Source organism: Pseudomonas sp. CC120222-01a, from assembly GCF_003097235.1.
Classification (GTDB): Bacteria; Pseudomonadota; Gammaproteobacteria; order Pseudomonadales; family Pseudomonadaceae; genus Aquipseudomonas.
The window spans coordinates 1-54,557 of record NZ_QEQQ01000032.1 but is presented as its reverse complement, the minus strand read 5'-3'; the positions used below and the strand labels follow the sequence as shown (position 1 = coordinate 54,557).

Sequence of the window (54,557 nt, the reverse complement as noted above, 5' to 3'; positions counted from 1 at the left end):
CCATCGCGCTGGACGAGAACGGCAACATGGTCGGCCTCGACCTGCCGGACGGTAACCGCCTGACCTTCAAGTACGACGAATATGCCCGCCTGCTCGAAGAAACCGACCCGCTGGGCCGCAAGATCCAGTACGAATACCACCACCTGACCACGTTGGTGACCCAGGTCAGCTACCCGGACGGCAGCACCTGGCGCGCACGTTACGACGACAAGGGCAACCTGCTCGCCGAATTCGACGCCCTCGGCCAGATGACCGAGTACCTCAACAGCGGTGAAGGCCTGCCGCACACCATCATCGATGCGACCTACAAGTCCAAGTACCTGTGGTGAAACACCCTGGCCCAGGTCGAGCGTTATCAGGATTGTTCGAGCAAGAGCCACGCATGATGTTCGAATTTCTTCTGTTCAAGCGTCATGTCGAAAAGCAGTCACTGATCGTTTTGAAAGAGTGTTCGGACAGGCACCCAATCTTTCAAGGTTGAATGCTGGTCACCCCGTGGATTTGATTGTTGGTGGGTCTGCCACTCAGCGCTTGCAAATGCTTAATGAAACCATTAATAAGAGTGTAGGTGGCTCACTTAAAGGTGCCGGCAGACGTGCCGGGCTTATACCTGGCGATATAATCAGTGAATTAATATGGGGGTAGACCATGACTCGCGAATTTGCTGTAATTACTGATACTGCGACGTTGGTTGTTTTTGACCTACAGGCAATACATCACCGGTTAGCTGATACCTTTGATTGGTGGAGTATTCAAAGTGATGAGATTCTAGAAATGAACGAAGGGAATATTGCTTTCCTGAATCTGGGTGAAGATGGTAAATATCAAGTAAAGATTGTAGAGCAGTTAGATGCGGCGAGCGGTGGTATCTACTTGAAGGTCCCTACCGGGCGTGTGTTTGTCGGAGCTGGCGAAGATACTTCTGGAGGAGGGCTAGAGCCTGATGGTTCCGGTTCAGTGCAGGGTTTTTTCCATGATATCGAAGCAGGTAATTATTTAATGAGCTACAAGGTCGAGAAAGGAGTAATTTTCCTAGCATCCTCGCCCTCCAGCGAGTCCGCTAATCGTTTTACTGATTCGATCAGGCTCGCAATTTAAGATTCTGGAGGTTATTTTGTATCCATAAGAAATATAAAGGGCATTTTCTCGAGTATAATTTCTGCTGATGCTGCAGTTCCGAATGCTCGGCCTGTAAAGAAGCACATGCTTTCTGCAATATTCGGGACCCCGGGAAACACAGGCGCAAAACTCATGGAGCTATCTGAGAGTTATTCAAATATCGGTGCGCAGGTGATTAAAGACAACCTGTCACCAAGCGCAGACTTGGATTTAATTCATCGCCATGAGCTTTGTGGCATGGTAGGTGATCCCGAAAAAATCATTTTGCGCATTAAGAACTACCGAGATACAGTGGATAGCTGGGATTTGTCAAGGGGGTTTTTTCCGGGATTCATAGGCCTTTAAAATAAACTCTTAGAGTGCGTTAAAATAACAAGGCGAAGCTTCTGGGTGTAAATGGTCAGCTTGGGATTTACATTGTTGATCGTGAAAAAATGATTCCATCATCGCGTTCGGGTGGTAATCTGCGCCCTCAATGTGGTGGCCAAATTTAGTTAGAGGTGTTCACTGGATGATCAAATATTCAGCGTGCGGTGGAATGGCAACATTGGAGGAAATTAAAGCAGTATGCATGAGGCTTCAACTCGACGTTGATTCATGGCTTGTTGATTTCTGGCGCCAGCGCAATGGTGCACTTTTGAACGATCAGGTGCTAATTTACTCGACAGTTGATATTGAAGAGCGTAATGCCACCTTCCAGGTCGATGAACATTTTAATGGCATGGTTGCCGTGGGTGACGACTCCGGTGGTCGGTTGATCCTCATCGATAGGGACGGGGCATCTGGGTTAGTGCTTGTGGATTCAGGTAGCGGCTCTCTTGCTGGATGTGAACGATTCAAATCAATGATGGAGTTATTGGCGTATATAGAGGAAGAATGATGTCGGGGAGTATGGTAGATTGACTCCATGTGCCAGGAGCATGGCGTCAGCGTTTGTCGGGAGGGTATGTGAGCTATATAGATATTCTTGAGTTGGAAATGGGTGCGAGTGGCGAAGAGTTGGCGTCCGTCGGCGCTGTTACTGAAGAAAAGATAGAGGAATTTGAAAGGGCCTTGGGGCTTGCATTTCCTTTGTCTTACAAGTGCTTTCTCAAAAAGTATGGGGCCTTATCGTTCGCAGGCGATACCTACTACGGGGTCACCAATAGTGGCGTGGAAGGAACATCGATACCCAACGTGGTATTTGCGACAGCAAACGCACGCTCAAGTGGTGATGCCGATGAGACAATGATTGTTGTAAAGGCTTCAGGCTACGGACCAATTTACTCTATCGATACATCAATCATTGGCGCAACTGGCGAGCCCGTAATTATTGAGACTGAGCTCTCTTTTAAAAGGGATAAACATAAAAAGATAATATATCAGAGTTTTGAAGTATTTTACGTTGACAGCATAAGGCAGGCGATTCGAGAGCTTGGGAACGATGATGACAAGTAAGCACCTTCAGCTATATTAATGCGTTTTGATTGCAGCCGGTTCAACAGCCAAGGAGCTACGCATGCGTGTGCGAAGAATAATCTCAGCCTCCGGCGAGGGCTTGCCGTTTAGTTTTGGTGGTGACAGGGCCTATGTCTCTGTATGGCCCAAAAACCCGGACGGCCAGGACCTTCTGCTTCTTTTCAGCATTGACTGTAAGGCTGCAAGTCAGCGGTTGAACCGAGTGGACCTTCCGTCACAGGGGTATTTGCATGTTTTTTCTACCTACGATCCGGATGATTATTTTCTCGACTCGATCACTATCGATGAGGTGCAACTGAAAAGAGGGTGCCCCTCTTATACCTATGTTGTTCATTCAGTTGTAGAGGTGGCTATCCAGTCGCCAAGGCCATCAATTCCTCTTGCGCATGCTGATTTTGACGAGGTTTCAGTGGCTGAGGGAGAAATGAGCACGTCCTCCATGGTATACGAAACTACGCCAGTCGGGCAGCGGGTATTTTCAACGTTGTCAGACAGTTTCAGCTTTTTTTGTCAGGTATATTCGTCGGACTTTCCCGAGCCTTTTAAAGATGCATTATACCTGAGCGACGCTACGGGTTATTTGCTGATTAACAAGCAGTTGGGTGGTGAGTTGGCCGACGGCTGCTTTTTTGTTCAGGCGGCATGACAGGGTTTTGGTTGCTTTAGGAATGGCGGTATTGGCAAGGGGTGGTGTTAATTTGACTCAATTGAAGGCTGTGGCATGCAAGCCCAGCGCTCTCCGCTGTCGACTGATAAAGCTAAACGATTATGAGGTTTTATGAGATTTTATAGAGGCTTTTCCGCGCTTTCGAATGAGCTTGATAGTCTTCCATTGACGGGGTGGATTTTTGTTGAGCGCGACAAGGTCGTGCAGTTTGGCGATTTTCTGAAGAATGCGGATTACTACATCGCAGAGACTGAACTTGAAGCAATAGATCTAGAGAAGACAAAGAAGTCATTCGTTGAGTGCCCTACGCTTGTCGATATCATTTCAATTCTTGATCAGCGGCCTGTGCAGCCAAGTCTTGATGAATATATAGGCGCTGTCCTACATTACCACGAGCATGACGATTTTCTTGACTAAGGATGAGAGGAGCTTAAGCGGGTGAAAGACTTGGCTGCGTTCACACATCTGATCCATGGCAAAGGCTTCTTTGAGGCTATTGCAGCAGGTGTTGAAGACTGGGAGGCCTTGCTCGATAAGCGTGAGAGAGCTGCTTTTGACAATGCCTGGGGAAGTGCATTTGAAGCCCTGCGTGAAATGAGCTATCAAAACCCGATGGCCGAAGCTGATGTTGCCTCGTTGAGGGAGTTTGGATTCAAGGCCATGTTTCGCCTCACCGAAGACGCTGACATTGCCGCTTACGTCTGTGATGATATCGGTTTGATTGCTGATGCTCTGGCAAAAGGTCTTGTGTCTTCTCACTGCGATCAGTTACTTGCCAGCTATAAAGCAGGAATCTTTCCTTGCTAAGCCTTGATGGTTGCTTTCGCTGGTGCGTAGGCTTATTTCAAGCGGGTGGTGATTGCCAGTGGCATCGATCGATAGATATTCCGGATTTCGTTGAATTAAAATTGAGGCTCAGAGGATGATTGACGCACAAGGTGAGATCGTAGATAAATACGATGTTGATCGTTTTAACAGGGTCCACCTCTGGCTAGGCGTGAATTTCACCGACGAAAAAGAATACCTGAAATACTTTGAAATCGACTACTCAAGCGATTATGAAATTGACGACCCCCAATACCCAGTCTGTCAGTTTTGTGCCGATGTTGGCGAACGCTGGTATGACGAGGATTTCATCGGCATCATTCCACGCAAGCCAGTATTGGTGGAGATTGACGCCATGCTGGGCGAGTCCGCAATCGATGCAAGCGAGTGGGGCAGGGTCAAAGCCATGTGCGCCAGGCTCGGCATTGTGAAGATGAATGCAATGTTCTGGTATTCTGACGGAAGCTTGAATATTTCGACACCATTGAAAGAGCACTACAATGGCTTGCGCTATATTGGGCTGTTCGAAGGTAATTAGGGCGTAGACAGGAAGTTGACCATGAGTGACCAGGCATTTGTAGATGCTGTTTTTTCCGAACTGTTCAGTGAGCATTTCCACCACTACAAGGATGCACTCACCAGACCCGTTGATGGAGAGCAGGGTCAAGGTATTTACGATTGAATACGGACTGAGTATGTGACGTGACACGGTCGGGGTGCATTGCAGCATCGCCGAGTTGCCGGTGAAAAAACGTGTTGGATGGCACAGGCTTCGCCTGTGTTCGCGGGGCAAGCCCGCTCCTACAGGGATCGCGCCAGCCCTTGAAATGACCTGAGCTCAAACGGAGTTTCAAATGCCCGCAGGGACGACCAAACGCAAGAAAAAGCCACCGCATCCCGGCGGTGTAGTGCACGAGCACCTCGTGGAAATGGATTTCTGGGTAAAGTGCGCGTACCTCTTAACACCAGCGTTCCTGGCGCTTTTTGCCGGCCTCAATGCCGTATTGATAGCCGTCTACATCTACCCGGTCATCAGCATCGTCTACTTCATCATCCGCCACCGTTACCTGAAAAGCGTACCGCCAGAGAAGCTGGTCCATGTGGTGCCATGGAGTCATATCTATGAAGGGCGAAGCCTCTCCATGATCATCCTGAACTTCTGGGTTCTGGCTGGTGGCTACGCGATCTACAATCACTTTTTCTAAAGCGGTTCCACTACGCGGAACCACATTCGTTTGTACTCCCTCGCCACTCGCGCTTATCTGTCGCCAAGCACGACCTGCCTTTCTCGTCGTGATCTCAAAGCGAACAACAAGAACGGGACCCACCCGCGCGAGGAGATTCCCCATGCAGCAACACCAGCACATCCTGGCCTGGCTCAACGACGTGGCCAGCGACCTGCACGCCATCCGCCACGATATCCACGCTCACCCTGAACTCGGTTTCGAAGAAAGCCGCACCTCGGCCCTGGTCGCCACGCTGCTGCAGCAGTGGGGCTACGAGGTGCACACCGGCATTGGCAAGACCGGTGTGGTCGGGGTGCTGCGCAATGGCAGCAGCCCGCGCAAGCTGGGCCTGCGCGCCGACATGGACGCGTTGCCGATCCACGAGGCCACCGGCGCCGCCTACAGCAGCCGCCACCAGGGCTGCATGCACGCCTGCGGCCACGACGGCCACACCACCATGCTGCTGGGTGCGGCGCGCTACCTGGCGGCGACGCGGCAGTTCGATGGCACGCTGACGTTGATCTTCCAGCCGGCCGAGGAGGGCCAGGGCGGGGCCGAGGCGATGCTCGCCGATGGGCTGCTGGAGCGCTTCCCCTGTGATGCGCTGTTCGGCATGCACAACATGCCGGGGTTGCCGGCAGGGCATTTGGGCTTCCGTGAGGGGCCGATGATGGCCTCGCAGGACCTTTTGACGGTAACCATCGAGGGCGTCGGCGGCCATGGGTCGATGCCGCACCTGACGGTCGACCCGTTGGTGGCGGCGGCCAGTGTGGTGATGGCGCTGCAGACCGTGGTGGCACGAAATATCGATGCCCAGGAGGCGGCGGTGGTCACGGTTGGCGCGCTGCAGGCGGGTGAGGCGGCCAACGTGATTCCGCAGCAGGCGCTGCTGCGCCTGAGCCTGCGGGCGCTGGATGCCCAGGTGCGGGCGCAGACCCTGGAGCGGGTGCGGGCGATCATCGTCAGCCAGGCCGAAAGCTTTGGCTGCACGGCCAGCATCGAGCACCGCCCGGCCTACCCGGTGCTGGTCAACCATGCTGCGGAAAACGCCTTCGCCCAGCAGGTCGGCGAAGCGCTGCTGGGCGCCGACAAGGTCGACGGCAACACCCGCAAGCTGATGGGCAGCGAGGACTTCGCCTGGATGCTGCAGCGCTGCCCGGGCGCCTACCTGTTCATCGGCAACGGGGTGCAGCGGCCGATGGTGCACAACCCGGCCTACGACTTCAACGACGACATCCTGCTGACAGGCGCCGCCTACTGGGGCGCCATGGCCGAGAGCTGGCTCAAGCCGGCCTGACTCCCCTGTATTGACGACTGCCGCTGGAACCCGGGCGCGGCTGCGCCTGGGTGATCACTTGAACAGAAGATGGAGTGTTCCGCATGCAGATTTCCAATACAGGCGCGTCGCGTACCCGGCAAGTGGTCGCGGCGGTCATCGGCAATGCGTTGGAGTGGTATGACTTTATCGTGTACGGCTTTCTGGCGAGCATCATCGCCCGCCAGTTCTTCCCTTCGGACGATGAATACAGTTCGCTGTTGATGGCCCTGGCCACCTTTGGCGTGGGCTTTTTCATGCGCCCGGTGGGTGGTGTGCTGTTGGGGGTGTATTCCGACCGCAAGGGGCGCAAGGCAGCGATGCAGCTGATCATCCGCCTGATGACGGTGTCGATCGCCATGATCGCCTTCGCCCCCAACTATCTGGCCATCGGCATGGGCGCGCCGTTGCTGATCGTGGTCGCACGCATGCTGCAGGGTTTTGCCACTGGCGGTGAGTACGCCAGTGCCACGGCGTTCCTGGTGGAGAGCGCGCCGGCCAACCGCAAGGGCCTGTATGGCTCGTGGCAGTTGGTGGGGCAGTGCCTGGCGGTGTTCTCCGGGGCGGCGATGGTCGCGCTGGTCACCCACCTGTGCACGCCTGAGGCGCTGGACAGCTGGGGTTGGCGGATCCCGTTCGTGCTCGGGCTGCTGATCGGCCCGGTGGGGCTGTGGATTCGCAAGCACATGGAAGAACCCGAGGAGTTTCTGGAGGCACGCAAGCAGGCCAAGGGCCAGGCGCCGAGCCTGGGCCAGGTACTGCGTGAGCACCGCCGCGCCCTGTTGGTGTCGATGGGCCTGGCCTGTGGCGCGACGGTGTCGTTCTACGTTGTGCTGGTGAACATGCCGACCTTCGCCCACAAGAACCTTGGCCTGCCGCTGGACCAGGTGCTGCTGGTGCAGATGCTCGCCGTGGGCCTGATGACCGTGGTCATTCCCCTGGCCGGCGCGCTGTCGGACCGGCTCGGCCGGCGGCCGGTGCTGATGGCCTTCACCCTGGCGTTCTTCGTCATGGTCTACCCGCTGTATGTGTGGGTGGCCGCGGCGCCGTCGATCGAGCGCCTGCTGGTGATGCAGCTGCTGTTGTGCAGCGCCATCGGCGGCTTCTTTGGCCCTGCGCCGACCGCCCTGGCCGAGCAGTTCCCGGTCGAGGTGCGCTCCACCGGGGTGTCGGTGGCCTACAACGTGGCGGTGATGGTGTTCGGCGGCTTTGCCCCGCTGATTGTCACCTGGCTTACCAAGGTGCTTGGCACGCCAGTGGCGCCGTCGTTCTACGTGCTGTTCGCCTGCCTGCTGACCCTGCTCGGCACCTATTGCCTGAAAGAAGCACCGCGCGCCGGCAAGGCCGTCGCCTACAACCTTGGAGTGAAACCGTGAACGCGTTAGCTATCGACCCGATCGTCGCCCTCGACGCCGAGGCCCTGTCCCGGGCCATTCATGCCCGCCAGGTGGCGTGCCGCGAGGTGATGCAGGCTTACCTGGGCCATATCGAACGATGCAACCCGCAGGTCAATGCGCTGGTGTCGCTGCGCGGCGCCGATGAATTGCTGGCCGAGGCCGACGCCTGCGACCGTGAACTGGCGCGTGGCCAGTCCCGAGGCTGGATGCACGGCATGCCCCAGGCAATCAAAGACCTGGCCGCTACGGCCGGGCTGCGCACCACCCTGGGCTCGCCGCTGTTCGCCGAGCAGGTGCCGGCACACGACGCCATCAGCGTGGCGCGGGTGCGGGCGAGCGGGGCGATCATCATCGGCAAGAGCAACGTGCCGGAGTTCGGCCTGGGCTCGCAGAGCTACAACACACTGTTCGGCACCACCACCAACGCCTACGACCACAGCCGCGTGGCCGGTGGCAGCAGCGGCGGTGCGGCGGCGGCGCTGGCCATGCGCTTGCTGCCAGTGGCCGATGGCAGCGACATGATGGGCTCGCTGCGCAACCCGGCGGCGTTCAACAACGTGTTCGGTCTGCGCCCATCGCTGGGGCGGGTGCCTTACGGGCCGACGCCGGAGCTGTTCGTGCAGCAGCTGGCCACCGAGGGCCCGATGGGGCGCAGCGTCACCGATGTCGCCCGCTTGCTGACGGTGCAGGCCGGGCATGATCGGCGGGTGCCACTGTCGCTCAATGACGGCGGGCGGGATTTCGCGGCCGGGCTGCAGCGTGACTTCAAGGGCGCACGGATCGGCTGGCTGGGTGACTACGACGGCTATCTGCCGATGGAGGACGGCGTACTGGGCCTGTGCGAGGCGGCCCTGGCCGATTTCGCCGAGCTTGGCTGTGAAGTCGAGGCCTGCCAGCCCGCGTTCGACCAGGCCCGGTTGTGGCAATGCTGGCTCACCCACCGCCACTTCCTGGTGCACGGCAGCCTGGCGGCGGCCTATGCCGACCCGGGCAAGCGGGCGCTGCTCAAGCCCGAGGCGCAGTGGGAAGTGGAGGGCGGCTTGCAGCTCAGCGCCGCCGCTGTCTATCAGGCATCAGTGGACCGCAGCGCGTGGTACCAGGCGTTGATCAGCCTGTTCGAGCGTTACGATTTCCTGCTGTTGCCCTCGGCCCAGGTGTTCCCTTTCGACGCAGCCGAGGCGTGGCCGAAGCAAGTTGGGGGACGGGCAATGGACACCTACCACCGCTGGATGGAGGTAGTGATCGGGCCGACCCTGGCCGGCCTGCCGAGCATGAGCGTGCCGGTCGGTTTCAATGCCGCTGGGTTGCCCACGGGCCTGCAGATCATAGGCCCGGCCCAGGCCGACCATGCCGTGCTGCAGCTGGCCTACGCCCATGAACAGCTGACCCGCTGGGTGGAACGGCGCCCGCCGCCGAGCCTGTTGGCACGCTGAAAGGGCTGGCCCGGCCCGTATCTTGCTGGGCATGATGACCATCCACGCACAGACAGGGAGGTCGGAGACATGGGCACAGCGACAGACAGCGGTGGCGTGCGCTCGGTGGAGCGCGCGCTGGCCATCGTCGAACTGCTTGGCGAGCACCAGGCCCTGGGGCTGGAGGAGCTGCATTACCTCACCGGCCTGCCCAAGGCCACGGCCTCGCGCATGCTGGCCACCTTGCAGGAACAGGGCTGGGTCTACCGCGGCTTGAGCGACCGGCGTTACCGCCTGTGCGCCCGCCGCCTGTTCGGCGACCGCCAGCAGCGTTTCAAACGCCAGCTGGTGGAAAGCGCCGCGCCGCTGCTGCTGGAACTGAGCGAGCGGACCGGGCTGGTGGTCGACCTGTCGTGCTTCGACGGTGAGCGGCTGGAGGTGATGGAAAGCGCGATTCCCCAGGTGTTGCGCAAGCGTTATCCGAACAATTGCCAGATCGTCGGGCAGCATGCCAGCCTGTTCCATTCGGCGATGGGCCGGGCCTGCCTGAAGGAGTTGGCGGTGGACGAGGTACGGCGCCTGGCTGGGCATGAGCGGGTGGGCGGTGAAGAGCTGCTGCGTGACCTGGAAGGGGATGCGCACAAGGGCTTCGGGCAGCGCACCGAAGGTTATTGGGAGTATCCGGTGCGCTTGCCGTTCCTGATCCGGGCGATCGCCTTGCCGGTGCGGGTGCAGGGGCAGTTGGCCGGGAGCATTGCCTTGCACTGGCCACTGGATCAGGCGCCGGTGGAGCGGGTGCTGAGTTTGCACCTGAATAGTTTGGCGGCGACTGTGGGTGAAGTGCAGCATGCGTTGGTGGGTTAGGGGTGTTTGGCGATAAATTTTGGGCGGATTCGAGATCGAGCGCCGCCCGCGCGGCGCATCGCGGGCAAGCCCGCTCCCACATCTGTTTCGGGCCAATTACTCCTGTGCCGCCAACAGGATCCGCCCTGGTGCATGACTGGATAGCGGTGGAGCGGCATCAGCGCCCACCGAGATGTATCGCCATACTAACAAGGCGGTCCCTGTTGGCTTCACAGCAGAGATTGGCCCGAAACAGATGTGGGAGCGGGCTTGCCCGCGATGCGCCGCGCGGGCGGCGCTCGATCTCCCAGGCGCTATAGACTTCAAGGCATGCCCCCCGGAAATTACCGCCTAAAGGGTAACGCCCCATGCTGGTCATCGAGCACCTGCAAAAATCCTTCCCCACCGCCCAGGGCCCGCTCCAGGTCCTGCGCGGTGTCGACCTGTCCCTCTCCCGCGGCAGCAGCCTGGCCCTTATGGGCGAATCCGGCAGTGGCAAAAGCACCTTGCTGCACCTGGTCGCCGGCCTCGACCGTGCCGACAGCGGGCGCATCCTCATCGACGGCGAACCCTTGCACGGCCATGGCGAATCCGCCCTGGCCCGCTGGCGTCGGGAGGGCATCGGCCTGGTGTTCCAGCAGTACAACCTGATCAGCAGCCTCGACGTGGCCGCCAACCTGGCCTTTCAGGCGCGCCTGGCCAAGCGCCATGACCCGCAGTGGCTTACCTATCTGGCCGAGCGCCTGGGCTTGGCGGCTTTACTGGACCGCTATCCAGAGCAGCTGTCGGGCGGTCAGCAGCAACGGGTCGCCATCGGCCGGGCACTGGCCAGCCGGCCGGCGCTGTTGCTCGCCGACGAGCCCACCGGCAGCCTCGACGAAGCCAGCAGCGACGAGGTGCTGGCCTTGCTCCTGCAACTGGTCGGCGAGGCCGGCAGCAGCGTGCTGATGGTGACCCACAGCCCGCGCCTGGCCGCCTGCCTGCAGCACCGCTGCGTGCTGCACCAGGGCCGGGTGCAAGGATCATGAACCACCTGCTGATCGCCCTGCAGGCGCTGGGCAGCCATTGGTGGCGCCATCGCTTGCAGTGCCTCAGCATCTTCACCGGCCTGTGGCTGGCCACGGCCCTGTGGACCGGCGTTCAGGCCCTCAACGCCCAGGCGCGCAGCGACTATGCCCAGGCCAGCGCCGTGCTGAGCGGGGCGGCGCACCGGCAGATAGTGGCCCGCGATGGGCAGCGTTTCGACCAGGCGCTTTACGTGCAACTGCGCAGGCAAGGCTGGCAGGTGACGCCAGTGCTGGAGGGGCGCCTGCGCCTGGCCGGCGAGCCAGCCGTCTCCGTCAGGCTGATCGGCATCGAGCCGCTGAGCCTGCTGCCGGGCATGGCCGTCGCTGGTGCCGACCCGGCGAGCTTCGACTTGCAGGCCTTCATCGGCGCACCTGGGCAAGCCTGGGTCGGGCCGGATACCTTGCGCCAACTGGCGGGCAGGCTGCGCACGGTCGATGGCCAGGCGTTACCGCCGCTGATCCTCAATGAACAGTTGGCGCCCGGCGTGATGCTGGTCGACATTGGCGTGGCCCAGGCCTTGCTGGGTGCGCCGGGTCAGCTTTCACAGCTGATCAGCGACACCGATCAGCCGTTGCCGCCGGCCTTCGCCGAACGTTTGCAGGTACAGCCAGCGGACGATGACACCGACCTGCAACGCCTGACCGCGAGCTTTCATCTGAACCTGACGGCCCTCGGCCTGCTGGCCTTCGTGGTCGGGTTGTTCATCGCCCATGCGGCGATCGGCTTGGCGCTGGAGCAACGACGGGGCCTGATGCGCACCTTGCGCGCCTGTGGTGTCAGCCTGAGGGTGTTGCTGACGGCACTGGCGCTGGAACTTGGGTTGTTCGCCGTGGTGGGTGGCCTGGCAGGTGTGGCAGCGGGCTATCTGCTGGCAGCACTGTTGCTGCCCGATTTTGCTTCCAGCCTGCGTGGCCTGTATGGCGCCCAGGTATCCGGGCACCTGCATCTGCCGTTGTACTGGTGGCTGGTGGGCATTGCCGTGAGCCTGCTCGGCGCCTTGCTGGCGGGTATCGACAGCCTGCTGCGCGCAGCGCGCTTGCCCTTGCTGGCATTGGCTCAACCTCAGGCCTGGCGCCTGGCCCAGGTGCCCTGGCTGAAGCGCCAGGCACTGGCCGCGGCAGGGTTGGCGCTGATTGCCCTGGGCTGCGGCGCTTTGGGCAACAATTTGCCCAGTGCGTTCACCCTGCTTGCCGCGCTGTTGCTGGCGGCCGCATTGTTGTTGCCGGGTGCGCTGGCCCTGTTGCTCGCTGGCTTGGCGCGGTTTACCCGGCGACCGCTGGCGCAGTGGTTCGTCGCCGACAGCCGCCAGCAGTTACCGGCGCTGAGCCTGGCGCTGATGGCATTGCTACTGGCTTTGGCCGCCAGCGTCGGCGTGGGCGGCATGACCGAAGGTTTCCGCCGCACCTTTGTCGGGTGGCTCGACCAGCGCCTGGCTGCGGACCTGTATGTCACACCCCGCGACAGCACTCAGGCGCTGCAGGTCTTTCAGCAGTTGCAGCATGACCCTGACGTCAGTGTCGTGTTGCCAAGCTGGCGGGTGGAATGGCGCCTGCAACAGTGGCCGGTGCAGGTGCAAGGGGTGATCGATCATCCGTTCTACCGCAGCCACTGGCCATTGCTTGAACAGGCGCCGAAAGCATGGGAGCAGGTGGCCAACGGGGAGGGCGCCATGCTGAGCGAACAATTGGCGCGGCGCCTGGGCGTGGGCATTGGGGATGAAGTTCAGTTGCCGGCCGACCCGCCACAAGGCATGCGGGTGGTGGGCATTCACGCCGACTATGGCAACCCGAAAGGGCATGTCCTGGTCAATGCCGACTGGCTGCGCCAGCATGCGGCGGCTAGCCTGAGCGGCCTTAGCCTGCTGATCCGGCCCGGGCAGATAGCCTCGGTCAAGGGCACCTTGCAGCAGCGCTTCGGCCTGGACGAATCGCAAGTGGTCGAGCAGGCCAGCCTTAAAGCCTGGTCGACACAGATATTCAGCCGCACCTTTGCCGTCACCGCAGCCCTGAACAGCCTCACCCTCGGCGTCGCTGGCGTGGCACTGTTCATCAGTCAGCTGACCCTGGGCCAGCAGCGCCTCGGGCAGCTCGCACCATTGTGGGCGCTGGGTGTGCCGCGCCGCTGGCTGGCCTGGCTGAGCCTGGGCCAGATGCTGATGCTCAGCGGTTTCACCGTGCTGCTGGCGATCCCCCTCGGGTTGCTGCTGGCCTGGTGCCTGGTGGCGGTGGTCAACGTGCAGGCATTCGGCTGGCGGCTGCCCTGGCATGTGTTTGCCAGCCAGCTCGTGCAATTGGCCGCGCTCGGGGTGCTGACCAGCCTGCTGGCCAGTGCCTGGCCGCTGTGGCAATTGGCGCGGCGCCAGCCAGGCGAGCTGTTGCGGCGGTTCGCCGATGAAAGTTGAAACCTGGCTGTTGCTGGCCTGCCTGCTGCTGGCCGGGTGTGACGCGCCTGCGCCGCCGGCCAGAAGCTATGCCGGCCTCGGTGCCGAGGCGGCGGCGTTCAGGCAGGTCACACGCAACACCGCGCTGGTATTCCCCCGCGACCATGGCGCCCACGATGGCTTCCGCATCGAGTGGTGGTACGTCACCGCCAACCTGCGCGATGCCCAGGGCCGTGACTGGGGCGTGCAATGGACGCTGTTTCGCTCAGCCTTGCGCCCCGGCCCTGAGACCCATAGCTGGAACAGCCCCAACCTGTGGATGGGCCACGCCGCCCTGACCGACCCGAGCGGTCACCAGGTCAGCGAAACGCTGGCACGCGGTGGCATCGACCAGGCCGGCGTCGAAACCGGGCCGTTCCGGGCGTGGATCAACGACTGGTCGCTGCAAGGCGATGACAACATCCACCGTTTGCAGATGCGTGCCAGCGGCCAGGGTTTTAGCTATGACCTGGCCCTGGCCAGCGAAAAGCCGCTGGTGCTGCACGGCGACCGGGGTTACAGCGAGAAGTCCGGCAAGGGCCAGGCTTCGTACTATTACAGCCAGCCGTTCTACCAGGTCAGCGGCGAGGTCGAGCGGAACGGGCAGCGCATTGCGGTAACCGGGCAGGCCTGGCTTGACCGGGAGTGGAGCAGCCAGCCGCTGGCGGCCGGGCAAAGCGGCTGGGACTGGTTTTCGCTGCATCTGGACAGTGGCGCCAAACTGATGTTGTTTCAGGTGAGGGAGGAACAGGGGCAGCCGTACCGCGCTGGAACCTGGGTTGGGCCTGACGGGCAGGTGCGGGCGCTGCAGGGGGCTGAGGTCGAGCTGACGCCGTTGGCCTGGACCGATCAGGCCAACGGTAAGCGCGTGCCGACCCGCTGGCGGGTTCAAGTGCCCGCAGTGGAGCTGGATGTGCAAGTCGAGGCGGTGCAGGCCAAGGCCTGGATGGGCACGCGCTTTCCCTACTGGGAAGGGCCGGTGCGGGTGAGTGGCAGTACGCAAGGGCGGGGGTATCTGGAGATGACGGGGTATTAGCTTAGTCATGTACGGGTGCTGAGGGCCTCTTCGCGGCTAAAGCCGCTCCCACAGGGATCTCTTCTACCTCAAGGGCTGCGCGGTACCTGTGGGAGCGGCTTCAGCCGCGAAGAGGCCGGCACAGGCAGTACATCAAACAGGTCTGTCACCGCGAAACGCACTCGGGCTCACCCCACACTGCTTGCGAAAGAACCGGCTGAAATACCCCACATCGGCAAACCCCAGTTCATGGGCAATCGCCTTCACGCTGGCATCCGAATGCCTCAGCACGCGCTTGGCCTCCAGCACCAGCCGGGCGTTGATCACATTCATCGGGGTCATCCCCAGATGCTCCTGGCACAAGCGCCCCAGCGTCGCCAGGGTCATGCCCAGTTCACTGGCATAGAAGCCCAACGGGCGGTGCTCGCGGTAATGCCTGTCCACCAGTTCACGAAACCCGGTCAGTTGCTGACTGCGCCGTGACGCCGGGCGCTGCGCCAGGTCAGGGGCCTCCTGGGCATGGCGCAGGGCCTGGATCATCAAGGTCAACAAGAGCGCCATGCTACTGGCGACGTGCTCGCGGGCGCGGTTGTGGTATTCCTCGCGCAGGGCCAGGCATAGCGGTAGCAGCGGGTCTTCCTCGGCGGGCCAATGGGGCAGGGCGATGACCTGGGGTTTGCGGATCAAGGCCAGCAGGTTGGGCGCAAGCACCTGGGCGATGCTCTCCAGCGGTGGCTGGGCAGCGGTAATCACCTGGCCTTCGACCTGGCCGGCCCAGTGGAAACCGTGCACCACCTGCGCCGGCACATACACCACACAAGGTGCGCAAACCTGCACGCGCTCGCTGTCGAACAGCACTTCGCCGCTGCCGCTCTGCAGGTACAGCAGCTGCAGCAGGCCGTCGTGGCGGTGCGCGGCGATTTCCCAGTTGTGCGCGCCGGAGCGCTGGGAGATCTGCTCCACATGCAGGGACTCGTGCCACACCGGCTGCGCGGTTTCGCCGTACAGGGCGTAGTTGGGGATCTTGTTCATGTTGTTGTAATTGTTCTGATCGCTACCCGGTCACTGTGCCACAGCCAGGCGCGGGCTTCAGGTGGCAGGCACGAAATTGACCGGAATGTGGCGACGCTTGCAGGTTTTGTCCATTCTGCCGGCCAGCCCCTCGGCCCTAGGCTGTTCACCAGATCAAGCGACACTCTGGAGAGCAGCATGCATAACAACAAGATTTCCTCCAACTGGCTGGGCCTGGATTCAGCCGTTTGCGTGGTCACCGGTGCGGCCGGTGGCATCGGTGCGGCGCTGGCCGCCGCGCTGGTCGAGCAACAGGCCCACGTGGTGCTGCTGGACCGTGATTTCGACAAGTGCCGCGAGCTTGCCGCCAGCCTGGGTGAGCACAGTGTCGGCGAAGTCAGCGCGCTGGGCTGCGACATCGCCGACCCGGCCAGCGTCGAACAGGCCGCCGCCCAGGTGCAGGCGCTGCATGGGCGCTGCGATGTGCTGGTGAACAATGCCAGCGTGCTGCGCCCGGGGGCGCTGGAGGCGCTGAGCCTGGAACAGTGGAACCAGGTGTTGGCGGTCAACCTCAGCGGCTACCTGCTGTGCGCGCAAGGCTTCGGTCGGGCGATGCTTGCCCGTGGCCAGGGGCGCATCGTGCATGTGGCATCGATTGCCGCGCATTACCCGCAGCCCAACAGCGGCGCCTACAGCGCGGCCAAGGCCGGGGTCAGCATGCTGTCGCGGCAGATTGCCGTGGAGTGGGGGCCGCGTGGCGTGCGCAGCAATGCCGTGTGCCCGGGGCTGATCCGCACGCCGCTGTCGGCGGCGTTCTATGCCGACCCGCAGGTGGAACGTCAGCGCAGCGCGATGACCGCCAACCAGCGCATCGGCGAGCCGCAGGATATCGCCGACGCCGTGCTGTTCCTCGCCAGCCCCCGCGCCGACTACATCAATGGTGCCGAGCTGACCGTGGATGGTGGCCTGGAGAGCATGCCCATGGCGCTGATCCCGCGCCCCGGCTTCGAGGGGGTGAAGGCATGAACACGCGCAGCTGCGATGTGCTGGTGATCGGCGCCGGGGCCGGTGGCCTGGCGACGGCGATCACCGCGAAGAAGCATGGCCTGGACGTGGTGGTGATCGAGAAGGACGACTGCTTCGGCGGTACCACGGCGTTTTCCGGCGGCGTGCTGTGGGTACCGGGCAACCGGCATGACCCGAACCACAGCCATGACCAGGCGCTGACCTACTTGCGCAACGAATGCGGTGCCTGTTTCGATGCGGCTGACGTGGAAGCGTTCTTGCAGTACGGGCCGCAGATGGTCGAGTTTTTCGAGCGCGAGACCACGGTCAGGTTCGTCCCCACGCTGTACCCGGACTACCACCCGCAGGTCGGGGGCGGTGTCGATATCGGCCGCTCGATCCTGGCTGCGCCCTACGATATCCGCGGCCTCGGTGCGGACATGGCACGGCTGCGCCCGCCGCTGAAGACCATCACCTTCATCGGCATGATGTTCAATTCGTCGAATGCCGACCTCAAGCACTTCTTTAACGTCACCCGTTCGCTGGCCTCGTTCACCTATGTGGCCAAACGGCTGCTGACCCATTTCAAGGAGCTGCTGCTGTACCGCCGCGGCACCCAGGTCACCAGTGGCAATGCCCTGGCGGCACGGCTGGTGAAGTCGGCGCTGGACCTGGGCATCCCGATCCTCACTGGCACCCCGGCGCGGCAGCTGCTGCGCGAAGGCGGGCGGGTGAGCGGGGCTCTGGCCCAGCAACAGGGCGGCGAGTTGCGCATCGAGGCGCGCCGCGGCGTGGTGCTGGCGTGCGGTGGTTTCTCCCATGACCTGCAGCGCCTGCAACAGGCCTACCCGCATGTGCGCCGTGGCGGTGAGCATTTCTCTCCGGTGCCGGCCGGCAACACGGGCGACGGCGCACGCATGGCCGAGGCGCTGGGTGGCAAGGTGGATATCCGCCTGCAGGCCGCGGCGGCGTGGATGCCGGTCTCCAAGGTGCCGATGGCGGGTGGCAAGCTTGTGGCATTCCCGCACTTGCTCGATCGCTACAAGCCTGGGGTGATCGGCGTACTGCGCTCAGGCCAGCGCTTCACCAATGAATCCAACTCGTATCACGATGTCGGCGCGGCACTGATCGAAGCCTGTGCCGACCACCCAGAGACCGCCATGTGGCTGGTCTGCGACCGGCGCACCCTGGCCAGGTACGGCCTGGGCTATGCCAAACCGTCACCGATGCCGCTGGGGCCGCTGTTGCGCAATGGCTACCTGCTCAAGGGCAACACCCTCGCCGAGCTGGCAGCCAGGGCGGGCATTGATGGCCAAGGCCTGGAGCGTACGGTGCGCGAGTACAACCTCGGCGCGGTGCAAGGCGAGGACCGGCAATTCGGCCGCGGCAGCACCACGTTCAACCGCTACCTGGCCGACCCGCAACAACAGCCAAACCCTTGCGTGGCGCCGCTGGGCGAGGGGCCGTACTTTGCGGTGAAGGTGGTCATGGGCGACCTGGGCACCTTCGATGGCATCCGCACCAGCGTGGTTGGCGAGGTGCTCGATGGTGAGCGGCGCGCCATCAGCGGGTTGTATGCGGTGGGCAACGACCGGGCCAGCATCATGGGCGGCAACTACCCCGGCGCGGGCATCACCCTGGGGCCGATCATGACCTTCGGTTACATCACCGGGCGGCACCTGGCCGGGGTCGAGCAGGGGCTGGCCAGTGCCGACCCGGCACGGGAGGTGGCGTGATGGACAAGGCGATTGTCGACCACCGCATCTACACCATCCGGCCGCGCGGCATGGCGGCGTTTCTCGAAGCCTTCGAGCAGTTGGCCATGCCCATTCTGCGCCGGCACCTGGGTACACCGCTGGGGTTCTACGTGAGCAGCATCGGGCCGCTGAACCAGGTGGTGCACCTGTGGGGCTATGACAGCCTGGAGGATTTCGAGCGGCGCAGCGCGGCGCGTGATGCCGACCCGGATTTTGCTGCGTACCTGCAGGCTACCCGCGACCTGGTGGTGGCACAGGAGACGCGGATCATCAAGCCGGTGCAACTGCGCCATTGATGTTGCCTGTTCCGGCCTCTTCGCGGGCACGCCCGCTCCCACAGGTTATGAGTGATCCTCAGGACTATGGAGTACCTGTGGGAGCGGGCGTGCCCGCGAATGGCCTCAATAAGAACAACAAGAGGTTAGGCAAATGAACAATCCAATCGACATACGCCAACTGATCGACCAGCAACCCATCGGGGCCTACCAGAAATGGGTAGTCTTCCTCGGCTTCCTGATCATTGCCCTGGACGGCCTGGACGTCGCCATCATCGGCTTCATCGCCCCGCAACTGAAAAGCGAATGGCAACTCGGTGCCCAGGCCCTCGGCCCGGTGCTCAGCGCCGCACTGATCGGCCTGGCCATTGGTGCTCTGGTCGCAGGCCCCTTGGCCGATCGTTACGGGCGCAAGGCGGTACTGCTCGGCAGCGTGCTGCTGTTCGGCCTGTGGACCCTGGCCTCGACCTTTTCCCCCAACCTGGAAACCCTGGTCGCACTGCGCTTTCTCACCGGCCTGGGCCTGGGCGCTGCAATGCCCAACGCCAGTACCCTGGTCAGCGAATACGCCCCGGCGCGCAGCCGCTCGCTGCTGATTACCCTGGCGTTCTGTGGTTTCTCGCTGGGTGCGGCGCTGGGCGGTTTCGTCAGCGCCTGGATGATCCCCAACCTGGGTTGGCGCAGCGTGCTGGCGCTGGGCGGGGTGTTGCCGCTGCTGGTCTTGCCGTTGCTGTGCTGGCGCCTGCCCGAATCGGTGACCTTCCTGGTCAGCCAGGGTGCCGACCCGCAGCGCATCCGGCGCATCGTCCAGCGCCTGGCACCGGCACACTGCGGGCCCGACAGCACCTTCGTGGTGCCCGCCGCCAGCGCGCACAAGGGCGGCGCCATCGGCACCATCCTCTCGCCACGCTACCGCTTCGGCACGTTGATGCTGTGGACGGGCTATGTGCTGGCGCTGTTCCTGGTCTACCTGTTCAGCGGCTGGCTGCCGACCCTGGTGAAGGAGGGCGGTGGCTTCTCGGTGTCGCAAGCCGCCATCGTCACCGCCTGCTTCCAGATCGGCGGGCCGGTCGGTGCAGTTTCGGTGGGCTGGGCGATGGACCGCTGCCACCCGCAACGGGTGCTGATGCTGACCTTCCTGTTCAGTGGCGCGGTGATTTCCGCGATTGGCCAGGTGGCCGGTGATTTCGCCTGGCTGTGCGCTATCGCCTGGGCCGTGGGCTTTGGCCTGAACGGCGCGAGCGTGGGCATGAATGCACTGGCGGCGGCGTTCTACCCGACCGAGGCGCGTGCCACCGGGGCCAGCTGGATGAGTGGCATCGGCCGTTTCGGTGCCATCCTCAGCGCCTTTGCCGGTGCCCAGATGCTGGCGCTGGGCTGGAGTTTCGCCCAGGTGTTTGCCGCGTTGCTGGTACCGGCGGGGTTGGCGGCACTGGCGGTGTTGCTGCAGGGCTGGCGCGTCAAGGCTGACATGAGTACAGATCTGATCCGGTCGTCGTAAGGCTGACCAGAACCCGTTTGGCGACGACACTGCGCGCAATTTCGCAGCCCCAACGTGTTAGAGGCTGGGCGTAGCTGATGTCACATCCCCTGTATTGATCGGCAACTCTTTGACGCGTTATCGACCCCGGCAACTGTCATTTTTGCCAGTTCCGCAAGATCTTCATGGGCGGTATACCTAACATAGCAATTCAAGGGAGCGTGTCATGAGCACCATCGGAGAGCGCGTTATAAAGATTGGGCAATCTGGGGAGCGAGCCTGAGCAATTGAAAGATGAGTCATCATTCGTTGAATGACCTCGGCGCCGACTCCCTCAACACAAGTGAAACTGGTTAGGGCTCTGGAGGAAGAATTTGAGGTAGAGATACCCGATGGAGAAGCAGAAGAGCTCACCATCGTTGGAGCAGTGATTGATTACATAAAGGCAGTTCTTCGCCAGCCAACTGGAGCACCCTCCGTTCGGAGAAAACTTCACGTATGTCAGTCAGTTTGTATGAACAGCTTTCGGTTCAAATTATTGTTTTGGCCGGTGCATTTCAGGTCACGTTGCCGGCAAACAGTACGAGCAGGTATGGACATGAAATTATCTTTGGCTATGACAACACCGACAGTTAAAGTTTTCGATAATCGTAACCTGAATGTAAGATCCATCGCCTATCACTGGCACCCTGATTCCCCTGATGCCGTAGACTCACGCATTACCCGTCATCAGTACAGTCCCCAAGGCTTCGTGATCCGCACTGCAGATCCAAGATTGCACGAGGCGGCTCGGGCGAATTTTTCGTACCAGTCAGATCTGAACGGCCACGCCATACGCACATGCGGTGCGGACTCTGGCAGGGTTCTTAATTTGAACGACGTTGCTGGGCGATCATTGAGTAGGGTCGGAGGTATCGCTATCGCTGATGAGGGTTCGGAAGATAGAGGTGGAGCGGTGCTATGTAGTATTCAATACGAGCACGCAACGCTAGCCGGGCGTCCCGAGAAGGTAACGGAGCAACGTGCAGGTGCAACCACGCTGATTACTGAACGCTTTCAGTATGCCGGAAACAGTGATGCGGAAAAGGCACATAATCTCGCTGGGCGGTGCGCAGGGCACTTCCACACGGCAGGGCTGTTGCAAATCGACAGCATAAGCCTGTTTGGCGCTCAGTTATCCGTTACCCACCGTCTCTTAAAGGAGGCGAGCAAACCGGACATTATTGCAGACTGGCAGGGGGTGGACGCTGCTGCCTGGAGTGAGATGCTGGATGCCCAGTCATATAAGTTTTTGACCATAGCGGATTCCACCGGCGCAGCACTATCTCGTACCGATGCAATGGGCAATATTCAGTGGTCAGTCTATGATCTTGCAGGCAGTCTATTCAATAGGCGGTTGAAGCTGGAGGCAGGCGTTGAGATGGAGGTTGCTATAGCGCAGACCTATTCTGCTTCGGGTCAATTAATGCGTGAGGAGCACAGCAATGGGGTGGTTGTTTCTTACACATATAACGCTCAGACGCATCGCTTAAATGGAATAAAAATTCAGCGCAGCATTCCTGCTGCATTAGGCGCAAGAGTGCTGCAGGATTTGCACTACAAATATGACCCGGCAGGTAATGTTTTGAGTGAGTGCAATGATGCGGAAAAGACGCGCTTTTGGCGCAATCAGGAAGTAAAGCCCGAAAGTAACTATGTCTATGATAGTTTGTATCAACTCGTTTGTGTTTCTGGGCGCGAAATGGCCACAGGTCATCAGCGTATCAATTCGTCCACTTGCTTTCTGCCTGGCACCTCAGATGATTCGGCGTATGTCAACTATACGCGTACGTACCAATATGATGATGCCGGTAACTTGATGCGGATTTGTCATCATGCGCCCGCCAGCGGGAATCATCATTCGACTGCAATTTTAATTAGCAATCGAAGCAACAGAGGGGTGCTTGGCTCTTTAACTGAAGATCCTGCTGAGGTGGAGGGTTTCTTTACTGCAGGGGGGCAACAAAAATTGCTTCAGACAAATAGAGAATTATTTTGGACGTCGCGCAATACGTTGCACAAGGTAACGCCAGTGGTACGTGTCGGTTCAGAGGATGACGTGGAGCTTTATCGTTATGATGCTTGCAGTCAGCGAGTGTTAAAGTTCAGCGAGCGTGCAGTGAATAACAACATGCAGTCGCTAAGGGTGCACTATTTGCCTGGGCTGGAGCTCCACACCAAATACATCGGGGGTGTCACAAGAGAACATTTGCAAGCAATCACTTTGGACAGTTCGGGACGGGGGCAGGTACGAGTTTTACACTGGGAGTGCGGCAAGCCGCAGGAACTGAGTGAGGTGCAGGTACGCTTCAGCTATGGCAATCTCATCGGCAGCGTAGGTTTGGAAATAGACGGAGAAGGAAACGTTATCAGCGCCGAAGAGTTTTACCCGTATGGAGGAACATCCATATTTAGCGCACGCAATGTGGTAGAGGTAAGCTATAAAGTGTTTCGTTATTCGGGCAAGGAGCGCGATGCAACGGGGCTCTATTATTATGGGTGTCGCTATTATCAGTGGTGGGCGGGCCGCTGGCTTTCATCCGATCCATTCGGTGCATTGGACGGGGTCAATCTGTATCGGATGGTCAGGAATAACCCAGCAACGCTTGTTGACAAAAATGGCCTGCAAGCCGAAGAGGCGAGTGTGGGGCATGCAGAAGAAATTCTTGATTTCGACATAGTTAGAAACTTTGAACCGGCGAGGGGGGATTTGATTTATGGTCTGTCTTTCCCTACGGTGGAAGGGTCAGGCGTGGCTCCGCGGCACAAATATATAACTGACTTGATTCACAATGCTGTCGCTGACGGGTCAACGCCACTAACAATAGATCGTTATAATAACGCGGTTTCCGGGTTGATAACGATGAGAAATGCATCGGTAGCGTCGGATATGCGGCGAGAAATGTTGAGGGGAAGGCACGCTGGGCAAGTAAGATTGGTTCCTCCCGTTTCGCCTAAGCAGTTCGGGCAGAGATTGAAAATTCCGTCAAACATTGCCACTGATTTGAAGTCGCAGCACAAATTTCCTTTGTGGGCTGCGTATTTTCAAATGGGCGATATTGTTGATAAATTCAATGTGGCCGCAATTTATGACGAGGTCAAGCTGTCTCCTTCGAAGACTAACTATCATCAGTGGGATGGTAGCTTGGATGACCCAAAGGGTGTGGCTCCTAACCTGTTTTGGAAGCGCGCGAGCAAGCTAGGCCTTGCCATGGCTGCCAATGGTTCTGGTCATATTCATTTCGTGCTTGATGAGATAGATATTGCTGCGGTAATTAGTAAGGATGGAGAGGCAGGGCAGTCAATCACGGCCAGTGAACTGCGTTATGCATTTAGAAATCGCGAGCAACTCGAAGGGCGTATCAGCTTCTATAAAAACAATATTGAAACGGAAGCTCCGTGGGAAACAAATTTTTGGGAGTGGAGTAGCTATGTGCCAAAGAAAGGAGCAGTTACCAGAAAAGTACTTTTGACTGACCATCGCGTGCAGTGACTATTGCAGGGTCGAATTGTCGATGCGGGTCAGCGCATCGCCAATTATCTGCTGTGCCTTTGTTTACTTGAAGCCTGTCACCGCATGCGGCATATAGGGTGCTTCCAACCGGGCTTTTTCCTCTTCACTCAGCTGGAACGCCAACGCCGCAATCGCATCGTCCAGCTGCGCCACTTTCGAGGCCCCGACAATCGGCGCCGACACCCCGCGCTTGCCCAGCACCCAGGCCAGCGCCACCTGCGCCATCGGCACACCACGCTCTCCGGCAATCTGCTCGACCACATCGATCACCCGGCCATCTTCCACCTCGGTCTTCTCGTAGAACGACTGCCCGGAAATGTCCGTGCGGGTTCTCTCGGTCTGCTGCCCATGGGGACGGGTCAGCCGGCCGCGGGCCATCGGGCTCCAGGGCATCAGGCCAACACCTTGGTCGAGGCACAGCGGGATCATCTCGCGCTCTTCCTCGCGGTAGATCAGGTTGAGATAGTTCTGCATCGACACGAAGCGGCTCCAGCCGTTGCTGGCTGCGACCTGCTGGGCCTTGGCGAACTGCCAGGCGTACATCGACGAAGCACCGATGTAGCGTGCCTTGCCGGCCTTGACCACATCGTGCAGGGCTTCCATGGTCTCTTCGATGGGCGTGTGGTAGTCCCACCGGTGGATCTGGTACAGGTCGACGTAATCGGTGCCCAGCCGGGCCAGGCTGGCGTCGATGTTGGCCATGATCGCCTTGCGAGACAGGCCCTGTTCGTTGGGGCGGGTGCTGCCTTCCCACATGTTGGCGGGGAAGAACACCTTGGTGGCGATCACTGTCTCGTCACGGCGGGTGAATTCCTTCAGCAACTTGCCGAGGATGACTTCCGAGGTACCGGCCGAGTAGCTGTTGGCGGTGTCGAAGAAGTTGATGCCTTGCTCGACAGCGTGGCGGATGATCGGGCGGCTGTCGGCTTCGCCCAGGGTCCATGGGTGGGTGCCGGCGTCCGGCTCGCCGAAGGTCATGCAGCCCAGGCACAGTTTCGAGATGTCCAGGCCGGTGTTGCCCAGTTTGACGTATTGCATCCGCTGCTCCTCAGTAATCGGTTGTGCGACGCAGGGAAGCTTAGCGGTGATGGATGGCTGCGAAAATTCCGAATCGGTGCAGGCGCCATCCGCAGAAATTCACAAGCGCAGCAGCGGCTTGACCTGTTGTTGCAGGAAGTCGGTGACGGCCTTGATGCGCGGCGTGTTGCGCACATCCTCGTGCACGGCCAGCCAGATCTCGATGCTCATGGTCTGCTCGTCCTTGCCGGCAACCTCCAGGCCATGCTCCTGCGCCATGAAGGCCGGCAGGCAGGCGATGCCAACCCCGCCCGCGGCCGCATGGGCCTGGATGCGCAGGTCGTTGCTCTGCAACACCAAGGGCGGGTTGCCGGTCTGGCTGAGCAGCCACTGCTGCTGCGGTGACCTGGCCTGGGATTCGTCGTAGCCGATGTAGCGCGGCGTGCCTGCGCTGCGCAGGTAGGCGGGCGCGGCGTACAAACGGTAATCCAGGTAACCCAGCAGGCTGGCGACCAGTGTCGGCTCGGTGGGCCTGGCCAGGGTGATGCTGATATCGGCCTCGCGACGTGCCAGCGAGGCCCGCGACTTGCTGCCGACCAGCTTCAGGCGCAGTTGCGGGTAGCGCTGCATGAGCACACCCAGGCGTCGGGCGATGATGCTGCCGAGCAGCGCGGGCGGGGCGGCCAGCACCACTTCGCCTTCCACCTGCTGCTGACCGGCATTGGCGAAGTGCTCCAGGGCGAACGACGATTGGGTCATCTGTTCGGCGTAAACGCCAACCCGGCGGCCTTCCTCGGTCAGCGCGTAGGCCCTGGGGCGGCGGTCGACCAGCTTGAGGTTCAAGGCGGCCTCCAGCGCAGCGATACGCCGGGCCACGGTGGCGTGATCGACGCCCAAGTGCTTGGCCGCAGCCGACAGCGAGCCGGTGCTGATGAAAGCGGAAAAGTGACGCAGGTCTTCCCAGTCGAACATGGCTGGCCTCGGATGTGGACGGCCATCATACGGGCTCCGGGCACCTACGGCGACCGCTGCGCTTAGCACCGTGTCGAGAAAGTAAGGTTGATTGTGTGAAGGCTGGCTTATCAAACAAACGCTTTAATAAACGCATCATCAAGCGAGTGCGCGTCGTAATGAGATAAAAACTGCTGGGCACTTTCAAAGGCCGTAACTCTTCTGTTGGCCAGCATATAAAAACGATGGCAATGTTGAGCAATTTCCTCGGTGTAATGTGAGGATACCAATACGGCGGCGCCTTCACGGCAGGCATGCTGAATGCCCAGCCAGATAAAGTGCCTGAATTCAGGGTCGACGCCGGCAGTGGGCTCATCAAGGATGATGAGGTCGCACTCCATTAACAGCAACGTCAACGTGAAGTAACTGCGTACTTCGCCATAGCTGCAAGTCGCCGCCCGTTTTTGTCCGATATCAGCGTATCGTTTGGCCAACGGTGCGGACCACCTGGCTAAACGAGTAAGTGCTTCGTCAGCGCGAGGGAGTGTTCTGGCATTAAACAGCCTGATCAATTTGCCAATCTCATGCATCCGCAGCAAAGGAGGCGGCGTGAGAACTTGAGTGAGATAAGCCTGTTGTTGTGCTTGATTGACAATGCCTCCCCCCTGTGGTGCTTTGAGTTTACATATCAGGTCGAAAAGCGTTGTTTTGCCTGCACCATTCATCCCAAGCAATCCGACCGCCTCGCCTCGTGCGACATGAAGATTGATGGAGTCGAATAATGGGCGTGCGGGGTAGGAAAATGTGAGGTCCGTCAGGGATAAGATCTTCAATTAATACCGACTCCAGACAGGTTGTATTCTAAAATATTTTATAGAGGCGCAGAGCCCAATCAACAGGGTCGTCATTGCAATTGCAAAGCTGATTAGGAGCGGTAGTCGACTATCGTAAAGTTGGACGCTAAGAGACAGTGGATTGAAATAGGCAACCGATGAAGCAAGCTTTCCATGCTGAGAGGCGCCGGTGTAGCCGGAAATCAACATCCAGAATGACAGGAGAGAAAAAACTGTGCTTGTGGTGCTGAATTTCAAGGGGAGCGCCACCACGAGCAAGCCTATGCAAGAAAATCCCAAGTAGGCTGTGTAGAAGCAGGCGGCCAGATGCAGGTACTCTATCAAGTCATAATTCCCGTATAGCGGTTTGGTTACAAGATAAAATCCTGTCACATAGATTAGACTCAGGAGCGAGTAGCTGAGAGTATGCGACACCAGAAATGTTCGGATAGCACCTTGTTGATAGATGAAGGAACGTACGAAGCCGCTTTCTCTTCTTCCGACCAGATAAAAGCTGAATCCGAAAAAAGCGAAACTTGATGATAAGTAAGAATAAAACCAAGCCGCAGCATTTACATAGGATTGGTCAAAGTGGTTGGAGGTGCGATCTGTCACCAGGATGAACATCAAGCAGGGTGCCATACCTGTCCACAGCAGTGTGGTGGGTTCGCGTAGATGTTCAATCAGAAAAAGTTTCATGATGCCTGGTATGGCGTTGATTTTTGAAGTTTTTGGGTGCGCAGATTGATTCATGGAAATGGCACCATATCATTTAGTTGAGATTCGATTATCTCCTTGAAAAAGGCGCCTGAGTAGTGGTTGTTGGTGTTGAGTCCGCTTGCATTGTTCATGTGCATGAACAAATTAGGTGAAATATATTTGCAGAAAAACAACATCTTGTGGGTGGTGGTTATGTGATTTAAATACAGATAGCCATTTATGCCATGTGTTTTTGCAGTATCTATAAGGTTCTTGGCTGTCAAGCGCTCAGTGACGGATTGTGGGGGGGTAGAGGGCAGTGACTGGCGAGCATTGATAATGCGTTCAAAGGTTTCATATTTATTGCAGCTCATGAAATGTCGAAGGTAAGGGTCCGTGATTTTATCTTTCTCGTTATAAGATTGCATGAATCGAAATGTCTGCCACAATTCAATAATTGATTTTTCCAGCGCGCTGCAGCGAGTGTCCCCATAAGCCATGCCTGCGCAATACCTGACGCGCACGTAACCTTGCTGAGCGTTGCCATAGCAAAGGAGAATACAGCTTCCAGGAAAACGATTGTCTGTGAGATCCAGAATTGACAAATTTCCAGATGATTGCAATTGCTGGAGCAGTGGCAGGCTTCGGCTTTGTTTCAGTAGTTCGCAGGCTTGATCGTACTCAATCTTTTCTGTGTACGTTTTAGTTAACCAGAAGCGAAGCAGGAACTGCCGCTCGAAAGATTCCTTCATTGCGCCTAAGATTGCCGCTTCCAGAGTGAGGTGAACGCTGCAGCCACAAGTGTCTCTTGAAGGGTAGATCGCATTGTCTATATTATTTTTTGAGTGCGTAAGTGAAATGCAAGCTGTTGGTATTTTGCAGGGGGTGAGGTCAGTTATTCTAAATGCGCGAGTTAGATCAAAGGCATGGTTTTCGATAGTGTTGATTGAGATCTGGCTCGATGTCTGAGCAAATGCCTTGCTGAATGCTCCGCACTCTTCGGGTGTCAAGGTTTTGCCCATTGGGCCAGTGTCATGAATCGGAATGTCAAGGTAGAAGTGCTTGCGCTCAAGGTGCTCCCCCAAGGCGGTAGCGGCTACCTCCGAAGTCCATCCACTGCTCGACCCGTATGTGCTCCACCGTGAGCCTAACTCTGCACTGTGCGGCATATATGTCACCGCACTCGGTCGAAGCAATTCAAAATCCGCAATGCCTGGATTATGTATTTCGCTGTAGTTATTCATGGGTCAACCTATGAGTTGAATGCATGTGGACAGGAATAATGTGGGGTTGAGATTAAGCTGCTTTGTGACTTGATGGTCGGTGAACGCAGCCCAAGGACGGCTGTTGAGTCCTAGTTCTTTACAGCGAAGATCTGTAAGCATGTACATTGATCCGACCTCCATCAATGCAAGTCTGTACCCCCTTTGCCTATACTTAAAAAGTGCCTTGGGTAAATATATGTAATATACAAGTGCGAGCGCAGGCGATCCGATCTGTGTGCTTGAACCTATAATGGCGCTGGAGAGTTTGTGAGCGTCAATTGTCTGGCTGTGGACTTCAAGTGTCCTAGAGTTTGCTAAGAGGTGCAATGCGCTGGGCACTTTCGGCCAGCCCTCAACCCGGTTGTTCAAGTTTACGCAGAATACTTCGACTGGATAAAGAGCGCCTCCGCTTGGATAGCCTCGTTTGCTACTGCTGTGTTTTCTCAGCAGAGGAGCAAGAATTGCCTTGGTTGTTTCGAAGTTAATTCGACTGGCTTTGAAGTCGTTGCAAGAATCATTTCGCCGTAGCGGATGGTGATGAGGTAGCGGTTGAGGGGCTAGAGATGGATTGTCGCTGCATGATGGCAGTGGATGTAGTGATAGCTCATTGCCTGAGAGCGTAGCAAGATCGGCAGCGGGGACGTGATGGAGCGTACTTAAGTGTTGCGTGGCTGGGTGTATGACATAATTCCCTTTAGCATGAAAGTTTAGCACTTCATCGATAAGCTCGTTGCTGACAAATTTTAAATATTGATCATGCGAAGTGCTCATTGCTCAGCTCCTATGCATTCGCAAAGAGGCCAATGGATACTGCTGTCTTCAGTAAGGAAGCCGTTCTGTAGATTCACAGTTCGTGAGAGAAGTATTCGGTCTTGAGTGCTCCTGAGTTTTGGAGCTTGCGTAAGCTTATCGGCGAACTCCACGATGGCTCCAAAAATAAGTGTGCGTTGGTACTCATTTATAGGGGTCAAAGGTAAGTCTAAATTCTGCGCGCTACAGAATGCCCATATCCGGCTCCAATAATGGTGGCTACTTCTCAATCTTTCATAGTGCGAGATTCGATCGAGCGTACAGAATGCACAGGGATTTCCAATTTCCGGTAGATGCGCCTCAGTCAGATGGAAGTAATTGCCGCTCACGAATCCAATGCTAGCCGCTGAGCCTGGGTTCTGTTGGAGTACGGTGGTGTACATTTTTTTTATTGAGTTGGGTCGCAATTTCATGCATGCAAATACAAATAATGTAGGGCTTGAGGCAATGGCTGGCAAATCATTGGGGAGAGGGAGTATCTGCAATCGCTGCCGCCGCTGTTCCTCTAGGAATTTTTTTAAAGACTCAGAAATGACCATATCGGTGAAAATTACGACTCTCTTCAAATAGGGTAAGCTAACTTCGTCTCCGAGCACTGATAAGGATTTGAGAAATTCAGTTGCAGGCTCCGGTTGGAGATCCTCTGAGCGAAGAAGCGACTCCAGATCGCCCTCGGAGAGATGTTGAGTGTTCATGCTTCCCAGGCGAACCAGGGTGTTAGTGATTTTTGGGTCAACCAGTTTTGTGAAGCCAGTTGATGTAAAGATGACGGGCTCTTGTTCGAAGTTGAGTATTTCGTAGTTGTAAACTCTCAAGGTTTTCATTGTGTGATCCTGCAGGCAAGTGCCATCTTATCATTCGTCAAGATGGCACCCGCATTCTAGTTATTGTTGGGTGTGCTCGTTGTTGTCAATGGAGTTGCTGCCTCCGGAGCAGCCACCGCTGCCGCCGTTACAACCGCCGCCGCCTCCGCACCCACCACTTCCACCACACCCACCAGCACTACCGGAACCGCCAAAGAATTCCGCTTCCATTTCGCCGGTAGGTTCTAGTGACAACGTCATAAGATTGATGCCGTATTGATTGTCCATTTAAGTCTCCTTGGTTGTTGCTCCGAAATGCCGGAGCACTTTCAGAGTTGAAGAGCTGTCGAGCAAAGTCAAGATGGCTCGAGATTTTGATAGGTTGAGACTTATAAGTCGGCGGCTTGTTGCTATCCTCGGTCTTGTAGGAAGATTCTTTCAGAAATTTCGGGTTATCTTAAGATTTACGGTCGCGTTCCTTGTGGGCGGTAAGAAAGAGCTGCCTGCTGTGTAGGACTTAGTTCTTTCACGGTTAGGATTGTTCTGATTGCGTCAGCCCTGGCTTAGCTTGGGAACGGCAGCCTGGTGACTTTCAATCTGTTTGATAGTGTTTCGGGATGTAAAAAATACAAAATCGCGTGGAGAGAGGTTGCCGAGTTCACCACGCATGCTTTGAAAACGGCTTTGGCCGCGGAGCAGCTGTTGTTAAAAATAACTCCCCGCCGGCCGGTCTAATCGATCTTGACGGTATCTCTCTGAATTGAAATGTCCGTGTTGCGACGTAACCTGCCACGCAGGTGCTAGGATGCTGCCATTCAAGCAACAGGTACCGCCATGCAACCCCTCGATCACCTGTCGTTGCACCTGTTCATCGTGGTCTGCGAAGCCGGCACCATTGCCCGTGCCAGCGAGCGGGCGTTCATGGCGCCGTCGGCGGTCAGCAAGCGGATTTCGGATATCGAAGCGCGCTTTGGCACAGCGTTGCTCAAGCGTAGCAAGCGCGGCGTCGAGCCGACCCCGGCGGGTCTTGCGCTGCTGCGCCATGCGCGCGGCCTGACCCGGGCCATGGAGCGCCTGGACAGCGAATTGAGCGAGTACGCCGAAGGCGCGCGCGGGCATGTGCGGGTGTTGGCCAACGTGTCGTCGATCATGGAGTTCCTGCCCGAGGAGCTGTCGGCGTTCATGCTCGACAACCCGCTGATCCAGGCCGATATCGAAGAGCGTTTCAGCCCGGACGTGGTACGCGGGGTGGCGGAGGGCAGTGCCGACCTGGGCATCTGCCGCAAGTCCATGGCCGTCGGCGACCTGGAGTTCGTGCCGTACCGGCAGGATCACCTGGCGGTGGTGGTCGGCGCCGATCACCCGTTGGCCGGGCGTGACAGCATCGCCTTCGAGGAGACGCTGGATTATGAGCACCTGGGCCTGTCGGCCTTCGCCACGCTCAATACCTTCATGCGCAACAGCGCCGAGGCGGCGGGCAAGGCGTTGCGCTTTCGCTCGTACGTGTCGTCGTTCGACGCGGCCTATCGCCTGGTGCAGTTCGGCCTGGGCCTGGCGGTGTTCCCGCAAGAGGCGGTGGCGCGCTATGCGCAATTGTTCGACCTGCGGGTGATCCCGTTGACCGATGACTGGGCGCTGGGCGAGTTCGTCATCTGCATGCGCGACCGCCATGCCTTGAGCCTGTCTGCGCGGCGCCTGCTCGACCATTTGCTGCTGCGCGCGCCGGCCTGGCAAGCCCGCGATTGATCCATCGCGGCTGACGATGGATCAGCCCGTGAAACACGTCTTTTCTGCCTGTCGCGCTGCTCTTAGTCTGGCCCCACGCTTCAGACAGAGAGACCGTGATGACAACAATAACCATCAATGAAGTCGGCATGCGCGATGGCCTGCAAAGCCTGCACACGGTAATGCCGACCGCCGCCAAGCTGCGCTGGATCGACAGTGCCTATGCCGCTGGCGTGCGCCATATGGAAGTCGCCTCGTTCGTGCCGGCCCGGCTGCTGCCGCAGATGGCCGATGCCAAACAGGTGGTGGCCCATGCCCTGACGTATCCCGACCTGCTGGTGACGGTGCTGGCACCCAACCTGCGCGGTGCGCAGGATGCACTGGAGTCTGGTGCCCAGCGGATTGTCGCGCCGGTGTCGGTCAGCACCGCCCACAGCCTGGCCAACGTGCGCCGCACGCCGCAGGAGATGGTCGAGGAGCTGGGGCGCATGTGCCAGCTGCGCAGCGAACTGGGGCGTCATGAGGTGCAGATGATCGCCGGCATGTCGGTGGCCTTTGGCTGCACCCGCCAGGGTGAGGTGCCACTGGGCGACCTCTGCGAGCTGACCCTACAAGTGATCGAGGCCGGCTGCGATCTGGTTTCGCTGGGCGACACCACGGGCTATGCCAATCCCGGCCAGGTAGCGACGGTGATCCAGGCCGTGCGCGCCATAGCCGGCGAGCGCCTGCGCGCTGCGCACTTCCATGACACCCGTGGCCTGGCCCTGGCCAACAGCCTGGTGGCGGTGCAGCAGGGCATCCGCGAGCTGGATGCCTCGCTTGCCGGCCTTGGCGGTTGCCCGTTCGCACCGGGCGCGTCGGGCAACACGGTGACCGAGGACCTGGTGTTCATGCTGCAGAGCATGGGCTTCGACACCGGCATCGACCTGCCAGCGCTGATCGCCTCGCGCCAGTTGCTGCGTGAGGCGCTGCCGGATGAACCGCTGTACGGCGCCATCGCCCGCGCTGGCCTGCCACTCAACTACCCAGGAAATTTGTAATGTCCAGACTTCCTTTGGACGGCATTCGTGTCGTCGAGATTTCGCACATGGTCATGGGCCCCACCTGCGGCATGATCCTGGGCGACCTGGGTGCCGAAGTGATCAAGATCGAGCCCACCCGTGGTGACGGCACACGCCGCTTGCTCGGGGCGGGGGCGGGGTTCTTCCGCACCTTCAACCGCAACAAGCAATGCATCGCCGTCGACCTCGACACGCCCCAGGGCCGTGAGGCAGTACTGGCGCTGATCGACAGCGCCGACGTGTTCATCGAAAACTTCAAACCCGGGCGCATGCACACGCTGGGTTTCGACTACGCCACGCTGCGCCAGCGTAATCCCCGGCTGATCTATGCCTCGCACAAGGGGTTCCTCAGCGGCCCGTACGACAACCGCCTGGCCCTGGACGAAGTGGTGCAGATGATGGCCGGCCTGGCCTACATGACCGGGCCGGTGGGCCGCCCGCTGCGCGCTGGCAGTTCGGTGAACGACATCATGGGCGGCATGTTCGGCGCCATTGGTGTACTGGCCGCGCTCAACGAGCGCCACACCACCGGAGCCGGTCGCGAAGTGCAGAGCGCGTTGTACGAGAACTGCGTGCTGCTCGCGGCCCAGCACATGCAGCAGTACGTGGTGACCGGCCAGGCGGCGGCGCCGATGCCCAACCGCATCAGCGCCTGGGCCATCTACGACGTGTTCACCTTCGCCGGTGGCGAGCAGATGTTCGTTGCTGCCACGGGTGAAGGCCAATGGCAGGCCCTGTGCCAGCTGCTGGGCCAGACCGCCTTGCTCGATGACCCGACGCTGGCGACCAACAATGACCGGGTCGTGCAGCGGCCACGCCTGCTGGCGCACCTGGCCGAGGTGTTCGCCAACCTCGATGCCCGGCAATTGGCCGTGGAACTGGAGGCCAACGGCATTCCTTTCGCGCCGATCCGCCGCCCGGAAGAGTTGTTCGACGACCCGCACCTGACCCAGAGCGGCGGCATGGCGGACCTGCAGCTGGAAGATGGCAGCAGCACGCCGATGCCCTTGCTGCCACTGTCGCTGGACGGCCAGCGCCTGCAGCCGCGCCGGCCGATCCCGCGGATTGGCGAGCACACGCACAAGGTCATGCGCGAGTTGGGCTACAGCGACGAACACATCGCCGAGCTGTGTGCGGCGGGTGTGCTGAAAACCGACGACCTGGCCCAGGGGGCGCACTGAATGGCGATCTATCGATATGACACACTGACACCGACCCTTCACCCGGAAACCTTCGTGGCCGAGGACGCCACGGTCATCGGCGATGTCACCCTGGAGCAGGGCGCGAGTGTGTGGCCGCAGGCGGTGCTGCGCGGTGACAACGAGCCGATCCGCATCGGCCAGCACAGTAACGTTCAGGAAGGGGCGGTGCTGCATGCCGACCCGGGCTTTGCCCTGACCGTGGGCCGCAACGTGACCATCGGCCACCAGGCCATGCTGCACGGCTGCAGCATCGGCGACGGCGCGCTGGTCGGGATCCAGGCCGTGGTGCTCAATGGCGCGGTGATCGGCCGCAACTGCCTGGTCGGTGCCGGCGCCATCGTCACCGAAGGCAAGGTGTTCCCCGACAACTCGCTGATCCTCGGGGCACCGGCCAAGGTGGTGCGTGAGCTGAGCCCCGAAGCCATCGCCGGCATGCACGCCAATGCTGCCGAGTACGTGCGCAAGGGCCAGGCCTTCAAGGACAAGCTCGTGCGCATTGGCTGACCCGTTGCACGCGGTGCCCACAACGGGCGCCGTCGCTCTCCAATAACTACAAGAATGGAGATCCACCATGGTTGCCTTGACTGGCGAAGTGGCGCGCGAGCGCGCCGACAGCCACATTGATGAACTGCTGCTGTACCGTCGCGTGGCCTGGCGCATCATGCCGCTGGCCATCATCTGCTTCCTGTTTTCCTACTTCGACCGCATCAACATCAGCTTCGCCAAGACCCAGATGCAGGCTGAACTGGGCCTGAGCGACGCGGCCTATGGCCTGGCCGCGAGCATGTTCTTCATCGGCTACGTGCTGTTCGAAGTGCCGAGCAGTCTGGGCCTCAAGCGCTACGGGGCGCCGGCCTGGATCTGCCGGATCATGGTGTCGTGGGGCCTGGCCACGGCGGCGCTGGTGTTTGCCTACACCCAGTACACGCTGTATTTCCTGCGCTTTCTGATCGGGGTGATGGAGGCCGGCTTCGGCCCGGCGATCCTGTTCTACCTGGCCTGCTGGTTCCCCCGCAAGCACCTGGCGAAGATGAACGGCCTGTGGTTCCTCGCCGTGCCGCTGGCCGGCGCGGTGGGCGGGCCGGCAGCGGGCTTCCTGCTGGGGACCATGGACGGCGTGCTGGGCCTGGCGGGTTGGCACTGGCTGTTCCTGATGTCGGGGTTGCCCTGCGTGCTGCTGGGCGTGCTGGTGCTGTGGAAGCTGGACCGCGACATCGAGTCGGCCAGATGGCTGAGCCGCCAGGAAAAAGACCTGCTGGCAGAGAACCTGGCCCAGGACCGGCGCGTGCAGAAGCCGGTGCTGGGGTCGATCTGGCGGGTGCTGCTGACCCGTGAAGTGGCGATCATGGCGTTCATCTACTACGTGGTGAAGACCGCTTCCTACGGCCTTAACTTCTGGATGCCGCACCTGATCAAGTCGTCCGGCGTGCAGGACATGCTGTGGGTCGGCATGCTGTCGGCACTGCCCTATGCGGTGGCCTGCATCGGTATGGTGCTACTGACCCGGCGCTCGGACCGCACCGGCGAGCGCAAGTGCTACCTGGTGTATTGCCTGCTGGCGTCAGCGCTGGGCTACCTGCTGGCCTGTCTGTATGCGGACTCGTCCTGGGCGATGATGGCAGCGCTGGTGCTGGCCACGGCGGGCACTTTCATCGCCATCCCGATCTTCTGGACCATCCCGCAGTCGACTTTCTCGGGCCTGGCCATCGCCACCGGCACGGCGGCGATCAACTCGGTCGGCCAGCTGAGCGGCATCGTCGCGCCGGTGATGGTCGGCAAGATCAACGACCTTACCGGCAGCAGCTACATGGGCATGCTGTCGATTGCCCCGCTGATCCTGATCGCCTGCCTGGTGGTGATGCGCTACGTCAGAAACCCCAAAGCCTGAACCGCAACGCTTTCCAACAAGAACAACAACAAGGCGTAACCATGAACATTTCCCTCTCCCGGCGGGCATCGCTGATGCTCGCGGCGCTTGGCTGCGCGTGCCAGGCGGCCCAGGCAGGCTTTGTCGACGATGGCAAGGGCAGCCTGGAGCTGCGCAACTTCTACTTCGACCGCGATTTCCATGGCGATACGGCCACTCAGTCGCGGCGAGGCGAGTGGGCCCAGGGCTTCATGCTCAAGTGGCAGTCTGGCTATACCGACGGGGTTGTCGGTTTTGGCCTGGATGCGGCCGGCATGCTGGGCCTCAAGCTCGATTCTTCGCCCGACCGCAGTGGCACCGGGCTGTTGCCGCGGGGCAGCGACAAGCGCGCGGCGGACGAGTATGGCAAGGCGGTTGCCACGTTCAAGGCGAAGCTGTCGCAGACCGAGTTGCAGGTCGGTGGGTTAAGCCCGCAATTGCCGCTGCTGGCGTCGAACTACAGTCGCCTGTTCCCGCAGTGGTTCGACGGGGCGCAGCTGGTCAGCAAGGACCTGGACGCTTTCACCTTCACCGTGCTGCAGGTCGATGCGACCAAACTGCGCGATTCCACCGATTTCGAAGACCTGACGGCAATGGCGCAACAGGGCGCCTATTCAGCGACGGTGAGCAGTGACCGGTTGTATTACGCCGGGGCCGATTACCAGCCGCTGAAGAACCTGACCGTGAGCCTGCACACCAGTGAGCTGAAAGACCTGTTCCGTCGTGATTTCGCGGGTTTCAAGTACCGCGTTGCTGCAGGGCCGGGTGAGGCGTTCACCGAATGGCGCTGGTTCAACGCCCGGGAACAGGGCAGGGCGTTGCTGGGGGAAGTGGACAACCGCACCTTGAGCACCAACTTCGGCTACAGCCTGCAAGGCCATACCTTCAGTGGTGGCTACCAGAAGGTCAGCGGCGATACCGCCTATGCCTATGTGGGCGGCACCGATACCTACCTGTTCAGCGAGCAGCAGGTCAGCACCTTCGCCCTGGCCAACGAGCGTGCCTGGATGCTGCGCTATGACTACAACTTTGCCGCGTTGGGCATCCCTGGGCTGACCTTCAACGTGCGTTACGTTAAGGGTGACCAGGTCGACCCGCAGCGCATCGCCACGAGCAAGGGCAGGGCGCTTGAGGCAAGGGGGGGTGAGGGCGAGGAATGGGAGCGGACTACGGACATCACCTATGTGGTGCAGTCGGGGCCATTCAGGAACGTGTCGCTGCGCTGGCGCAATGCGAGCATGCGCTCGAACTTTGCCGATGCGGCGGACGAGAACCGGGTGATTGTCGGCTACACCTTCGACTTCTAGTGATGTCGCTTGCGGTCAATTGTGGGAGCGGCCTTGCGTCGCGAAAGGGCCGCGCAGCGGCCCCTGCGATCTACAAGTTGACGCTGATATCCAGGGGCTGCTGCGCAGCCCTTTCGCGACGCAAGGCCGCTCCCACAGGCGGGGGAGTGTCAAGGCTCAGGATGTCGCAGGCTTTGAAACCGGTTTCAAAACATTTCCAAACCAGCTAGATTACGCGGCTTTTCCGGCCCAGCCCGGACACCAGATGGCGCAACCCAAGGCCGCCCCATAGCTGATGAGGACCCGAAATGCCTGAGCATGCCCCCGACAACCCGCGCCGGGACTTCCTGCGCAAGACCCTGACCTTGATCCCGGTGGTCACCGTGGCCAGTACCGGCCTGGGTGCCAGCCAGCTGTTGGCCGAACCCGCGCGCGAACCCAAGGTGCCGGCCACGCCTCCCGCAGGCAACTATCAGCCAACTTTCTTCACCGCCGAAGAGTGGGCCTTCGTGCAAGCGGCCGTGTCGCGCATCATCCCCGCCGACGAACTCGGCCCCGGCGCATTGGAGGCGGGCGCCGCCGAGTTCATCGACCGCCAGATGAACACCCCTTACGCCACTGGCGCCCAGTGGTACATGCAAGGCCCGTTCAAGGCCGACGCCGCCCCGGAACTCGGCTACCAGCTGCAACTCAGCCCGCAACAGATCTACCGCCTGGGCATCGCCGCCACGGAGGCGTGGACCAAGAACGCCAGCGGTAAAACCTTTGCCGAGCAAGATAGCGCTACCCGAGACAAGATTCTCAGCAAGATCGAAGCCGGTGAGATCGTTTTCGAGCAGTTGCCGGCCAAGGTGTTCTTCAGCCTGCTGGTGCAGAACACCCGCGAAGGCTTCTTCTGTGACCCGATTCACGGCGGCAACAAGGGCATGGTCGGCTGGACGCAGATCGGCTTCCCGGGTGCCCGGGCAGATTTCATGGACTGGGTCGAGCGCAACGAGCCGTACCCGTTCCCGGCAGTTTCGATTCGCGGCGAGAGGGCGTAAGGCATGGCCAATGCAATGAAGAAAGCTGACGTGGTGATCGTCGGTTTCGGCTGGGCTGGCGCGATCATGGCCAAGGAGCTCACCGAAGCCGGGCTGCACGTGGTGGCGCTGGAGCGCGGGCCGATGCAGGACACTTACCCGGATGGCAGCTACCCGCAGGTGATCGACGAGCTGACCTACAGCGTGCGCAAGAAGCTGTTCGTCGATGTGTCGAAAGAGACCGTCACCATCCGCCACAGCGTCAACGATGTCGCGCTGCCCAACCGCCAGCTCGGCGCCTTCCTGCCGGGCAAGGGCGTCGGCGGTGCGGGCCTGCACTGGTCGGGCGTGCACTTTCGGGTCGACCCGATGGAGCTGCGCATGCGCAGCCACTACGAGGAACGCTACGGCAAGCGCTTCATCCCGGAAGACATGACCATCCAGGACTTCGGCGTCAGTTACGAGGAGCTCGAACCGCATTTCGACTTTGCCGAAAAGGTCTTCGGCACCTCCGGCCAGGCCTGGACGGTCAACGGCAAGCGGGTGGGTGAAGGGAAGGGCGGCAACCCCTACGCACCTGACCGCTCCAACCCGTTCCCGCTCGAAGCGCAAAAGAACGTGGTCTCGGCCAAGCTGTTCGAAAAGGCGGCGGCCAGCCTCGGCTACAAGCCCTACAACCTGCCGTCGGCCAACACCTCCGGGCCGTACACCAACCCGTACGGCGCGCAGATGGGGCCGTGCAACTTCTGCGGCTTCTGCAGCGGCTACGTCTGCTACATGTACTCCAAGGCCTCGCCGAACGTGAACATTCTGCCGGCACTGCGCCAGGTGCCGAACTTCGAGTTGCGCGCCAACGCCCATGTGCTGCGGGTTAACCTCGACGACAGCAAGCGCAAGGCCACCGGCGTGACCTACATAGACGCCCAGGGCCGCGAAGTGGAGCAGCCGGCGGACATCGTCATCCTCGCCGCATTCCAGTTCAACAACGTGCGCTTGATGCTGCTGTCCGGCATCGGCAAGCCGTATGACCCGGTCAAGAACGAAGGCGTGGTCGGGCGCAACTTCGCCTATCAGAACATGGGCACGGTCAAGGCGTTCTTCGACAAGGACACCTACACCAACAACTTCATCGGTGCCGGCGGCAACGGCGTGGCCATCGACGACTTCAACGCCGACAACTTCGACCACGGTCCGCACGGCTTCGTCGGCGGCTCGCCGATGTGGGTCAACCAGGCCGGCAGCCGGCCGATCGCCGGCGTCGCCAACCCGCCCGGCACCCCGGCCTGGGGCAGCGCCTGGAAAAAGGCCACCGCCGACTACTACACCCACCAGGTGTCGATGGACGCCCACGGCGCGCACCAGTCGTACCGCGGCAACTACCTCGACCTCGACCCGACCTACCGCGATGCCTATGGCCAGCCACTGCTGCGCATGACCTTCGACTGGCAGGAAAACGACATCAGGATGAACCAGTTCATGGTCGACAAGCTGAGCAAGATCGCCCAGGCGATGAACCCCAAGTCCATCGCCATCCTCGGCAAGAAGGTCAAGGAACATTTCAACACCGCCAGCTACCAGACCACCCACCTCAACGGTGGCGCGATCATGGGCAGCGACCCCAAGACCAGCGCGCTGAACCGCTACCTGCAGAGCTGGGACGTGCACAACGTGTTCGTCCCCGGTGCTTCGGCATTCCCCCAGGGCCTGGGCTACAACCCCACCGGCCTGGTGGCGGCGCTGACCTACTGGTCGGCCCGGGCGATCCGCGAGCAGTACCTGAAGAACCCCGGCCCGCTGGTCCAGGCTTGAGGAGCGATGAACATGAAGAACCTGTTGATCGCAACCTTGCTGCTGGGCGCCACGGCGGCGGCCCAGGCCGATGATGCCCTGGTGAAGAAGGGCGAATACCTGGCCCGCGCGGGTGACTGCGTGGCCTGCCATACCGCCAAGGGTGGCAAGCCCTTTGCCGGTGGACTGCCGATGGAAACCCCGATCGGTACGGTGTATTCCACCAATATCACCCCGGACGCCAGCGGCATTGGCCAGTACAGCTTCGCCGACTTCGACCAGGCTGTGCGCAAAGGCATCGCCAAGGACGGCAGCACCTTGTACCCGGCGATGCCGTACCCGTCCTATGCGCGGGTCAGCGACGACGACATGCAGGCGCTGTATGCGTACTTCATGCAAGGCGTCGAGCCGGTCGCCCAGCCCAACAAGCCGACCGACATCCCCTGGCCCCTAAGCATGCGCTGGCCGCTGCCGATCTGGCGCGGGCTGTTCGCCCCCGAGGTGCAGGCCTGGCAGGCACCCGCCGGCGCGGACCCGGTGGTCAGCCGTGGCGCCTACCTGGTCGAAGGCCTGGGCCACTGTGGCGCCTGCCACACCCCGCGCGCCCTGACCATGCAGGAAAAGGCCCTGAGCCCAGCCGATGGCGAGCAGTTCCTGGCCGGCAGTGCGCCGCTCGAAGGCTGGATCGCCAAGAACCTGCGTGGCGACCACAAGGACGGCCTGGGCAGCTGGAGCGAAGAGCAGCTGGTGCAGTTCCTCAAGACCGGCCGCAGTGACCGCAGCGCGGTGTTCGGCGGCATGAGCGATGTGGTCGAGCACAGCATGCAGCACCTGAGCGATGCCGACCTGACCGCCATCGCCCGCTACCTGAAGACCTTGCCGCCGAGCGACCCGAACGACCAGCCGCACGTCTATGACAAGCAGGTGGCCGATGCCTTGTGGCAGGGCAACGACAGCAAGCCGGGGGCGTCGGTGTACATCGACAACTGCGCGGCCTGCCACCGCACCGATGGCCACGGCTATACCCGGGTGTTCCCGGCGCTGGCGGGCAACCCGGTGGTGCAAACGGCGGATGCCACCTCGCTGATCCATGTGGTGCTGGCGGGCGGGACCGTGCCGGCGACGCACTCGGCGCCGTCGAACTTCACCATGCCGGCGTTCGGCTGGCGCCTGAGTGACCAGGAGGTGGCGGATGTGGTGAATTTCATTCGCACCAGCTGGGGTAACCAGGGCAACGCAGTCAGCGCCGCTGATGTGAAACCTCTCCGCTAAGCCCAGCGGATGACTTTGTAGGAGCGGCCTTGTGTCGCGAAAGGGTCGCAAAGCGGCCCCAATTATCAGCATCGTCGGTGAAGTCGGGGGGCTGCTGCGCAGCCCTTTCGCGACACAAGGCCGCTCCTACAGCAAAAGGGAGGTTGACGAACGCGCAAGGTTTTGCTGTATTGAAACCGGTTTCATTCGCCGTCACCGACAACAATCACAAGGGACCCGCAATGACCGATTCACCCTCCACCCCCCGCGAGCGGGTGACCATCAGCGAAGTGGCACGTGTGGCCGGTGTGTCCAAGGCCACGGTCTCGCGCTACATCGGCGGCGATCGCCAGCTGCTGGCCGAGGCCACCGCCAAGCGCCTGGAAGAAGTCATCGAGCGCCTGGGCTACCGGCCCAACCAGATGGCCCGCGGCCTCAAGCGTGGCCAGACACGCCTGATCGGCATGCTCGTGGCCGACATTCTCAACCCCTATTCAGTGGCCGTGATGCACGGCGTGGAAACCGCCTGCCGCCAGCACGGCTACAGCCTGGTGGTGTGCAACACCAACCGCGACGACGAGCAGGAGCGCCATCACCTGACGGCCCTGCAGTCCTACAACGTCGAAGGGCTGATCGTGAACACCCTCGGCCGCCACCCCGGCGAACTTCTCAACCTGCAGCGCGACATCCCCATGGTGCTGGTCGACCGGCAACTGCCGGAACTCAAGGTCGACCTGGTCGGCCTGGACAACGCCGATGCCATCGAGCAGGCCCTGGACCACCTGCAGGCGCAAGGCTACCGCGACATTCTTGCGGTCACCGAACCGCTGGATGGCACCAGCTCGCGGCTGGAGCGGGTGCAGGCCTTTACCGCGTCGATCAGCAACCGCAATGGCATGCGCCAGCAGCTGCTGGAAGTCGATGCGGGTTTGCCAACCAAGCTCGGCGCCTTCCTGGCCAGCAAGGGCCATGGCCCGCAGGCAATCTTCACCTTCAACGGCGTGGCAACCCTGGCGGTTACCCGCGTGTTGCACGATTCGGGCTGCAAACTGTTCAGCGAAGTGGGCCTGATCGCCCTCGACGAACTGGACTGGTACCCCTTGGTCGGCAGCGGTATCACCGCACTGGCCCAGCCCACCGAGCGCATCGGCGTGGCCGCGTTCGAGTGCCTGCTCGAACGCCTGCGCGGCAGCCATGACGCGCCGCGACGCATCGATTTCAAGGCACAGCTGATCACCCGAGGGTCCACTCAAGCACACCAGTAATCCGCAGGCAGCAGGGCTGCCTGCATGAGTGCAATCAAAAATGAAACCGGTTTCATAAGGGCAACAACAATGCACGCGAACCCCGTTTCCATCAGTCTCTCCAGCTACGGCGCCAGCCTCGTGCGGCAACGTGGCCAGATGAGCTTTATCGATCTGCTGGCGGCTGCTGGCGTCAGTCGCATCGAACTGCGCGAAGAGTTGTTTGATGAGGCGCCCGACACTGCCGCGCTCTCGGCAGCAATCGCAGCCTCAGGCCTGGAGTGCCTGTACTCCTCGCCACTGGAACTGTGGACGGCGCAAGGCCAGCCAGACCCGCAGCTGCCGGCGAAGCTGGCGCTGGCCAAGGCCCTGGGCGCCGTGGCGCTGAAGGTTTCACTTGGGCATTACCGTGAGCAATGCGATATCGGTGCCTTGCAGGCCCTGCTGCGCGAGGGTGATCCTGTGTTGCTGGTGGAGAATGACCAGACCCCACAAGGCGGGCGCATCGAGCCGCTGCTGCGGTTCTTCCAGCATGCCCAGGGCTGGGCGCTGCCGCTGGGCATGACCTTCGATATCGGCAACTGGCAATGGCAGGGCGAGTCCGCGTTGCAGGCCGCTCGCCAGCTCGGCCGCTGGGTGCGCTACGTGCACTGCAAGGCCGTCCAGCAAGGCGCAGATGGCCGCTTGCACGCCGTGCCGCCGAAAGGCGCCGACCTGCTGGCCTGGGAAGCGCTGTTCGATGAATTCAGCCCCGGGCTGGTGCGTGCGGTCGAGTACCCGTTGGTCAGCGATGACCTGTTGGCGCTGACCCGTGCCCAGGTGCACAACCTGGCGCGTTTGGGCCTGGGCGAGGAGGTGAGCCATGCTTGAGCATGACGTGCTGTGCTTCGGCGAAACCATGGCCATGTTCGTCGCCGAGCAGACCGGTGACCTGGCCTGCGTCGGCAACTTCGGCAAACGCATCGCCGGCGCCGACAGCAACGTGGCCATCGGCCTGGCCCGGCTGGGCTTTCGCGTGCGCTGGCTGAGCCGGGTCGGCGATGACTCGCTGGGGCGTTTCGTGCTCGCCAGCCTGCGCCAGGAAGGCCTGGATTGCAGCCGTGTCGAAGTCGATGGCAGCCGCCCGACCGGCTTTCAGCTGAAGAGCCGCTGCGATGATGGCAGCGACCCGGTGGTGGAGTACTTCCGCAGCGACTCTGCCGCCAGCCGGCTTTCCACCGCGCTGCTCGACCCGGCGCTGCTGCAGGCCCGCCACCTGCATGCCACGGGCATTCCGCCGGCGCTGTCGGCCAGCTGCCGGGCATTGTCCCATGCCCTGATCGACGGCATGCGCGAGGCCGGGCGGAGTATTTCCTTCGACCCGAACCTGCGCCCGTCGCTGTGGCCCGACCGCGCGACCATGGTCCGTGAAATCAACGCCCTGGCCGTGAAGGCCCACTGGGTCCTGCCCGGCCTGGAAGAAGGCCGGTTGCTGACCGGCCAGCACACGCCCGCCGACATTGCTGCCTTCTACCTCGACCAAGGCGTGGAGCACGTGGTGATCAAGCTTGGCGATGCGGGTGCCTACTACCGCAATAGCCATGGCTCGGGGCAGGTTGCGCCAGTGCCGGTGGCCCAGGTGGTGGACACCGTGGGTGCCGGCGATGCCTTCGCCGTCGGTGTGGTCAGCGCACTGCTCGAAGGCCACCCGCTGGCCGACGCGGTGGCGCGCGGCAACTGGTGCGGCAGCCGAGCCGTGCAATCGCGTGGCGACATGGAAGGCCTGCCACACCGTCACCAACTCCACGCGCACGAACTGCGCAGAAGTGCCTGAACCGCTGAACGCCGGCACGCCGGCCCTGTTGCGACAAGAACAACAAGCTCAGGAGAACGTTTCATGCAATCGACTCGCCTCGCACCACGCCGCTGGTGGTACATCATCCCGATCGTCTTCATCACTTACAGCCTGGCCTACCTGGACCGCGCCAACTACGGCTTTGCCGCGGCCTCGGGCATGGCCGACGACTTGAAGATCACGCCCGTGCTGTCCTCGCTGCTGGGGGCGCTGTTCTTCCTCGGCTACTTCTTCTTCCAGGTACCCGGCGCGATCTACGCCGAAAAGCGCAGCGTGAAGAAGCTGATCTTCGTCAGCCTGATCCTCTGGGGTGGCCTGGCGACCCTGACCGGCATGATCAGCAACGTCTACCTGCTGATCGCCATCCGCTTCCTGCTCGGCGTGGTGGAAGCCGCAGTGATGCCGGCCATGCTGGTGTATCTGTGCCACTGGTTCACCCGCGCCGAACGCTCGCGGGCCAACACCTTCCTGATGCTCGGCAACCCGGTGACCATCCTGTGGATGTCGGTGGTGTCGGGCTACCTGATCAAGCATTTCGACTGGCGCTGGATGTTCATCATCGAGGGCCTGCCGGCGGTGCTCTGGGCCTTTATCTGGTGGCGCCTGGTGGATGACCGGCCAGCCCAGGTGAAATGGCTGAGCGAGCAGGAAAAAGCCAGCCTGCAGCAGGCCCTGGCGGCGGAGCAGCAAGGCATCAAGCCGGTGAAGAACTACCGCGAGGCGTTCCGCTCGCCACAAGTGATCGTGCTGTCGCTGCAATACTTCTGCTGGAGCATCGGGGTGTACGGCTTCGTGCTGTGGCTGCCGTCGATCCTCAAGCAGGCAGCGAATGTCGATATCGTCGAGGCTGGCTGGCTGGCGTCGGTGCCGTACATGGCGGCGGTGCTGGGCATGATCGCGGTGTCCTGGGCGTCGGACCGGCTGCAGAAGCGCAAGCGCTTCGTCTGGCCTCCGCTGTTGATTGCTGCCGTGGCGTTCTATGGCTCCTACGCACTGGGTACCGAGCATTTCTGGCTGTCCTACACGCTGCTGGTGATTGCCGGTGCATGCATGTACGCACCTTATGGCCCGTTCTTCGCCATCGTCCCGGAGATCTTGCCGAGCAACGTGGCCGGTGGCGCCATGGCGCTGATCAACAGCATGGGCGCGCTGGGTTCGTTCGGCGGGTCGTGGCTGGTGGGCTACCTGAACGGCGCCACGGGCGGCCCGGGCGCCTCCTACCTGTTCATGTCGGGAGCGCTGTTGGCCGCAGTGGCGCTGACCGCCGTACTGAAAACCTCACAGACCTCAGGCCGCGCCAAGCGCGGCAGCCCACGCCTGGCTATGAGCCAATAGGAACTGCCATGAAGAAACGCATTGTCTTGTACAAACGCCTGTCCGACGCCTTGCTGGCCAGGCTGCAGGAACAGGTGGAGGTGACCTGGGTGGACACCAGCGCTACGGATGGCCTGGCGCGTCTGCGCGACGCCTTGCCAGGCGCTCATGGCTTGCTGGGTGCCAGCCTGCGTCTGGACAGCGAGCTGCTCGACCTGGCACCGCAGCTGGAGGTGATTTCCAGTGTCTCGGTGGGAGTCGACAACTACGACATCGCCGACCTGACACGACGCGGGGTGATGCTCACCAACACCCCCGACGTGCTGACCGAAACCACTGCCGATACCGGCTTCGCCCTGATCCTGGCCACGGCACGGCGGGTGGTGGAACTGGCGGGCTGGGTGCGCGAGGGGCAATGGCAGGCGAGCCTTGGGCCTGCGCATTTCGGTACCGATGTGCATGGCAAGACCCTGGGCATCGTCGGCATGGGGCGTATTGGCGAAGCGTTGGCCCGGCGCGGTGCTGCCGGGTTCGGCATGCGTGTGCTGTACCACAGTTCACGCGCCAAGCCAGAGGTGGAGGCGCGTTATGCGGCGCGCTACTGCAGCCTGGATGCGTTGCTGGCCGAGGCGGATTATGTGTGCCTGACGGTGCCGCTCAGTGCCAGCACCGAGGGCCTGATCGGCGCCCGCGAACTGGGGTTGATGAAGCCCGAGGCGATCCTGGTGAACATTGCCCGTGGGCGGGTGGTGGATGAGGCCGCGTTGATCGAGGCGCTGCAGCAGAAACGGATTCGCGGGGCAGGGCTGGATGTGTTCGTGCAGGAGCCGTTGGCAGTCGATTCGCCGCTGTTGCGGCTCGATAACGTGGTAGCGACACCACATATCGGCTCGGCGACCCATGAAACGCGGGAGGCCATGGCGTGCTGTGCGGTGGACAATCTGCTAAGTGCCCTGGCAGGCCAACGTCCGCCGAACCTGGTCAACCCGATCTAACAGCAAACTTAGGACCAGTGGGAGCCGCGCTTGCCGGCGATGGGCTCCCACAGGGTTATGTGTGAACCTCAAGCGCTTATTTGAAATCCCACTGCATCTGGGTCGCGATACTCACCCCGCTGGACGACTTCACGCACACATCCAGGTAATCGGTAAAGCGCGGCGGCACGGCGATACCTTCCTCAAGCAGGCGGCTGTTGTCGAACAGGTAGTTGAGATCGGCAAAGCCGCTGTACAGGCGCAGGGCGCGCAGCACCAGGCGCGGGTTGGCCGGGCCGATGCGCGCTTCGAAGTCCTGCGCCAGGCTCTTCAGGTCATCGACATCGACCTTGCGGTAGCGCTCGCCAACCGGCTGCGCGCCGTTGGCATGGGCGAAGGCCTGGTCGATCTCACCAAAAGTGCAGGCGGCCTGGTGGCCAGCCGAGATGTGATACAGGTTGTGCTCCAGGCGTGGCTTGAGGGTGAGGCCGATCAGCGCCTCGGCGCAGTAGTCGACCGGGATCACGTCGATCTGCTCGTCCAGCTCACAGGTGAAGCTCTCCAGCGCGAAGCCCATGCGGAACACCCAGAAGATGCTGGCCGACGCCTGGCAACCGAGGGTACGGTGGCCCACCACGATGGACGGGCGCGCCACCACCAGCGGCAGTTGCGGCAGCTGCTCGCTCATGCGCCGTTCGATCTCGGCCTTCGATGCGGTGTAGTCGACCAGCTGCTGCTCGGCGGCCGGGAACTCCCACGATTCGCTGATCGGCGACTCACGCTGCGGGCCGCAGCTCATCGCCGTGCCCACGTGCAGGAAGCGCTTGAGGCGCGTCGAGCGGCTCATCACCTCGGCGAAGGCGTAAGTACCTTCGACATTGACCGGCCAGATGTTCGGGTTCTTCGAGAACGAGGCCACCGCCGCACAGTTGATCACCCGGTCGATCTGCATCAGCCGCGGCGTGGCCTCGGCCAGCCAACCGGTATCGAGGAAGTCGCCGCAAATGATCTGGTCGGCGCGCAAGGCCAGGCAGTCCTGCTCGTCAACGCCGTGTTGGCGCAGGTTGTCGCGCAGGCGTTCGAGGCCTTGTTGCTGGCTGTCGGCGCGCACCAGGAAACATAGGTTGGCGCTGCGGCCATTGGCAATCAGTTGGGCTGTTACCGAACCACCGAGAAAACCGGTGGCGCCAGTCAGCAGCATATGTTCGTGCAGATCGAAGTTGATATGTGGGGCAGGCGCGTTCATAAACTTCCTCTGAAAAGTTTATTGGCGTGAATCGAGGTTTGAGCTCGTGCCTGGAGCGCGCAGGGACTGGCGTTCAGCTCGGAGCGAGGCGATTGTCAGGGCATTGGGAGGGAAGTTGCAATTAACGAAATGCGGGTTTCATATGAAACAAAAGTTAATGAAAGTTTCAGCCTTCATTAATTAAATGATGCGCACTGCAAAGATGCCAGAGGCTTTGTTATCAGTAAGTGAGATGAATGTGAAAAATACCTACGGCCTCATTTTTGGAAATTGGCGCCTTCCCTTGTGGGAGCGGCCTTGCGTCGCGAAAGGGCCGCGAAGCGGCCCCGGCAATCTCGCAGCGAAGCAAAGAATATGGGGCTGCTGCGCAGCCCTTTCGCGACGCAAGGCCGCTCCCACATTGAGCGGTTCGCTTAGGTAGTCAGTTCGCTGGCCAAGGGCTCAGGCGCGATGGCTGGCGCAAACACCTGCTCATTGCTGCGCAAGCTGCGCATCAGGCTGTACCCGGTCAGCAGCATGTAGATAGCAATCGGCAGGCCGACCACGATGCTGGCCATCTGGATCGCCAGCAAGCCCCCGGCGATCACCAGGCTGGCCGCAATCGCGCCTTCCAGCACGCACCACAGCACGCGTATCCAGTTGGGCGGGTCGATGCTGCCCAGCGAGTTGAGCATGCACAGCACCTGGGTACCGGCGTCGGCTGCGGTCACGAAGTGCACCGCCAGCAGCAGGCAGATGATTACGCTCAGCACCGCGCCCAGGGTCGGGCCGTCGAGGCGGTCGAGCAGGGTGAACATCGCCGTGGTGGTTTCCTTGCGCGTGGCTTCGAGAATCGGCCCGCCCTGGAAGGCACCGGCAGCGGTCTGTTCGGCGACCGGCAGTTTTTCGTAGGCGTGGCGCACCTGTTGTTCATCCTTCAGCGCAGTGCCGCCGAACACCGCCATCCACAGGATGGTCACCACGGTGGGCACCAGCAGCGCGCCGAACACCAGTTCGCGAATGGTCCGGCCACGGGAGATACGGGCGATGAACAGGCCCACGAACGGCCCCCAGGTCATCCACCACGGCCAGTAGAAGGCGGTCCAGCTCTTCTGCCAGGCGCTGTCGGCCTGGGCATCGGTCCAGAAACTCATGCCGATGATGTTCTGCGCGTAGTCGCCGGCCGACTCGAACAGCAGGTTCATGATGTAGTTGGTCGGGCCCAGGCCCAGTACCACCAGCATCAGGCCCAGGGAAATCCACATGTTCAGGGTCGACAGGCGCTTCATGCCCTTGGACACCCCGGCGACCAGCGAGATCGAGGCAATCACCGTGACCACGGCGATGATGCTCAGCTTGAACGACAGGCTGACCGGGGTGCCGAACACCTGGTGCATGCCCATGTTGATCTGCTCGACGCCCAGCCCCAGCGACTGCGAAACCCCGAACGCAGTCACCGCGCCGCCAATGATGTCGACGGCATGGCCGATCGGCCCGTAGATGCGGTTGCCGATGATCGGGTAGAGGATCGAGCGCAGCGCCAGCGGCAGGCCTTCACGGTAGGCGAAGTAGGCCAGGCCCAGGCCGATCACGGTAAAGATCGCCCACGGGTGCAGGCCCCAGTGCAGCAAGGTGATGCGCATGGCCATCGATGCGGCCTGGTCGGTCAGCCCTGGGGTGAATGGGTTGCTGGCATAGTGCAGGACGGGTTCGGCAACCGACCAGAAGATCAGCCCCACGCCCATGCCGGCGCTGAACAGCATGGCGATCCAGGCGGCGAAGCTGAATTCTGGTTTTTCGTCGGGGCGGCCGAGTTTGAGTGTGCCGTGGCGGCTGAAGGCGATGTACACCAGCACCCCGAGGATGCCGCTGACCAGTGCCAGGTAGAACCATTTGAGGTGGTCGAGAATGGCGTCGGAGGCGCCTTTGAACACCCCCGCGGCCTGGTCGCCGTGGGCGGCGCAGAGCACCACGAAGGCCACGACAATGGAGAGGGACCCTACCGTCACGGTAGGGTTGAGGCCTTTGAAAAGGCCTTGTTTTGCACGCATCGGCTCTATCCTTTTTATTGTTGCAGGCGGGCGCTGGAGCGGCCCGCCTGGCGGCGTCGCGGGTGTTCCAAGGGGCTATCGATTCAGAGGTCGATCACCAGGTCTGAAGTGGGGCGGCTGCAGCACAGCAGGCGCAGGCCTTTGTCGATCTCGCGTTGGCGGATGCCGCCGTTGTGGTTCATCTCGACGCTGCCTTCGAGCACGGCGGTCTTGCAGGTGCCGCACACACCCTGGCTGCAGGAGGAGGGGACCACCGCACCGGCCTTCTTGGCAGCGGCCAGGACGGTCTGGTCGGCGCCCATGGTGAAGGTCTTGCCGGAACGGGCCAGGCGCACATTGAAGGTATCCAGGGCCTGACCGGGAGGCACAGGTGCGGGCTCCGGCTGCACCTCGGCGCTGATGTCGAAGCTTTCCTGGTGATAGCGCGCCAGGTCGAAGCCTGCGCCGGCCAGCAGGCCCTTGGCCGCATCCATGTAGCCCTTGGGCCCGCAGGTGAACACCGCGCGCTCCATGAAGTCGGGAATCTGCTGCTGCAGCACCTCCAGCGACAGGCGCCCGAGCGGCCCGGCCCAGTCCGGCTCGTCACCCAGGCTTTCGCAGAAGAACAGCGTGCGCAGGCGCGGCATGCTGCGCTCAAGGCGTGCCAGTTCGTCGCGGAATATGATGTCCTTGGGCGTGCGCGCACTGTGCACGAAGACGATGTCGAGGTCCGCGTGCAGGTCGGCGGCCGCGCGGGTCATGGCCATCAGCGGGGTGATGCCGGAGCCGGCCGACAGGTACAGCAGCTTGCGCGCCGGGCCGGCCACCGGGGTGAAGATGCCTGCCGGGCCGGAGGCGGCGAGGGCGCTGCCCGGCTGCAGGTTGTCGTGCAGCCAGTTCGACACCACGCCACCCGGCACCCGCTTGACCGTGATCGAGAAGGTGAACGGCCGGGTCGGCGTCGATGACAAGGTGTAGCAGCGTGACACGCTGCTGCCGTCGATCATCGGCGACACGGTGAGGAACTGCCCGGGCTCGTAGGCCAGGGCGTGGTGGCTCGGGCTGTGGAAGGTGAAGGTCTTGACGTCGTGGGTCTCGTTGACGACGTTCAGGCACTCGATGCGCTGGCTGTCGCCACTGGCCCACTGGGCGCCGTGGGCGGCCCAGTGGTCGGTGTCGGCGAAGCGCTGGTCGGCGCGCAGGCTGGCGATGTTGGCGGTGATGTGCAGGAGCATGCTCATGGCCTCACACTCCGTGCGCGGCGAGGCGCGAGGTGTACCAGCGGGCGAACTGGTCGACGTAGGGTTCGGTGAAGGTGGAGTAGGGGCCGGGGACGAAGGCCGGGTCCTGGGTGCCGCTGTGGGTGATGGCGACCAGCGCGGCGTCCTGCTGGGTGGTGGCGACCCAGACTTCAGTCAGGCGCTGCAGGTCGTAGTCCACGCCTTCCACGGCGTCGCGGTGCACCAGCCACTTGGTGCGCACCAGGGTGCGGTCCGGTGATAGCGGGATGATCCAGCTGATCATGGCGTGGTCGCTCATCACATGGGCCCAGGCGTTGTTGCCCCACAGGTGGGTGTCGCCGAGGTCGCGACGGGTGAGGTTGCCCAGCAGCTTGCTGCAGGCGACCTTGGTGTCGAGGGTTTGCGATTCGCCGCTGCCGGCGATGATCATGCGCTGGGTGCGGAACTGGGTGGGCGAACTGTCCTGCAGGTGCTCGACGGTTTCATACAGCAGGCCGTCGCTGGCCCAGTCGGTCTCGATGCCAGCCTTGCGGATCTGGTAGGCGTCGTAGGAGGCGCGGGCTTCTTCGCTCATTTCTTCGAGGCTGACGCCAAGGTCTTCGGACTGGTACGAGACGATCAGCTCCGGGTGGGTACCGGCGCAGTGGTAGCACTCGCGGTTGTTTTCCATCACCAGCTTCCAGTTACCGTTCTCGATGTAGTCGAGCTCAAAGGCGATGCGGGTGTTGGTCAGGTCGAAGGGGGCGAAGCGCGGCCCCATGACTTCTTCCAGGTCGCTGATGTCTTCCGGCGCCTCGTCGGCCAGGCAGATCAGCACGTGGCTGCCGATCACCTTGCAGTGCACCGGGATCAGGCTGCGGCACTTGGGGTCGAAGGCCTTGCCCATGTGGCTGGCGTGCCTGAGGGTGCCGTTCAGGTCGTAGGTCCACTGGTGGTAGGGGCAGACCAGCATGCCGACGGTGGACTTACCGGGCTCCTTCAGGCGTGCGCCGCGGTGGCGGCAGACGTTGCGGTAGGCGCGGATCTGCTCGTCATCGTCACGCAGGATCAGCACCGAGGCCTTGCCGATGTCCACGGTGAAGACATCACCCGGTTCGTCGACATCGGCGGTAACGGCTACCTGGATCCAGTGCTTGTTAAAGAAGATATCCATATCCGTTTCGAAGATATCCTGGCGACTGTATAACTCGCCATTCATGCCAAAACCGGGTTGGCGTGATTCAATAAGTTCGCGATGGGATTTGATCGTCGGGCGGCTCATAGTTGACCTCGGGCACTCTTATTCTTGAATTACCAAACTACTGGCGGCGATTATCAAAGTGCCCTGCCAGAGCGTCAATGCGCTTAATTTTCCGCTTTGCATTACTTCAGGTTATTCAAAAACTGCCACTTTGCAGCCATTGCACTAACGCGGCCATGTGCGGGTTTTTTGCCCGTCCATGGGGCGCTACCAGGTAGTAGGCCTGTTCCGGGCGCACCGAGAAGGGCTGCAGGCGCACCAGCGCGCCGCTGGCCAGCAGGTGCTCGACCAGCCGGCCCCAGCCCAGGGCAATGCCATAACCCTGCAGTGCCGCGTTGATGGCATCGGTGTACAGGCTGCAGCGCAGGTTGTATTGCAGTGCGCCAGGCGCGCCGCCTTTTTCGCGGAACCAGCTCGGCCAGGCGACCCAGCCTTCGGAGGTGGAGTCCGCATCGAGCAGCCCGGCGCCCGCCAGTTCTTCCAGGCTGGTGGGCATCGGGTTGCGCGCCAGCCAGGCGGGCGAGCACACCGGGAAGACTTCTTCGTCGAACAGCAAGGTGGCCTCGCCATCGTCCCATTGGCCATCGCCAAAACGCACGTCGAGGTCGCAGTTGCGGGTGCGCAGGTCGCCGGTGAACATCTGCGTGGCCAGGCGCAGCTGCACCTGCGGCAGGGTGCTGGCCAGCTGGTTCAGGCGCGGCATGATGCGCAGCTGCGAAAAGGGCGCGGTCGAGCCCAGCACGATTTCCTGGCGGTCGCAGCCCTGGTTGATCTGGTCGAAGGCACTGGCCACCCGTTGCAGGGATTCGGAGATGCTTGCGTAGAGGATGTCGCCGGCGTCGGTCAGGCTGATCTTGCGGTGCACACGGTGGAACAGCAGCGCGCCGAGGTTTTCTTCGAGCACCTTGACCTGCTTGCTGACCGCCGCCTGGGTCACGCCCAGTTCAGTGGCGGCCAGGGTAAAGCTGTTGAGCCGGGCCACGGCCTCGAACTGCAGCAAGGCGGTCATCGACGGGATGATCCGGCGGTAGCCCTTGTGTTTCTGGGCGCCTGATGGGTTGTTCATGGTCGTCCGAATCTTGTTGTTGTCTGCAGCGCACGGGCAAGGCGCCCCTGAGCCAGATGATGAGCAGGGCCAAGGGCGGCGGATATTACGGTTATGACAATAAATAGGATGCCGTGGCGCGACGGGCTGCCAGGGGCGGGGCTTTATAATACAAATTGACACGGATATACAATGCGCCCGCCGAGGGGCGCGTTACATTGCCAAAAAATAAGTTTGCCTCGCTCGCCATTGCGGGCCGCCTGCCAATCATTGGTCATAAATATAATAATGAGGGTCGTATGTACCAAGGCGATGAAATACTCTCGGTAAATCATATCTTCAAAGTGTTCGGCAATAATCCGGACATGGCCATGGAGATGCTGCGCAACGGTGCCGACAAGCACGAAATCTTCAGCAAGACCGGCCACGTCGTCGGCGTGTTCGATGCAAGCTTTTCCGTCAAGCGTGGCGAGATCTTCGTCATCATGGGCCTGTCCGGTTCGGGCAAGTCGACCATGGTGCGGCTGTTCAACCGCCTGATCGAACCCACTTCCGGCAGCATCCACCTCAACGGCAAGGAAATCACCGGGCTCTCCGACAAAGCCCTGCTCGACGTGCGCCGCAAGGAAATGGGCATGGTGTTCCAGTCCTTTGCGCTGATGCCGCACATGAGCGTGCTGGAAAACACCGCCTTTGGCCTTGAAATCGCAGGTGTGCCCGAAGCCGAGCGCCACAGCCGTGCCCGTGAAGCGTTGAGCCAGGTGGGCCTGGCCGGTCACGAGCACAGCTACCCGCACCAGCTCTCCGGCGGCATGCAGCAACGCGTGGGCCTGGCCCGGGCGCTGGCCAACGACCCGACGATCCTGCTGATGGACGAGGCGTTTTCCGCCCTCGACCCGCTGATCCGCAGCGAGATGCAGGGCGAGCTGATGCGCCTGCAGGCCGA

The 54,557-nt window shown here is 61.1% G+C and carries 50 protein-coding genes and 2 pseudogenes; 38 read left to right on the top strand and 14 right to left on the bottom strand.

Annotated elements, in window-relative coordinates; all coding sequences use genetic code 11:
* The 18 genes and pseudogenes from N430_RS26955 to N430_RS26875 all read left to right on the top strand — a co-directional run.
* Nucleotides 1-326, top strand: a pseudogene (locus N430_RS26955) (hypothetical protein); the annotation flags it as partial.
* Nucleotides 327-648: 322 nt separating this feature from the next.
* Complete coding sequence (locus N430_RS26950; RefSeq protein ID WP_178083411.1) at nt 649-1,098, top strand: DUF6386 family protein; 450 nt, start codon at nt 649-651, stop codon at nt 1,096-1,098.
* Nucleotides 1,099-1,251: 153 nt separating this feature from the next.
* Nucleotides 1,252-1,464: a hypothetical protein gene (locus N430_RS29365; protein WP_133248879.1), complete on the top strand. Its 213-nt coding sequence runs from the start codon at nt 1,252-1,254 to the stop codon at nt 1,462-1,464.
* Nucleotides 1,465-1,630: 166 nt separating this feature from the next.
* Nucleotides 1,631-1,999 carry an SMI1/KNR4 family protein gene (locus N430_RS26945; protein WP_133248878.1) on the top strand — a complete coding sequence of 123 codons (369 nt, stop codon included), beginning with the start codon at nt 1,631-1,633 and terminating at the stop codon, nt 1,997-1,999.
* Between the two features lie 68 nt (nt 2,000-2,067).
* Nucleotides 2,068-2,556: an SMI1/KNR4 family protein gene (locus N430_RS26940; RefSeq protein WP_110638550.1), complete on the top strand. Its 489-nt coding sequence runs from the start codon at nt 2,068-2,070 to the stop codon at nt 2,554-2,556.
* Between the two features lie 61 nt (nt 2,557-2,617).
* The gene (locus N430_RS26935; protein ID WP_110638549.1) at nt 2,618-3,223 is read left to right on the top strand and encodes a DUF1963 domain-containing protein; all 606 of its coding nucleotides are present in this window, start codon (nt 2,618-2,620) and stop codon (nt 3,221-3,223) included.
* Between the two features lie 132 nt (nt 3,224-3,355).
* Nucleotides 3,356-3,661: a hypothetical protein gene (locus N430_RS26930; RefSeq protein ID WP_110638548.1), complete on the top strand. Its 306-nt coding sequence runs from the start codon at nt 3,356-3,358 to the stop codon at nt 3,659-3,661.
* Nucleotides 3,662-3,682: 21 nt separating this feature from the next.
* Entirely contained in the window at nt 3,683-4,051 is a 369-nt protein-coding gene (locus tag N430_RS26925) for a hypothetical protein (protein WP_110638547.1), read from the top strand.
* 115 nt (nt 4,052-4,166) lie between these two features.
* On the top strand, nt 4,167-4,607 hold the full coding sequence (locus tag N430_RS26920; protein ID WP_110638546.1) for an immunity 22 family protein: 441 nt from the start codon (nt 4,167-4,169) through the stop codon (nt 4,605-4,607).
* Nucleotides 4,608-4,628: 21 nt separating this feature from the next.
* Entirely contained in the window at nt 4,629-4,751 is a 123-nt protein-coding gene (locus tag N430_RS29810; RefSeq protein ID WP_256592192.1) for a hypothetical protein, read from the top strand.
* Between the two features lie 172 nt (nt 4,752-4,923).
* On the top strand, nt 4,924-5,274 hold the full coding sequence (locus tag N430_RS26915) for a hypothetical protein (protein WP_110638545.1): 351 nt from the start codon (nt 4,924-4,926) through the stop codon (nt 5,272-5,274).
* Between the two features lie 142 nt (nt 5,275-5,416).
* A complete protein-coding gene (locus N430_RS26910; protein WP_110638544.1) occupies nt 5,417-6,592 on the top strand; it encodes a M20 aminoacylase family protein in 1,176 nt (391 codons plus the stop codon).
* Between the two features lie 83 nt (nt 6,593-6,675).
* Nucleotides 6,676-7,986, top strand: coding sequence for a citrate-proton symporter (locus tag N430_RS26905; RefSeq protein ID WP_110638543.1), 1,311 nt, complete (start codon nt 6,676-6,678; stop codon nt 7,984-7,986).
* The gene (locus tag N430_RS26900) at nt 7,983-9,440 is read left to right on the top strand and encodes an amidase (protein ID WP_110638542.1); all 1,458 of its coding nucleotides are present in this window, start codon (nt 7,983-7,985) and stop codon (nt 9,438-9,440) included. The genes N430_RS26905 and N430_RS26900 overlap by 4 nt, the downstream gene beginning before the upstream one ends.
* A gap of 69 nt (nt 9,441-9,509) precedes the next feature.
* Nucleotides 9,510-10,283: an IclR family transcriptional regulator gene (locus N430_RS26895; RefSeq protein WP_110638541.1), complete on the top strand. Its 774-nt coding sequence runs from the start codon at nt 9,510-9,512 to the stop codon at nt 10,281-10,283.
* A 347-nt stretch (nt 10,284-10,630) separates the two neighbouring features.
* Nucleotides 10,631-11,290 (top strand): ABC transporter ATP-binding protein, encoded by a 660-nt coding sequence (locus N430_RS26885; RefSeq protein ID WP_110638540.1) that lies wholly within the window; start codon nt 10,631-10,633, stop codon nt 11,288-11,290.
* Nucleotides 11,287-13,731: an FtsX-like permease family protein gene (locus N430_RS26880; protein ID WP_110638539.1), complete on the top strand. Its 2,445-nt coding sequence runs from the start codon at nt 11,287-11,289 to the stop codon at nt 13,729-13,731. Before N430_RS26885 ends, N430_RS26880 begins: the two co-directional genes overlap by 4 nt.
* Complete coding sequence (locus N430_RS26875) at nt 13,721-14,785, top strand: lipocalin-like domain-containing protein (protein WP_110638538.1); 1,065 nt, start codon at nt 13,721-13,723, stop codon at nt 14,783-14,785. Before N430_RS26880 ends, N430_RS26875 begins: the two co-directional genes overlap by 11 nt.
* 132 nt (nt 14,786-14,917) lie before the next feature.
* Here the strand turns inward: N430_RS26875 and N430_RS26870 are convergent, their stop codons facing one another.
* Nucleotides 14,918-15,796: a helix-turn-helix domain-containing protein gene (locus tag N430_RS26870; protein ID WP_110638537.1), complete on the bottom strand. Its 879-nt coding sequence runs from the start codon at nt 15,794-15,796 to the stop codon at nt 14,918-14,920.
* Between the two features lie 177 nt (nt 15,797-15,973).
* Between N430_RS26870 and N430_RS26865 the strand changes: the two genes are divergently transcribed.
* The 5 genes from N430_RS26865 (at nt 15,974) to N430_RS29600 (ending at nt 23,824) form a co-directional block, all read left to right on the top strand.
* Nucleotides 15,974-16,801: an SDR family NAD(P)-dependent oxidoreductase gene (locus N430_RS26865; protein ID WP_110638536.1), complete on the top strand. Its 828-nt coding sequence runs from the start codon at nt 15,974-15,976 to the stop codon at nt 16,799-16,801.
* Complete coding sequence (locus tag N430_RS26860; RefSeq protein ID WP_110638535.1) at nt 16,798-18,516, top strand: FAD-dependent oxidoreductase; 1,719 nt, start codon at nt 16,798-16,800, stop codon at nt 18,514-18,516. The genes N430_RS26865 and N430_RS26860 overlap by 4 nt, the downstream gene beginning before the upstream one ends.
* Nucleotides 18,516-18,833, top strand: coding sequence for an NIPSNAP family protein (locus tag N430_RS26855; RefSeq protein WP_110638534.1), 318 nt, complete (start codon nt 18,516-18,518; stop codon nt 18,831-18,833). The genes N430_RS26860 and N430_RS26855 overlap by 1 nt, the downstream gene beginning before the upstream one ends.
* A gap of 133 nt (nt 18,834-18,966) precedes the next feature.
* On the top strand, nt 18,967-20,313 hold the full coding sequence (locus N430_RS26850) for an aromatic acid/H+ symport family MFS transporter (RefSeq protein WP_110638533.1): 1,347 nt from the start codon (nt 18,967-18,969) through the stop codon (nt 20,311-20,313).
* A 577-nt stretch (nt 20,314-20,890) separates the two neighbouring features.
* Nucleotides 20,891-23,824, top strand: coding sequence for an RHS repeat domain-containing protein (locus N430_RS29600; protein ID WP_158288803.1), 2,934 nt, complete (start codon nt 20,891-20,893; stop codon nt 23,822-23,824).
* 63 nt (nt 23,825-23,887) lie between these two features.
* Here the strand turns inward: N430_RS29600 and N430_RS26840 are convergent, their stop codons facing one another.
* The 8 genes from N430_RS26840 to N430_RS29595 all read right to left on the bottom strand — a co-directional run bounded on the left by N430_RS26840 (nt 23,888) and on the right by N430_RS29595 (nt 30,511).
* Nucleotides 23,888-24,883 (bottom strand): aldo/keto reductase, encoded by a 996-nt coding sequence (locus tag N430_RS26840; protein ID WP_110638531.1) that lies wholly within the window; start codon nt 24,881-24,883, stop codon nt 23,888-23,890.
* A gap of 99 nt (nt 24,884-24,982) precedes the next feature.
* Nucleotides 24,983-25,834, bottom strand: coding sequence for a LysR family transcriptional regulator (locus tag N430_RS26835; protein WP_110638530.1), 852 nt, complete (start codon nt 25,832-25,834; stop codon nt 24,983-24,985).
* Between the two features lie 110 nt (nt 25,835-25,944).
* Nucleotides 25,945-26,646: an ATP-binding cassette domain-containing protein gene (locus N430_RS26830; protein WP_110638529.1), complete on the bottom strand. Its 702-nt coding sequence runs from the start codon at nt 26,644-26,646 to the stop codon at nt 25,945-25,947.
* On the bottom strand, nt 26,647-27,399 hold the full coding sequence (locus tag N430_RS26825; protein WP_110638528.1) for a hypothetical protein: 753 nt from the start codon (nt 27,397-27,399) through the stop codon (nt 26,647-26,649).
* The gene (locus N430_RS26820; protein ID WP_110638527.1) at nt 27,396-28,589 is read right to left on the bottom strand and encodes a YcaO-like family protein; all 1,194 of its coding nucleotides are present in this window, start codon (nt 28,587-28,589) and stop codon (nt 27,396-27,398) included. Before N430_RS26820 ends, N430_RS26825 begins: the two co-directional genes overlap by 4 nt.
* 3 nt (nt 28,590-28,592) lie before the next feature.
* Nucleotides 28,593-29,381, bottom strand: a complete 789-nt coding sequence (locus N430_RS26815; RefSeq protein ID WP_110638526.1) for a SagB/ThcOx family dehydrogenase — start codon at nt 29,379-29,381, stop codon at nt 28,593-28,595.
* A complete protein-coding gene (locus N430_RS26810; protein ID WP_110638525.1) occupies nt 29,378-30,244 on the bottom strand; it encodes an McbB family protein in 867 nt (288 codons plus the stop codon). The genes N430_RS26815 and N430_RS26810 overlap by 4 nt, the downstream gene beginning before the upstream one ends.
* Nucleotides 30,245-30,304: 60 nt before the next feature.
* Nucleotides 30,305-30,511 (bottom strand): hypothetical protein, encoded by a 207-nt coding sequence (locus N430_RS29595; RefSeq protein WP_178083410.1) that lies wholly within the window; start codon nt 30,509-30,511, stop codon nt 30,305-30,307.
* Between the two features lie 546 nt (nt 30,512-31,057).
* Here N430_RS29595 and N430_RS26805 point away from each other — a divergent pair.
* The 14 genes and pseudogenes from N430_RS26805 to N430_RS26740 all read left to right on the top strand — a co-directional run bounded on the left by N430_RS26805 (nt 31,058) and on the right by N430_RS26740 (nt 46,851).
* The gene (locus tag N430_RS26805) at nt 31,058-31,969 is read left to right on the top strand and encodes a LysR family transcriptional regulator (RefSeq protein WP_110638524.1); all 912 of its coding nucleotides are present in this window, start codon (nt 31,058-31,060) and stop codon (nt 31,967-31,969) included.
* A gap of 98 nt (nt 31,970-32,067) precedes the next feature.
* Nucleotides 32,068-32,988: a hydroxymethylglutaryl-CoA lyase gene (locus N430_RS26800; RefSeq protein ID WP_110638523.1), complete on the top strand. Its 921-nt coding sequence runs from the start codon at nt 32,068-32,070 to the stop codon at nt 32,986-32,988.
* The gene (locus N430_RS26795; protein ID WP_110638522.1) at nt 32,988-34,190 is read left to right on the top strand and encodes a CaiB/BaiF CoA-transferase family protein; all 1,203 of its coding nucleotides are present in this window, start codon (nt 32,988-32,990) and stop codon (nt 34,188-34,190) included. Before N430_RS26800 ends, N430_RS26795 begins: the two co-directional genes overlap by 1 nt.
* Nucleotides 34,191-34,715 (top strand): gamma carbonic anhydrase family protein, encoded by a 525-nt coding sequence (locus tag N430_RS26790; RefSeq protein ID WP_110638521.1) that lies wholly within the window; start codon nt 34,191-34,193, stop codon nt 34,713-34,715.
* Nucleotides 34,716-34,782: 67 nt separating this feature from the next.
* Nucleotides 34,783-36,099: an MFS transporter gene (locus tag N430_RS26785; RefSeq protein WP_110638520.1), complete on the top strand. Its 1,317-nt coding sequence runs from the start codon at nt 34,783-34,785 to the stop codon at nt 36,097-36,099.
* A gap of 41 nt (nt 36,100-36,140) precedes the next feature.
* Nucleotides 36,141-37,424, top strand: coding sequence for an OprD family porin (locus N430_RS26780; RefSeq protein ID WP_110638519.1), 1,284 nt, complete (start codon nt 36,141-36,143; stop codon nt 37,422-37,424).
* A 287-nt stretch (nt 37,425-37,711) separates the two neighbouring features.
* A complete protein-coding gene (locus N430_RS26775; protein WP_110638518.1) occupies nt 37,712-38,446 on the top strand; it encodes a gluconate 2-dehydrogenase subunit 3 family protein in 735 nt (244 codons plus the stop codon).
* A gap of 3 nt (nt 38,447-38,449) precedes the next feature.
* A complete protein-coding gene (locus N430_RS26770; protein ID WP_110638517.1) occupies nt 38,450-40,234 on the top strand; it encodes a GMC family oxidoreductase in 1,785 nt (594 codons plus the stop codon).
* Nucleotides 40,235-40,246: 12 nt separating this feature from the next.
* On the top strand, nt 40,247-41,485 hold the full coding sequence (locus N430_RS26765; protein WP_110638516.1) for a cytochrome c: 1,239 nt from the start codon (nt 40,247-40,249) through the stop codon (nt 41,483-41,485).
* 221 nt (nt 41,486-41,706) lie between these two features.
* Nucleotides 41,707-42,729, top strand: coding sequence for a LacI family DNA-binding transcriptional regulator (locus N430_RS26760; RefSeq protein ID WP_110638515.1), 1,023 nt, complete (start codon nt 41,707-41,709; stop codon nt 42,727-42,729).
* A gap of 69 nt (nt 42,730-42,798) precedes the next feature.
* On the top strand, nt 42,799-43,578 hold the full coding sequence (locus tag N430_RS26755; protein WP_110638514.1) for a sugar phosphate isomerase/epimerase: 780 nt from the start codon (nt 42,799-42,801) through the stop codon (nt 43,576-43,578).
* The gene (locus tag N430_RS26750; protein WP_110638513.1) at nt 43,571-44,521 is read left to right on the top strand and encodes a sugar kinase; all 951 of its coding nucleotides are present in this window, start codon (nt 43,571-43,573) and stop codon (nt 44,519-44,521) included. Before N430_RS26755 ends, N430_RS26750 begins: the two co-directional genes overlap by 8 nt.
* Before the next feature lie 63 nt (nt 44,522-44,584).
* A pseudogene (locus N430_RS26745) lies at nt 44,585-45,869 on the top strand (MFS transporter).
* Nucleotides 45,870-45,885: 16 nt separating this feature from the next.
* On the top strand, nt 45,886-46,851 hold the full coding sequence (locus tag N430_RS26740) for a D-glycerate dehydrogenase (protein WP_110638511.1): 966 nt from the start codon (nt 45,886-45,888) through the stop codon (nt 46,849-46,851).
* A 76-nt stretch (nt 46,852-46,927) separates the two neighbouring features.
* Here N430_RS26740 and cprA read toward each other — a convergent pair whose 3' ends face one another.
* The 5 genes from cprA to N430_RS26715 all read right to left on the bottom strand — a co-directional run bounded on the left by cprA (nt 46,928) and on the right by N430_RS26715 (nt 53,632).
* Nucleotides 46,928-48,076 carry a cationic peptide resistance protein CprA gene (gene cprA / locus N430_RS26735; protein ID WP_110638510.1) on the bottom strand — a complete coding sequence of 383 codons (1,149 nt, stop codon included), beginning with the start codon at nt 48,074-48,076 and terminating at the stop codon, nt 46,928-46,930.
* Nucleotides 48,077-48,489: 413 nt separating this feature from the next.
* Entirely contained in the window at nt 48,490-50,106 is a 1,617-nt protein-coding gene (locus N430_RS26730; protein ID WP_110638509.1) for a BCCT family transporter, read from the bottom strand.
* Between the two features lie 83 nt (nt 50,107-50,189).
* Nucleotides 50,190-51,326: a hybrid-cluster NAD(P)-dependent oxidoreductase gene (locus N430_RS26725; protein WP_256592191.1), complete on the bottom strand. Its 1,137-nt coding sequence runs from the start codon at nt 51,324-51,326 to the stop codon at nt 50,190-50,192.
* 4 nt (nt 51,327-51,330) lie between these two features.
* Nucleotides 51,331-52,587 (bottom strand): SRPBCC family protein, encoded by a 1,257-nt coding sequence (locus tag N430_RS26720; protein WP_110638508.1) that lies wholly within the window; start codon nt 52,585-52,587, stop codon nt 51,331-51,333.
* Between the two features lie 115 nt (nt 52,588-52,702).
* Nucleotides 52,703-53,632 (bottom strand): LysR substrate-binding domain-containing protein, encoded by a 930-nt coding sequence (locus N430_RS26715; RefSeq protein WP_110638507.1) that lies wholly within the window; start codon nt 53,630-53,632, stop codon nt 52,703-52,705.
* 278 nt (nt 53,633-53,910) lie between these two features.
* Between N430_RS26715 and N430_RS26710 the strand changes: the two genes are divergently transcribed.
* On the top strand, nt 53,911-54,557 hold a 647-nt coding region (locus N430_RS26710), incomplete at its 3' end, for an ATP-binding cassette domain-containing protein (protein WP_116583663.1).

Coding starts and splice junctions, on each gene's coding strand:
- N430_RS26950 (WP_178083411.1), top strand. CDS start 649: ATGACTCGCGAATTTGCTGTAATTACTGATACTGCGACGTTGGTTGTT.
- N430_RS29365 (WP_133248879.1), top strand. CDS start 1,252: ATGGAGCTATCTGAGAGTTATTCAAATATCGGTGCGCAGGTGATTAAA.
- N430_RS26945 (WP_133248878.1), top strand. CDS start 1,631: ATGATCAAATATTCAGCGTGCGGTGGAATGGCAACATTGGAGGAAATT.
- N430_RS26935 (WP_110638549.1), top strand. CDS start 2,618: ATGCGTGTGCGAAGAATAATCTCAGCCTCCGGCGAGGGCTTGCCGTTT.
- N430_RS26930 (WP_110638548.1), top strand. CDS start 3,356: ATGAGATTTTATAGAGGCTTTTCCGCGCTTTCGAATGAGCTTGATAGT.
- N430_RS26920 (WP_110638546.1), top strand. CDS start 4,167: ATGATTGACGCACAAGGTGAGATCGTAGATAAATACGATGTTGATCGT.
- N430_RS29810 (WP_256592192.1), top strand. CDS start 4,629: ATGAGTGACCAGGCATTTGTAGATGCTGTTTTTTCCGAACTGTTCAGT.
- N430_RS26915 (WP_110638545.1), top strand. CDS start 4,924: ATGCCCGCAGGGACGACCAAACGCAAGAAAAAGCCACCGCATCCCGGC.
- N430_RS26910 (WP_110638544.1), top strand. CDS start 5,417: ATGCAGCAACACCAGCACATCCTGGCCTGGCTCAACGACGTGGCCAGC.
- N430_RS26905 (WP_110638543.1), top strand. CDS start 6,676: ATGCAGATTTCCAATACAGGCGCGTCGCGTACCCGGCAAGTGGTCGCG.
- N430_RS26895 (WP_110638541.1), top strand. CDS start 9,510: ATGGGCACAGCGACAGACAGCGGTGGCGTGCGCTCGGTGGAGCGCGCG.
- N430_RS26885 (WP_110638540.1), top strand. CDS start 10,631: ATGCTGGTCATCGAGCACCTGCAAAAATCCTTCCCCACCGCCCAGGGC.
- N430_RS26880 (WP_110638539.1), top strand. CDS start 11,287: ATGAACCACCTGCTGATCGCCCTGCAGGCGCTGGGCAGCCATTGGTGG.
- N430_RS26875 (WP_110638538.1), top strand. CDS start 13,721: ATGAAAGTTGAAACCTGGCTGTTGCTGGCCTGCCTGCTGCTGGCCGGG.
- N430_RS26870 (WP_110638537.1), bottom strand. CDS start 15,796: ATGAACAAGATCCCCAACTACGCCCTGTACGGCGAAACCGCGCAGCCG.
- N430_RS26865 (WP_110638536.1), top strand. CDS start 15,974: ATGCATAACAACAAGATTTCCTCCAACTGGCTGGGCCTGGATTCAGCC.
- N430_RS26860 (WP_110638535.1), top strand. CDS start 16,798: ATGAACACGCGCAGCTGCGATGTGCTGGTGATCGGCGCCGGGGCCGGT.
- N430_RS26855 (WP_110638534.1), top strand. CDS start 18,516: ATGGACAAGGCGATTGTCGACCACCGCATCTACACCATCCGGCCGCGC.
- N430_RS26850 (WP_110638533.1), top strand. CDS start 18,967: ATGAACAATCCAATCGACATACGCCAACTGATCGACCAGCAACCCATC.
- N430_RS29600 (WP_158288803.1), top strand. CDS start 20,891: ATGAAATTATCTTTGGCTATGACAACACCGACAGTTAAAGTTTTCGAT.
- N430_RS26840 (WP_110638531.1), bottom strand. CDS start 24,883: ATGCAATACGTCAAACTGGGCAACACCGGCCTGGACATCTCGAAACTG.
- N430_RS26835 (WP_110638530.1), bottom strand. CDS start 25,834: ATGTTCGACTGGGAAGACCTGCGTCACTTTTCCGCTTTCATCAGCACC.
- N430_RS26825 (WP_110638528.1), bottom strand. CDS start 27,399: ATGAATCAATCTGCGCACCCAAAAACTTCAAAAATCAACGCCATACCA.
- N430_RS26820 (WP_110638527.1), bottom strand. CDS start 28,589: ATGAATAACTACAGCGAAATACATAATCCAGGCATTGCGGATTTTGAA.
- N430_RS26815 (WP_110638526.1), bottom strand. CDS start 29,381: ATGAGCACTTCGCATGATCAATATTTAAAATTTGTCAGCAACGAGCTT.
- N430_RS26810 (WP_110638525.1), bottom strand. CDS start 30,244: ATGAAAACCTTGAGAGTTTACAACTACGAAATACTCAACTTCGAACAA.
- N430_RS29595 (WP_178083410.1), bottom strand. CDS start 30,511: ATGGACAATCAATACGGCATCAATCTTATGACGTTGTCACTAGAACCT.
- N430_RS26805 (WP_110638524.1), top strand. CDS start 31,058: ATGCAACCCCTCGATCACCTGTCGTTGCACCTGTTCATCGTGGTCTGC.
- N430_RS26800 (WP_110638523.1), top strand. CDS start 32,068: ATGACAACAATAACCATCAATGAAGTCGGCATGCGCGATGGCCTGCAA.
- N430_RS26795 (WP_110638522.1), top strand. CDS start 32,988: ATGTCCAGACTTCCTTTGGACGGCATTCGTGTCGTCGAGATTTCGCAC.
- N430_RS26790 (WP_110638521.1), top strand. CDS start 34,191: ATGGCGATCTATCGATATGACACACTGACACCGACCCTTCACCCGGAA.
- N430_RS26785 (WP_110638520.1), top strand. CDS start 34,783: ATGGTTGCCTTGACTGGCGAAGTGGCGCGCGAGCGCGCCGACAGCCAC.
- N430_RS26780 (WP_110638519.1), top strand. CDS start 36,141: ATGAACATTTCCCTCTCCCGGCGGGCATCGCTGATGCTCGCGGCGCTT.
- N430_RS26775 (WP_110638518.1), top strand. CDS start 37,712: ATGCCTGAGCATGCCCCCGACAACCCGCGCCGGGACTTCCTGCGCAAG.
- N430_RS26770 (WP_110638517.1), top strand. CDS start 38,450: ATGGCCAATGCAATGAAGAAAGCTGACGTGGTGATCGTCGGTTTCGGC.
- N430_RS26765 (WP_110638516.1), top strand. CDS start 40,247: ATGAAGAACCTGTTGATCGCAACCTTGCTGCTGGGCGCCACGGCGGCG.
- N430_RS26760 (WP_110638515.1), top strand. CDS start 41,707: ATGACCGATTCACCCTCCACCCCCCGCGAGCGGGTGACCATCAGCGAA.
- N430_RS26755 (WP_110638514.1), top strand. CDS start 42,799: ATGCACGCGAACCCCGTTTCCATCAGTCTCTCCAGCTACGGCGCCAGC.
- N430_RS26750 (WP_110638513.1), top strand. CDS start 43,571: ATGCTTGAGCATGACGTGCTGTGCTTCGGCGAAACCATGGCCATGTTC.
- N430_RS26740 (WP_110638511.1), top strand. CDS start 45,886: ATGAAGAAACGCATTGTCTTGTACAAACGCCTGTCCGACGCCTTGCTG.
- cprA (WP_110638510.1), bottom strand. CDS start 48,076: ATGAACGCGCCTGCCCCACATATCAACTTCGATCTGCACGAACATATG.
- N430_RS26730 (WP_110638509.1), bottom strand. CDS start 50,106: ATGCGTGCAAAACAAGGCCTTTTCAAAGGCCTCAACCCTACCGTGACG.
- N430_RS26725 (WP_256592191.1), bottom strand. CDS start 51,326: ATGAGCATGCTCCTGCACATCACCGCCAACATCGCCAGCCTGCGCGCC.
- N430_RS26720 (WP_110638508.1), bottom strand. CDS start 52,587: ATGAGCCGCCCGACGATCAAATCCCATCGCGAACTTATTGAATCACGC.
- N430_RS26715 (WP_110638507.1), bottom strand. CDS start 53,632: ATGAACAACCCATCAGGCGCCCAGAAACACAAGGGCTACCGCCGGATC.